The 54,128-nt window shown below is 64.5% G+C and carries 55 protein-coding genes and 4 tRNA genes (1 of these 59 running past the window's edge); 39 read left to right on the top strand and 20 right to left on the bottom strand.

The annotated features are described in order from the left end of the window. The 3 genes from B9N72_RS10430 to tssA form a co-directional block, all read left to right on the top strand. Positions 1 to 314, top strand: a 314-nt coding sequence (locus B9N72_RS10430) for a transposase (RefSeq protein ID WP_143477805.1), incomplete at its 5' end; no start/stop codon positions are given. A gap of 18 nt (positions 315 to 332) precedes the next feature. After that, positions 333 to 560 (top strand): hypothetical protein, encoded by a 228-nt coding sequence (locus B9N72_RS20765; RefSeq protein ID WP_143477806.1) that lies wholly within the window; start codon positions 333 to 335, stop codon positions 558 to 560. A gap of 262 nt (positions 561 to 822) precedes the next feature. After that, positions 823 to 1,923, top strand: a complete 1,101-nt coding sequence (tssA, locus tag B9N72_RS10435; protein WP_085276342.1) for a type VI secretion system protein TssA — start codon at positions 823 to 825, stop codon at positions 1,921 to 1,923. Positions 1,924 to 2,024: 101 nt separating this feature from the next. On the opposite strand, the gene B9N72_RS10440 is transcribed toward tssA, so the two are convergent. Both B9N72_RS10440 and B9N72_RS10445 read right to left on the bottom strand, forming a co-directional pair. Beyond that, entirely contained in the window at positions 2,025 to 3,224 is a 1,200-nt protein-coding gene (locus B9N72_RS10440) for an ammonium transporter (RefSeq protein WP_085276343.1), read from the bottom strand. Positions 3,225 to 3,491: 267 nt separating this feature from the next. Further along, a complete protein-coding gene (locus tag B9N72_RS10445) occupies positions 3,492 to 3,980 on the bottom strand; it encodes a winged helix-turn-helix transcriptional regulator (protein ID WP_085276344.1) in 489 nt (162 codons plus the stop codon). Between the two features lie 137 nt (positions 3,981 to 4,117). On the opposite strand from B9N72_RS10445, the gene B9N72_RS10450 reads away from it, so the two are divergent. The 5 genes from B9N72_RS10450 (at position 4,118) to B9N72_RS10470 (ending at position 9,814) form a co-directional block, all read left to right on the top strand. Continuing rightward, positions 4,118 to 5,422, top strand: coding sequence for a D-amino acid dehydrogenase (locus B9N72_RS10450; RefSeq protein WP_085276345.1), 1,305 nt, complete (start codon positions 4,118 to 4,120; stop codon positions 5,420 to 5,422). A 7-nt stretch (positions 5,423 to 5,429) separates the two neighbouring features. Continuing rightward, positions 5,430 to 6,497 (top strand): alanine racemase, encoded by a 1,068-nt coding sequence (alr, locus tag B9N72_RS10455; protein ID WP_085276346.1) that lies wholly within the window; start codon positions 5,430 to 5,432, stop codon positions 6,495 to 6,497. Between the two features lie 205 nt (positions 6,498 to 6,702). Then, positions 6,703 to 7,722 carry an HTH-type transcriptional regulator GntR gene (gene gntR, locus B9N72_RS10460; RefSeq protein WP_085276347.1) on the top strand — a complete coding sequence of 340 codons (1,020 nt, stop codon included), beginning with the start codon at positions 6,703 to 6,705 and terminating at the stop codon, positions 7,720 to 7,722. A gap of 195 nt (positions 7,723 to 7,917) precedes the next feature. Next, positions 7,918 to 8,424, top strand: coding sequence for a gluconokinase (locus B9N72_RS10465; protein ID WP_085276348.1), 507 nt, complete (start codon positions 7,918 to 7,920; stop codon positions 8,422 to 8,424). A gap of 37 nt (positions 8,425 to 8,461) precedes the next feature. Then, positions 8,462 to 9,814, top strand: a complete 1,353-nt coding sequence (locus B9N72_RS10470) for an MFS transporter (RefSeq protein ID WP_085276349.1) — start codon at positions 8,462 to 8,464, stop codon at positions 9,812 to 9,814. A 257-nt stretch (positions 9,815 to 10,071) separates the two neighbouring features. Here the strand turns inward: B9N72_RS10470 and B9N72_RS10475 are convergent, their stop codons facing one another. Then, positions 10,072 to 10,695 carry a response regulator transcription factor gene (locus tag B9N72_RS10475; RefSeq protein ID WP_085276350.1) on the bottom strand — a complete coding sequence of 208 codons (624 nt, stop codon included), beginning with the start codon at positions 10,693 to 10,695 and terminating at the stop codon, positions 10,072 to 10,074. Then, positions 10,692 to 13,355 (bottom strand): PAS domain S-box protein, encoded by a 2,664-nt coding sequence (locus tag B9N72_RS10480; protein ID WP_085276351.1) that lies wholly within the window; start codon positions 13,353 to 13,355, stop codon positions 10,692 to 10,694. The genes B9N72_RS10475 and B9N72_RS10480 overlap by 4 nt, the downstream gene beginning before the upstream one ends. A 177-nt stretch (positions 13,356 to 13,532) precedes the next feature. Here B9N72_RS10480 and B9N72_RS10485 point away from each other — a divergent pair, with 177 nt between their 5' ends. Next, the gene (locus B9N72_RS10485) at positions 13,533 to 14,690 is read left to right on the top strand and encodes an ABC transporter substrate-binding protein (protein ID WP_234985945.1); all 1,158 of its coding nucleotides are present in this window, start codon (positions 13,533 to 13,535) and stop codon (positions 14,688 to 14,690) included. Between the two features lie 51 nt (positions 14,691 to 14,741). Here the strand turns inward: B9N72_RS10485 and B9N72_RS10490 are convergent, their stop codons facing one another. The 5 genes from B9N72_RS10490 to B9N72_RS10510 form a co-directional block, all read right to left on the bottom strand. Beyond that, positions 14,742 to 15,416: a GntR family transcriptional regulator gene (locus B9N72_RS10490; protein WP_008955298.1), complete on the bottom strand. Its 675-nt coding sequence runs from the start codon at positions 15,414 to 15,416 to the stop codon at positions 14,742 to 14,744. Positions 15,417 to 15,557: 141 nt separating this feature from the next. Next, positions 15,558 to 15,633, bottom strand: a tRNA-His gene (locus B9N72_RS10495). A gap of 45 nt (positions 15,634 to 15,678) precedes the next feature. After that, a tRNA-His gene (locus tag B9N72_RS10500) sits at positions 15,679 to 15,754 on the bottom strand. 22 nt (positions 15,755 to 15,776) lie between these two features. After that, positions 15,777 to 15,853 (bottom strand) — tRNA-Arg (locus tag B9N72_RS10505). A 26-nt stretch (positions 15,854 to 15,879) separates the two neighbouring features. Further along, a tRNA-Pro gene (locus tag B9N72_RS10510) sits at positions 15,880 to 15,956 on the bottom strand. A 114-nt stretch (positions 15,957 to 16,070) separates the two neighbouring features. Between B9N72_RS10510 and folD the strand changes: the two genes are divergently transcribed. The 3 genes from folD to B9N72_RS10525 are packed head-to-tail and all read left to right on the top strand — an operon-like array spanning position 16,071 to position 18,444. Then, complete coding sequence (gene folD, locus B9N72_RS10515) at positions 16,071 to 16,922, top strand: bifunctional methylenetetrahydrofolate dehydrogenase/methenyltetrahydrofolate cyclohydrolase FolD (protein ID WP_085276468.1); 852 nt, start codon at positions 16,071 to 16,073, stop codon at positions 16,920 to 16,922. A gap of 55 nt (positions 16,923 to 16,977) precedes the next feature. After that, entirely contained in the window at positions 16,978 to 17,841 is an 864-nt protein-coding gene (gene purU, locus B9N72_RS10520) for a formyltetrahydrofolate deformylase (RefSeq protein WP_085276353.1), read from the top strand. Positions 17,842 to 17,844: 3 nt separating this feature from the next. Next, a complete protein-coding gene (locus B9N72_RS10525; RefSeq protein WP_085276354.1) occupies positions 17,845 to 18,444 on the top strand; it encodes a hypothetical protein in 600 nt (199 codons plus the stop codon). Here the strand turns inward: B9N72_RS10525 and B9N72_RS10530 are convergent. The 4 genes from B9N72_RS10530 to rlmD form a co-directional block, all read right to left on the bottom strand. Further along, the gene (locus B9N72_RS10530; RefSeq protein ID WP_085276355.1) at positions 18,405 to 18,758 is read right to left on the bottom strand and encodes a thioredoxin domain-containing protein; all 354 of its coding nucleotides are present in this window, start codon (positions 18,756 to 18,758) and stop codon (positions 18,405 to 18,407) included. The genes B9N72_RS10525 and B9N72_RS10530 overlap by 40 nt on opposite strands. Further along, positions 18,755 to 19,228: an NUDIX domain-containing protein gene (locus B9N72_RS10535; protein WP_085276356.1), complete on the bottom strand. Its 474-nt coding sequence runs from the start codon at positions 19,226 to 19,228 to the stop codon at positions 18,755 to 18,757. The genes B9N72_RS10530 and B9N72_RS10535 overlap by 4 nt, the downstream gene beginning before the upstream one ends. Before the next feature lie 88 nt (positions 19,229 to 19,316). Beyond that, the gene (locus B9N72_RS10540; RefSeq protein WP_085276357.1) at positions 19,317 to 20,006 is read right to left on the bottom strand and encodes a YecA/YgfB family protein; all 690 of its coding nucleotides are present in this window, start codon (positions 20,004 to 20,006) and stop codon (positions 19,317 to 19,319) included. A 183-nt stretch (positions 20,007 to 20,189) separates the two neighbouring features. Further along, complete coding sequence (gene rlmD / locus B9N72_RS10545) at positions 20,190 to 21,743, bottom strand: 23S rRNA (uracil(1939)-C(5))-methyltransferase RlmD (protein ID WP_085276358.1); 1,554 nt, start codon at positions 21,741 to 21,743, stop codon at positions 20,190 to 20,192. Between the two features lie 166 nt (positions 21,744 to 21,909). Here rlmD and B9N72_RS10550 point away from each other — a divergent pair, with 166 nt between their 5' ends. Continuing rightward, the gene (locus B9N72_RS10550) at positions 21,910 to 22,788 is read left to right on the top strand and encodes a L,D-transpeptidase (RefSeq protein WP_234985946.1); all 879 of its coding nucleotides are present in this window, start codon (positions 21,910 to 21,912) and stop codon (positions 22,786 to 22,788) included. 51 nt (positions 22,789 to 22,839) lie between these two features. On the opposite strand, the gene B9N72_RS10555 is transcribed toward B9N72_RS10550, so the two are convergent. Further along, positions 22,840 to 24,273, bottom strand: coding sequence for an aminotransferase-like domain-containing protein (locus B9N72_RS10555; RefSeq protein WP_085276360.1), 1,434 nt, complete (start codon positions 24,271 to 24,273; stop codon positions 22,840 to 22,842). 169 nt (positions 24,274 to 24,442) lie between these two features. Between B9N72_RS10555 and B9N72_RS10560 the strand changes: the two genes are divergently transcribed. The 4 genes from B9N72_RS10560 (at position 24,443) to B9N72_RS10575 (ending at position 29,260) form a co-directional block, all read left to right on the top strand. Next, positions 24,443 to 25,072 carry a LysE family translocator gene (locus tag B9N72_RS10560; RefSeq protein WP_085276361.1) on the top strand — a complete coding sequence of 210 codons (630 nt, stop codon included), beginning with the start codon at positions 24,443 to 24,445 and terminating at the stop codon, positions 25,070 to 25,072. 253 nt (positions 25,073 to 25,325) lie between these two features. After that, positions 25,326 to 26,711 carry a glutamate--tRNA ligase gene (gltX, locus tag B9N72_RS10565; protein WP_200810951.1) on the top strand — a complete coding sequence of 462 codons (1,386 nt, stop codon included), beginning with the start codon at positions 25,326 to 25,328 and terminating at the stop codon, positions 26,709 to 26,711. Positions 26,712 to 27,064: 353 nt separating this feature from the next. Further along, positions 27,065 to 27,967, top strand: coding sequence for a hypothetical protein (locus tag B9N72_RS10570; protein ID WP_085276363.1), 903 nt, complete (start codon positions 27,065 to 27,067; stop codon positions 27,965 to 27,967). Between the two features lie 183 nt (positions 27,968 to 28,150). After that, positions 28,151 to 29,260 (top strand): family 10 glycosylhydrolase, encoded by a 1,110-nt coding sequence (locus tag B9N72_RS10575; RefSeq protein WP_085276364.1) that lies wholly within the window; start codon positions 28,151 to 28,153, stop codon positions 29,258 to 29,260. 35 nt (positions 29,261 to 29,295) lie between these two features. Here B9N72_RS10575 and B9N72_RS10580 read toward each other — a convergent pair whose 3' ends face one another. Beyond that, entirely contained in the window at positions 29,296 to 30,027 is a 732-nt protein-coding gene (locus B9N72_RS10580; RefSeq protein WP_159453039.1) for a GDSL-type esterase/lipase family protein, read from the bottom strand. A gap of 95 nt (positions 30,028 to 30,122) precedes the next feature. On the opposite strand from B9N72_RS10580, the gene B9N72_RS21590 reads away from it, so the two are divergent. The 5 genes from B9N72_RS21590 (at position 30,123) to B9N72_RS10600 (ending at position 33,032) form a co-directional block, all read left to right on the top strand. Further along, positions 30,123 to 30,251, top strand: coding sequence for a hypothetical protein (locus B9N72_RS21590; protein WP_268808246.1), 129 nt, complete (start codon positions 30,123 to 30,125; stop codon positions 30,249 to 30,251). A gap of 249 nt (positions 30,252 to 30,500) precedes the next feature. After that, positions 30,501 to 31,106, top strand: coding sequence for a hypothetical protein (locus B9N72_RS10585; RefSeq protein ID WP_143477807.1), 606 nt, complete (start codon positions 30,501 to 30,503; stop codon positions 31,104 to 31,106). A 206-nt stretch (positions 31,107 to 31,312) separates the two neighbouring features. Then, positions 31,313 to 31,777, top strand: coding sequence for a bacterioferritin (gene bfr, locus B9N72_RS10590; protein WP_085276367.1), 465 nt, complete (start codon positions 31,313 to 31,315; stop codon positions 31,775 to 31,777). A gap of 104 nt (positions 31,778 to 31,881) precedes the next feature. Next, positions 31,882 to 32,439, top strand: coding sequence for a YIP1 family protein (locus tag B9N72_RS10595; RefSeq protein ID WP_234985947.1), 558 nt, complete (start codon positions 31,882 to 31,884; stop codon positions 32,437 to 32,439). A 104-nt stretch (positions 32,440 to 32,543) separates the two neighbouring features. Next, positions 32,544 to 33,032, top strand: a complete 489-nt coding sequence (locus tag B9N72_RS10600; protein WP_085276368.1) for a group I truncated hemoglobin — start codon at positions 32,544 to 32,546, stop codon at positions 33,030 to 33,032. Positions 33,033 to 33,130: 98 nt separating this feature from the next. Here B9N72_RS10600 and B9N72_RS10605 read toward each other — a convergent pair whose 3' ends face one another. Then, positions 33,131 to 33,529 (bottom strand): DUF4399 domain-containing protein, encoded by a 399-nt coding sequence (locus B9N72_RS10605; protein ID WP_085276369.1) that lies wholly within the window; start codon positions 33,527 to 33,529, stop codon positions 33,131 to 33,133. A 165-nt stretch (positions 33,530 to 33,694) separates the two neighbouring features. Between B9N72_RS10605 and B9N72_RS10610 the strand changes: the two genes are divergently transcribed. The 3 genes from B9N72_RS10610 (at position 33,695) to B9N72_RS10620 (ending at position 36,212) form a co-directional block, all read left to right on the top strand. After that, positions 33,695 to 34,855, top strand: a complete 1,161-nt coding sequence (locus B9N72_RS10610; RefSeq protein ID WP_085276370.1) for a benzoate/H(+) symporter BenE family transporter — start codon at positions 33,695 to 33,697, stop codon at positions 34,853 to 34,855. 256 nt (positions 34,856 to 35,111) lie between these two features. Further along, the gene (locus tag B9N72_RS10615) at positions 35,112 to 35,573 is read left to right on the top strand and encodes a cupin domain-containing protein (RefSeq protein ID WP_085276371.1); all 462 of its coding nucleotides are present in this window, start codon (positions 35,112 to 35,114) and stop codon (positions 35,571 to 35,573) included. Between the two features lie 285 nt (positions 35,574 to 35,858). Then, on the top strand, positions 35,859 to 36,212 hold the full coding sequence (locus B9N72_RS10620) for a hypothetical protein (protein ID WP_085276372.1): 354 nt from the start codon (positions 35,859 to 35,861) through the stop codon (positions 36,210 to 36,212). Positions 36,213 to 36,270: 58 nt separating this feature from the next. Here the strand turns inward: B9N72_RS10620 and B9N72_RS10625 are convergent, their stop codons facing one another. After that, positions 36,271 to 37,716: an aminotransferase-like domain-containing protein gene (locus B9N72_RS10625; protein WP_085276373.1), complete on the bottom strand. Its 1,446-nt coding sequence runs from the start codon at positions 37,714 to 37,716 to the stop codon at positions 36,271 to 36,273. 164 nt (positions 37,717 to 37,880) lie between these two features. On the opposite strand from B9N72_RS10625, the gene B9N72_RS10630 reads away from it, so the two are divergent. The 12 genes from B9N72_RS10630 to B9N72_RS10685 all read left to right on the top strand — a co-directional run bounded on the left by B9N72_RS10630 (position 37,881) and on the right by B9N72_RS10685 (position 48,184). Then, positions 37,881 to 38,495 (top strand): LysE family translocator, encoded by a 615-nt coding sequence (locus B9N72_RS10630; protein ID WP_085276374.1) that lies wholly within the window; start codon positions 37,881 to 37,883, stop codon positions 38,493 to 38,495. Positions 38,496 to 38,594: 99 nt separating this feature from the next. Beyond that, positions 38,595 to 39,146, top strand: coding sequence for an isochorismatase family protein (locus tag B9N72_RS10635; RefSeq protein WP_085276375.1), 552 nt, complete (start codon positions 38,595 to 38,597; stop codon positions 39,144 to 39,146). A 29-nt stretch (positions 39,147 to 39,175) separates the two neighbouring features. Next, entirely contained in the window at positions 39,176 to 39,484 is a 309-nt protein-coding gene (locus tag B9N72_RS10640; protein ID WP_085276376.1) for a DUF1272 domain-containing protein, read from the top strand. A gap of 15 nt (positions 39,485 to 39,499) precedes the next feature. Continuing rightward, on the top strand, positions 39,500 to 39,796 hold the full coding sequence (locus tag B9N72_RS10645; RefSeq protein ID WP_234985948.1) for a hypothetical protein: 297 nt from the start codon (positions 39,500 to 39,502) through the stop codon (positions 39,794 to 39,796). 84 nt (positions 39,797 to 39,880) lie between these two features. Continuing rightward, positions 39,881 to 40,156 carry a hypothetical protein gene (locus tag B9N72_RS10650; protein WP_234985949.1) on the top strand — a complete coding sequence of 92 codons (276 nt, stop codon included), beginning with the start codon at positions 39,881 to 39,883 and terminating at the stop codon, positions 40,154 to 40,156. Positions 40,157 to 40,175: 19 nt separating this feature from the next. Beyond that, entirely contained in the window at positions 40,176 to 41,081 is a 906-nt protein-coding gene (locus tag B9N72_RS10655; RefSeq protein WP_085276377.1) for an EamA family transporter, read from the top strand. Further along, on the top strand, positions 41,074 to 41,988 hold the full coding sequence (locus tag B9N72_RS10660) for a GlxA family transcriptional regulator (RefSeq protein WP_085276378.1): 915 nt from the start codon (positions 41,074 to 41,076) through the stop codon (positions 41,986 to 41,988). The genes B9N72_RS10655 and B9N72_RS10660 overlap by 8 nt, the downstream gene beginning before the upstream one ends. Before the next feature lie 105 nt (positions 41,989 to 42,093). Next, positions 42,094 to 42,726, top strand: coding sequence for an LPP20 family lipoprotein (locus B9N72_RS10665; RefSeq protein ID WP_085276379.1), 633 nt, complete (start codon positions 42,094 to 42,096; stop codon positions 42,724 to 42,726). Next, positions 42,726 to 43,994 (top strand): flagellar assembly protein T N-terminal domain-containing protein, encoded by a 1,269-nt coding sequence (locus B9N72_RS10670; protein WP_085276380.1) that lies wholly within the window; start codon positions 42,726 to 42,728, stop codon positions 43,992 to 43,994. Before B9N72_RS10665 ends, B9N72_RS10670 begins: the two co-directional genes overlap by 1 nt. A gap of 244 nt (positions 43,995 to 44,238) precedes the next feature. After that, complete coding sequence (locus B9N72_RS10675; RefSeq protein ID WP_085276381.1) at positions 44,239 to 45,231, top strand: extracellular solute-binding protein; 993 nt, start codon at positions 44,239 to 44,241, stop codon at positions 45,229 to 45,231. A gap of 292 nt (positions 45,232 to 45,523) precedes the next feature. Next, complete coding sequence (locus B9N72_RS10680; protein ID WP_085276382.1) at positions 45,524 to 47,134, top strand: ABC transporter permease; 1,611 nt, start codon at positions 45,524 to 45,526, stop codon at positions 47,132 to 47,134. 3 nt (positions 47,135 to 47,137) lie between these two features. Continuing rightward, the gene (locus tag B9N72_RS10685; protein ID WP_085276383.1) at positions 47,138 to 48,184 is read left to right on the top strand and encodes an ABC transporter ATP-binding protein; all 1,047 of its coding nucleotides are present in this window, start codon (positions 47,138 to 47,140) and stop codon (positions 48,182 to 48,184) included. Positions 48,185 to 48,536: 352 nt separating this feature from the next. On the opposite strand, the gene B9N72_RS10690 is transcribed toward B9N72_RS10685, so the two are convergent. Then, positions 48,537 to 49,175 (bottom strand): LysE family translocator, encoded by a 639-nt coding sequence (locus B9N72_RS10690; RefSeq protein WP_085276384.1) that lies wholly within the window; start codon positions 49,173 to 49,175, stop codon positions 48,537 to 48,539. 86 nt (positions 49,176 to 49,261) lie between these two features. Continuing rightward, complete coding sequence (locus B9N72_RS10695; protein WP_085276385.1) at positions 49,262 to 50,275, bottom strand: zinc-binding alcohol dehydrogenase family protein; 1,014 nt, start codon at positions 50,273 to 50,275, stop codon at positions 49,262 to 49,264. Positions 50,276 to 50,380: 105 nt separating this feature from the next. Between B9N72_RS10695 and B9N72_RS10700 the strand changes: the two genes are divergently transcribed. Beyond that, a complete protein-coding gene (locus tag B9N72_RS10700; protein WP_085276386.1) occupies positions 50,381 to 51,301 on the top strand; it encodes a LysR family transcriptional regulator in 921 nt (306 codons plus the stop codon). 49 nt (positions 51,302 to 51,350) lie between these two features. Here B9N72_RS10700 and B9N72_RS10705 read toward each other — a convergent pair whose 3' ends face one another. Next, the gene (locus B9N72_RS10705) at positions 51,351 to 52,223 is read right to left on the bottom strand and encodes a serine hydrolase (protein ID WP_085276387.1); all 873 of its coding nucleotides are present in this window, start codon (positions 52,221 to 52,223) and stop codon (positions 51,351 to 51,353) included. Positions 52,224 to 52,396: 173 nt separating this feature from the next. On the opposite strand from B9N72_RS10705, the gene uvrB reads away from it, so the two are divergent. Next, positions 52,397 to 54,128, top strand: partial view of an excinuclease ABC subunit UvrB gene (gene uvrB, locus B9N72_RS10710; RefSeq protein ID WP_085276388.1) — the 5' portion only. Its footprint extends 281 nt past the window's final position; the window shows 1,732 of its 2,013 coding nt (coding positions 1-1,732); its start codon is at positions 52,397 to 52,399; the stop codon falls past the right edge of the window.

Consider the following 54,128-nt stretch of genomic DNA (forward strand, 5'->3'; position numbering starts at 1 on the left):
AAGAGGTTGAGGTCTTTTTGCAGAGTTTGGCTGAGCGATCCAGTCGTGAGCGGCCGACCTTGCTGATCCTGGATAACGCGCGGATGCACGCCGCCATCAGAGAAGATAAACGTGATGTCTGGTTGCTGGATCATGGGTTTCATCTCTGCTTTCTGCCAGCTTATAGCCCAGAGCTGAACCTGATCGAGCAGCTCTGGAAACAAGCCAAATACCACTGGCGACGATGTAAGACATGGGGTGCCACCGAATTGAAAAGCAAGGTGACCGACTTGCTGGATAGGGTTGGCACAGAACTCAAATTTAGTTATGCGTGATTACTTAGAGGGTTATCCATGGCGGTTATCGCATTCATGCTTATTTGTGCAAGAACTGCATCGGCGAATGAGTTGGTTTGCGGAAAGATAATTCCGAAAGAGTATGAGGAAAGTTATGATCATAACGTTGAGTTGAGAGAGGCAATCGTCAATGTGGCTGGCCTTGATTATGACAAGGCAAGTATTTTTTCTATCAGCTTAGGTACTTCTCGAAAGAAGGCAATAAAAAATGTATCAGTAAGATGATTGAATGTCCGATTAAAATAAAACGAAATGGCGAGGTTTTTGTCGTCAAAAATAAAAATGCCTTTGTGAGTGGCTATGAATTTATTTTTAACAAAGAAGTAAAGGCTGCCATTTTCAATGCGACATTTGACATGTCTATTTTTCAACTGGCGCGGAGTGATGATGGGTAATGGTGAGATATGGTTCAGCTGGAGGGTAACAAAGGAAGGTAAAGAATTGCCGATACGGATCACGGCAATTAATAATTGGCGAGACTTGACATATGACCATTCAAGAAAAAATCCTCCAACTGATGGCACCGGTTTCTGACTCGGCACCCGCCGGGGAGGACCTGGCCTATTCTCCGCTGTTCGACCAGATTCGCGAGGCCCGTCGCAGCGATGATCCCTCCTTGTCCCTAGGAGACTGGGAGCAGGCTTTGAAAGTGGCTGAATGGCCCAAGGTGATCCGCTTGTGCGAGGAGGCCCTGAGCCAGCGCAGCAAGGATTTGCAACTGCTGGTCTGGTATGCCGAGGCCCAGGTTCAGGTACATGGCCTCGCCGGCCTGGTCCAGGGGCTGGCGACCTTGGCCGGTTGGCTTGAGCATTACTGGGAGAGTGGCTACCCGGAGCTTGACCCGAATGATCTGGATGAGCGGATCGGCAAGCTCGAATGGCTGAACCAGCAGCTGGGTGTGGCGATTCGCAACGTCCCCATGATCAAGCCGGAGTTCGGCGGGTACGGCTGGAATGACTGGCAGCAGTCGCGGGATGTGGAGAACCTGGGCCTGAAAGACCCGGAGGCGAAACTGGCGGCGTTGGCCGAGGGCAAGCTAGGCGGCGAGGACTTCGATAAGGGGGCTGCCTTGTCGGGTCATGCCTGGTTCGCCAGCCAGGCCGAGCTGTTGTTGGCGGCACTGAGTGCCTACGAGGCATTGGATCAGCGACTCGATGAGCGTTTCGGCCATGAGGCACCGAGTCTTGCCGAGGTGCGCAACGCCATTTACGCCTGCCAGGAGCTGGTGCTGCGTTACCGCCAGCAACTGGGGGGCGATGTGGCGGTCGCTGCCCCCAGCGCGCCGCCTTCCCATGCCGCGATGTCGGAGAAAACCGCCATGTCTTCTGCCGTTCCGACAACTCCATCCGTTAGGGTAGCGGCGCCCACTTTCGACGGACAAGTCCGTAGCCGCCAGCAGGCGGTACAGATGTTGGCCGAGGTCGCCCGTTACTTCCGTCACAATGAACCGCACAGCCCGGTGGCATTGCTGGCCGAGCGTGCGGCACGCTGGGCGGAAATGAGCCTGGAAGAATGGCTGCTGCATGTGGTGAAGGACGACTCGACACTGCGCCAGTTGCAGGAGCTGCTGGATATCAACCACAGCTGAACGGCTAGGACGGCGGTGTCACGATCGGCAAAAAGCCCACCTTTCGGTGGGCTTTTTGCCGGTGTTGCTATTGTCCCTGCTGGAACGTTGCCGCACCGCACCTACCAATTCGCCTCGCGCTCCGGTGTGGCGGTGATCTGGTGGATGGACAAATCGGCGCCGTTGAATTCTTCTTCCTCGCTCAGGCGGATGCCCACCGTGCGCTTGAGCAGGGCATACACGATATAGCCGCCGCCGAAGCCGACGGCGATGCCGCCGAGCGTGCCGATCAGCTGCGACACCAGGCTGACGTGGCCGGCGCCGCCCAGCCAGGGTTGGCCGAACAGGCCGGCGGCGATGCCGCCCCAGGCGCCGCACAGGCCGTGCAGCGGCCACACCCCCAGCACGTCGTCGATCTTCCAGCGGTTCTGCGTCAGTGTGAACAGCTGGACGAACAGCGCGCCGGCGATGGCGCCCACCACCAGGGCGCCGGCCGGGTGCATCAGGTCGGAGCCGGCGCACACCGCCACCAGCCCGGCCAAGGGGCCGTTGTGGATGAAGCCGGGGTCGTTCTTGCCGAGCCACATCGCGGTCAGCGTGCCACCCACCATGGCCATCAGCGAGTTGATCGCCACCAGCCCGGAAATGCCTTCCAGCTTCTGCGCGCTCATCACGTTGAAGCCGAACCAGCCCACGATCAGGATCCAGGCGCCCAGTGCCAGGAACGGAATGCTGGACGGCGGGTGCGCGGCGATGCGGCCTTCCTTGCTGTAGCGGCCACGGCGTGCGCCCAGGTTCAGCACGGCGGCGAGTCCGATCCAGCCGCCCACGGCGTGCACCACCACCGAGCCGGCGAAGTCATGGAAAGGTTGGCCGAAGACGTGCGTCAGCCAGTCCTGCACGCCGTAGTGGTTGTTCCAGGCGATGCCTTCGAAGAACGGGTAGACGAAGCCCACCAGCAGGAAGGTGGCGGCCGACTGCGGGTGGAACTTGGCGCGCTCGGCGATGCCGCCGGAGACGATGGCCGGGATGGCGGCGGCGAAGGTGAGCAGGAAGAAGAACTTCACCAGGCCGTAACCGCTTTCGGCGTTGAGCGCGCTGGCGGGCTGGAAGAAGTGCACGCCGTAGGCCACGCCGTAGCCGATGAAGAAGTAGGCGATGGCGGAGACGGCGAAGTCGGTGAGGATCTTCACCAGCGCGTTGACCTGGTTTTTCTTGCGTACCGTGCCCAGTTCGAGGAAGGCGAAGCCGGCGTGCATGGCCAGGATCATCACCGCCCCCAGCAGCAGGAATAGCACGTCGGAAGTCGAGGAGTGAGTCATTAACGGGTCCCAAAGATATTTTTGTGCTTCGCCTTGTAGCAAAAGCAGTGCCAATTCATGGTGCACGTGATGCATGACGGGGCATGCCTGCACCGGATTGGCGTATTGGGACGATGAGAGGGGGTGAGGAGGGGCGCCTCGAGAGGAATACGTGGCGATTCAAGTCAAATCGCACCAAATGAGATCACGCCATGGTGCACGTGACTTCATTTGGTGCGTTCTGTTTTGGTGCGCCGGCATCGCTTAACCGATGCCACGGCAGCCAGGTCAGTCGGGGATGGGCAGCGCCAGCGTTTCCTTGATCTCTTCCATCACCACGTAGCTGCGCGACTCGTTGGCGTGCGGCAGCTTGAGCAGAATATCGCCCAGCAGCTTGCGGTACATCGACATGTCCGAGATGCGTGCCTTGAGCAGGTAATCGTACTCGCCGGACACCAGGTGGCATTCCATCACCTCAGGCAGCTTCTGCACCTCGCGGCGGAAGGAGTCGAAGATGTCGCCGGACTTGGCGGCCAGCTTGATCTCGACGAATACCAGCAGCGAGGAGTTCATCGCTTGCGGATTCAGGCGGGCGTAGTAACCTTCAATTATGCCGTCACGCTCCAGTTTGCGCACCCGTTCGGTACAGGGCGTGGTCGACAGGCCGACCTTGTCGGCCAGTTCGGTCATCGACATGCGGCCGTTGTTTTGCAGGTATTTCAGTATCCTCAAGTCGATCTTGTCGAGCGGGCGCTCCACTACTTGTTTGTCTCTCATAATTTCCTGTGCATTGTCTATATTTTGTTGAATTTATTTGTTTTTTTGTAAAAAAACAGTAAATAAAACTGCCTTAAAGTAAATATACTACCGGAAATCACTAAACGTTTAAACCCTACCTCGGGAGTGTAGAGAACATGAAGGTTATCGTGCTGGGCGGTGGTGTACTAGGTGTTTCCACTGCATGGTATCTGGCCAAGGCTGGCTGCGAGGTGACCGTGATCGAGCGCCAGGATGGCGTCGCACTGGAAACCAGCTTCGGCAACGCAGGCCAGATTTCTCCGGGCTATTCCGCCCCGTGGGCCGCACCGGGCATTCCGCAGAAAGCCATCAAGTGGCTGTTCCAGCGTCACGCCCCGCTGGCCTTCAAGCCGGACGGCAGCCTGTACCAGTGGCAGTGGATGAGCAAAATGCTTGCCAACTGCAACGAAGCCGCTTACGCCACCAACAAATCCCGCATGGTGCGACTCGCCGAGTATAGCCGCGACAAGATCAAGGAACTGCGCGCCGAGACCGGGCTGGCCTACGAAGGCCGCGAAATGGGCACGCTGCAGGTGTTCCGCACCCAGTACCAGCTCGACGGCATGGCCAAGGATATCGCCGTGCTGAAGGAAACCGGCGTGCCGTTCCACGTGCTCGACCGCGAGGGCTGCGTCAAGGCCGAGCCGGCACTGGCCCGCGTCAAGGAAAAGATCGTCGGCGGTCTGCAACTGCCCAATGACGAAACCGGCGACTGCCAGCTGTTCACCAGCCGTCTGGCCGAACTGGCGCGCGCCAAGGGCGTCAAATTCCTGTTCGGTCAGACCATCGACGCCATCCAGCACGACGGCAAGAAGATCACCGGCGTGCGCGCCAACGGCGTCGAGCATCGTGCCGACCATTACGTGGTGGCGCTCGGCAGCTACTCGCGCGATCTGTTGAAGACGCTGGACATCGACATCCCGGTCTACCCGGTCAAGGGCTACTCGCTGACCGTGCCGATCACCAACGCTAGCGCGGCTCCGGTCTCCACCGTCATGGACGAGACCTACAAGGTGGCGATCACCCGCTTCGACAACCGCATCCGTGTCGGCGGCATGGCCGAACTGGCCGGCTACGACCTGAGCCTGAACCCGCGCCGCCGCGAAACGCTGGAGATGGTGGTGGGCGATCTGTTCCCGGAAGGCGGCAACATCCCGGCGGCCGAATTCTGGACCGGCCTGCGTCCGATGACGCCGGACGGCACGCCGATCATCGGCGGCAGCCGCTTCGCCAACCTGTCGCTCAACACTGGCCACGGCACGCTGGGCTGGACCATGAGCGCCGGTTCCGGCAAGGTACTGGCCGACCTGATCACCGGCGTGAAGCCGGAAATCAGCGTCGACGGCCTGTCCATGCAGCGTTACGCCAAAGGCGGCGAAAAGCTGGTGGTACCGACCGCCCGTATCGTCACCAGCCACTGAGGTCCGCATGCGTCCGTTGATTGCCTCGATTCGACTCGAGCACTTCCGTCACAACTATGAACTGGCGCGCCGCCAGCACGGCGGCCGCGCGCTGGCTGTGGTCAAGGCCAACGCCTACGGCCACGGCGCGGTGCGCTGTGCCCAGGCCGTGGCCGACATCGCCGACGGCTACGCCGTGGCCTGCCTGGAAGAAGCGCTGCAACTGCGCGAAGCCGGCCTGACCCTGCCCATCCTGCTGCTGGAGGGCGTGTTCGAACCGGCCGAACTGGCCGAGGTCGAGCGCCACGGCCTGTGGCTGGTGGTGCAAAGCCAGCAGCAGCTCGACATGCTGCTCGCCAGCCAACCCGCCAAGCCGTACCGGGTGTGGCTGAAGATGGATTCCGGCATGCATCGTGCCGGATTCTTCCCGCAGGACTATGCGGCCGCCTACCAAAGGTTGGCCGAAAGCGGCAAGGTGGACGGCATCGTCAAGATGACTCACTTCGCCCGCGCCGACGAACCGGCGTTGTCTGCCACCGCGCAGCAGATGGAAACCTTCGACGCCGCCTGCGCCGGTCTGCCGGGCGAGATCAGCGTGGCCAACTCCGCCGCCATCATGGTGCACGAGCGCACCCGGCGCGACTGGGGGCGTCCCGGCATCATGCTGTACGGCGCCACGCCGCTGCCGGCGGGCTACGAGCAGGGCGCCGCGCTCAAGCCGGTGATGCGTCTCACCAGCCGGGTGTTCGGCGTGCGCGAGCTCGCTGCCGGCGAGCCGGTGGGCTACGGCGCCACCTTCGTCACCGAACGTCCGACCCGCGTCGGCCTGATCGCCTGCGGCTACGCCGACGGCTACCCGCGTCTGGCCTCCACCGGCAGCCCGGTGGCGATCGACGGCGTGCGCTCGCGCATCATCGGCCGCGTGTCGATGGACATGATCACCGTCGACCTGACCGATCTGCCTGCCGCTGGCATCGGCAGCGAAGTCGAGTTGTGGGGCGATAGCGTCCACGTCAATGAGGTGGCCGCGCAGGCCGGCACCATCGCCTATGAGCTGCTGTGCAACGTCAAGCGCGCCCATTTTGTTTATTGCTGAATTGTAAAGTCGTGTGCACTCTGATTCGCCCGGTCATTTGGCCGGGCTTTTTTTTGGGGGGGCTTCGCCCAGTGACCCGGGAAGCGGCAGGCACCGTCGCGGTGGGGGCCAGCCAAAAGGCATAGGGCGCGGCAGCGTGGTTTGATACACTGCCACGGCAAGACGGCCGGTCCGTCTCCCGTTCACCGAATCAAGTCGTTCAACCATGTCTAGAAAACCGCGCCTGCGCTCCGGAAGCGGCGTCACCATGCACGATGTCGGGCTGGCCGTCGGCGTCAGCGCAATCACCGTATCGCGCGCGCTGTACTCCCCGGAGCGCGTCTCCGACACGCTTCGCACCAAGATACTGGAAGCCGTCGACCGGCTGGGTTACGTGCCCAACCGCTCGGCGCGCGCACTCGCCTCGGCGCGCTCGCAGACCGTGCTGGTGTTGATCCCCTCGCTGACCAACACGGTCTTCATCGACACCCTGGCCGGCATCGAGGACGTGCTGCGCCCCGCCGGCTACCAGATGCTGATCGGCAATACCCACTACAGCGCGGGCGAAGAGATGCAGCTGTTGCGCGCCTACCTCGAGCATCAGCCGGACGGGGTGCTGGTGACCGGTTTGTCGCAGCCGCCGGAATTTGCCCAGACTCTGGAGCGCCAGGGGATTCCGGCGGTGTACATGATGGATCTCACCGCCGACGGTCGCTGTTGCGTCGGCTTTTCCCAGGAAGACGCGGGCGAAGCGATCACCCGCCACCTGTTGGAGCGTGGGCGTCGGCGCATCGCCTTCATGGGGGCGCAGCTCGACGAGCGTGTGCTCAAGCGCCTGGACGGCTACCGCAAGGCGCTGCGTGCCGCCGGCCGCTACGACGCGGCACTGGAAGATCTCGACCCGGCGCCGTCCACGATGCAGATGGGGGCCGATGCGCTGACGCGCTTGCTGCAGGCCCATCCCGACTGCGACGCCGTGTTCTGCTGCAACGACGACCTCGCCATCGGCGCGCTCGCCGCCTGCCAGCGGCTCGGTCTGGCGGTGCCGCAGCGCATGGCAATCGCCGGCTTCAACGATCTGCAGCCCGCCGGCTGGGTGACGCCGCCGCTGACCACGGTGGCCACGCCGCGCTACCGTATCGGCACCGAAGCGGCTAGGCTGCTATTGGCGAGCATCGCCGGCGAGGCCGATGCCGTGACCTGTCATGACCTGGGTTTCACCGTCATGCCGCGGGCCAGCTCGTAGCCACCGACGGCCGTTTCCAGTCGTACCGCCCGCCCGCGCCGGCGTGGGCAGATTTGCAACACCCGCTCCTACGCTGTCCATGGCTTGAAGCAATTGCTTGCCTGCTTCGATTTGTTAGCGCTAACATCCGAAAAAACAGCCAACGCCTGCAGTGATCGCGGGCGTTTTTTCTCAACCTGAAATGTTAGCGCTAACATGAAAATGCCGAACATCGTGGTCATGGGGGTTGCCGGTTGCGGCAAGAGCAGTCTCGGCCAGGCTCTATCCGACACCCTCGGCGCCACTTTCATCGAAGGCGACGCCTTTCACCCCGCCGAGAACATTGCCCGCATGTCCGCCGGCATCCCGCTCACCGATGCCGACCGCGCCAGCTGGCTCGGCGTGCTGGCGGCACGGCTGGCCAGCGGACGGGCGGGGGGAGAGCGCATGGTGCTGGCGTGCTCTGCGCTCAAACGCCGCTACCGCGACGCCTTGCGCGAGGGCGACCCCGGGCTGCTGTTCGTCCACCTGAGCGGCTCGCGCAGCCTGATCGCCGAGCGCATGGCAGCTCGCTCCGCCCATTTCATGCCGCAGAGCCTGATCGACAGCCAGTTCCGCGACCTGGAGGCGCTGCAGCCCGACGAGCAGGCCATCGTCTGTGACATTCAGCAGCCGCTCGCCAGCTTGCGGGATCGCGTGCTCGAGCAATTGCACGGCAAGTAGCACCCAAACACGTCATAACTACACGGAGGAGAACACAATGACGACCCATAACACCACCGCCCGCGTGCCGACGCGCCGCTGGCGCATTGGCGCCCTGCTCGGCATCGGCGTGCTGGTCAACTATTTCGACCGCATCAGCCTGTCGGTGGCGGCGCCGCAGCTGCAGCAGGAGTTCCACCTGACTACCGGGGACATCGGCCTCTTGTTCAGTGCCTTCTTCTGGGCCTACGCCTTGCTGCAGATTCCCACCGGGGTGGTGCTCGACCGCTTCGGCGTGACCAAGGTCGGCCGCTGGGGGGCGTTCCTGTGGGGCATCGCCGCCACGCTGACCGCCTGTGCCGGCGGTTTCGGCGGCGTGTTCGCCGCGCGTGCCCTGCTGGGGGTGGCCGAGGCGCCGGGATTCCCGGTCAGCTCCAAGGCCACCGGCTACTGGTTCCCGCGCCGCGAGCGTGCCATGGCGACCGCGCTGTTCGATGCCGCCGCCAAGTTCTCCAACGTGATCGGCGTGCCGCTGGTCGCCCTGACCGTGGTGCATTTCGGCTGGCGCTGGGGCTTCGGCTTGTCGGCCCTGCTAAGCCTGGTCTATTTCCTGGCCTTCTACCTGATCTATCGTGATCCCAGCGCCGACAGCAAGCTGTCCAAGGCCGAGCACGACTATATCGTCCAGGGCGGTGCCGCACCGGAAGGGGTGAGCCAGGAAAGCTCGCTGAAGATGCTGGGCTACCTGCTCAAGCAGCGCAAAATCTGGGGGTTGTCGATCGGTTTTGCCGCCTACGGCTACGTGTTCTACCTGTTCCTGACCTGGTTGCCCGGTTATCTGGTGCAGGCGATGCACATGAGCATTCTCAAGTCGGCCTCGTTCGCCGCCGTTCCCTGGCTGTTCGCTACGCTGTCCGATCTGCTGGTCGGCGGCTGGCTGATCGACCACCTGATCGCCAAGGGGCACGACGAAACGCGCGTGCGCAAGGGCGTGCTGGTGGCCGGCATGCTGTGTGGCCTGGCGGTGTTCGGTGCCACCACTACCACGGATCCTTACATCGCCATCGTCTGGATCACCATCGCGCTGAGCGGCCTGGCCGCCGCGGCCCCGGTGGGCTGGTCGCTGCCGTCGCTGATCGCCCCACACGGCGGTACCGGCACGGTCGGCGGCATCATGAACTTCGCCAACAACATGATGGGTGCGGTGGCGCCGATCGTGACCGGCTATATCGTCGGCGCCACGCAATCGTTCTCCAACGCCTTCCTGGTGGCGGGCGTGGTGCTGGTGGTGGGCGTGTTCGCCTTCGTGTTCCTGCTGGGGAAGATCGAGCCGATTCCGGAGCCTGGCAAGGATGCGGTGCGCCGCGTCGGCGGGGCCGCCAAGGCCGGCACCTCTTCCGTGACACGCTGAGAGGAGTGAAAGCGTCCTGCTCCGTCTGTGGGCGAGACGCTTCGAAAACGCACAAGGCCGCCCGGTGACGGGCGGCCTTGTGCGTTTGGTTTGACTATCAAGAGCCGCTAACAAAACCAGCGCAGCGCTCTTGGCTGGGCGTACGGCCACAGGCCGCACACGTCGTACGGCAAGTGCTTGCTGGGCGAATTTCCGCGAGGGATCCGCACGCGCGTGCAACGCCGCCAAGAGGGTTTTGTTAGCGGCTCAAGGGGGCGTCAACTCTTCTGCTGGCGATAGGCCACCACGGCCTGCACCAGATCGGCGATCGAGCGCGCGCCCATCTTGTCCATCATCTTGCCGCGGTGCGCTTCCACCGTCTTGATGCTGATGCCGAGGTCGTCGGCGATCACCTTGTTCATCTTGCCCTCGATCACCTTTTCCAGCACCTCGCGCTCGCGCACCGTGAGCGAATCGAGCCGTTCCGCCATCTTGCTGAGGCTGGCGGTGCTGTCGAGCCGCTGCCGGCAGGTCGCCAGCGCGCTGTCCACGGCGTCGAGCAGGGCCTGCTGGTTGAACGGCTTTTCCAGGAAATCGTGGGCACCGCGCTTGACCGCCTGCACCGCCATCGGCACGTCGCCGTGCCCGGTAATGAAGATCACTGGCCACGGGTTGCCGCGCCGGCCCAGTTCCTCGAACAGTTCCAGCCCGCTCATGCCGGGCATGCGGATGTCCACGATCAGGCAGCCGACGCCGGACGACACCACCCGGCCCAGGAAATCTTCGGCGCTGCCGTGGCACGCTACCTGGTAGTCGTGGCTTTCCAAGAGCCAGAGCAGGGAGTCGCGGAACGGTTCGTCGTCATCGATGATGTGGATGGGCGCTTGCTTGGTCGTGTTCATGCTTCGGTCACCGGCAGGGTCAGGCGGAAAATACTACCACCGTCCGGGTTGTCTTCCACCCAGAGTTGACCCTGATGGAATTCGATGATGGTGCGGCAGATGTTGAGCCCCATGCCCATGCCTTCCTTCTTTGTCGTGAAGAAGGCGTCGAACAGGCGCTCCTTGAGATCCGCCGGAACGCCGTGGCCGCGGTCGGCGATGGCGACTTCGACTCGGCGCGGATTGAGCACGTCGGCGCTGACGACGAGCTGGCGCCGGGCGGGTTCGGTGTCCTGCATCGCCTCGATGCCGTTCTTGATCAGGTTGAGCAGTACCTGCTCGATCAGGATCGGGTCGACGCAGACTTCCGGCAGGCGTGATGGCAGCTGCAGGTCGATGGTGGCGGCGTAGCGCCGCGCCTCGATGTCGGCGATGGCCAGGGTGGCCTCGACGATATCCGTCAGCTGACACGGTTTGCGGTCGGGCTCGCTCTGTTTCACGAATTCGCGCACGCGGCGCACGATCTTGCCGGCGCGTTCGGCCTGGGCCGTGATTTTTTCCATCACCGGCAGCAGCGATTCGGCGCTGGCGCGGCCCTGGCGCAGCCGTTCGATGCAGCCGGCCTGGTAGTTGGCGATGGCCGACAGCGGCTGGTTCAGTTCGTGCGCCAGGGTCGAGGCCATCTCACCCATGGTGACCAGGCGCGAGGTGGCTTGCAGCTTCTCCATCTGCTGCTCATAGCGCTGCTCCGCCTCGTGCTGCTGGGTGATGTCGGTGAGGATCACCATCAGCGTTGGCCGGCCGTCCACCCAGCGCACCTGGCGGCGCCGCGCCGACAGCCAGCGCGGCGGGTTGGCCAGCTGCAGCTGGAGGTCGAGTTCGGAGCGCTCGGCGTCGCGCATCAGGAAGGCCAGCCGCAGGTCGCAGCAGCTCACGCTTTCCTCCTGCCCCAGCACGTTGTCCGGGTCGAACCACTGGCGGTAGTGCTGGTTGCAGAACAGCAGCTCGTGGCTGGCCGGGTCGACCACCGCCACCGCGGCGTCCAGGCCCTCGATGACGGTGACGAAACGCTCGTGCGAGGCCTCCAGTCGTTGTTTGGCCTCCTGGCGCTCGGTGATGTCGGTCATTGCCGTCATCCAGCCGGTGTGCTGGCCATCGTGATCGATCAACGGCGAGATCAGCAGGTTGACGTGGATCTCCTTGCCGTCCTTGCGGCAAATCAGGGTTTCGAGGCCATGTTGCGGCGCGTTGCCGGCCAGCGCGGCGGCCATGTGGCGCTGGTGCAGCTCGGCGGCTTCGCCGGAGCGCCAGTAGGGGTAGGGGGGCAGTTGGCCCAGCAGTTCCTGCTCGGTATAGCCGGTGATGTCGCAGAAGGCCGGGTTGACGTAGGTGATGCGCCCTTCGAGGTCGATGGCGCGCAGCCCCACCACCAGCGAATCTTCCATCGCCTTGCGGAAGGTGGACTCCTGCCAGAGCGCTTCCTGCGCTTCCTTCTTGGCGGTGATGTCGCGGCCCGAGACGTAGATCACGCCGCTTTCGGGCAGCGGGCTCAGCGCCCACACGATCCATTGTGTGGCGCCCTCGCGCGTCAGCACCCGGGTTTCGACGTAGCGGTGGCTCTGGTCGGCGCCGAGCATGTCGAAAAAACCTTCCTTCAGCATGTCGCGCTCGCTGGGATGCAGGTAGCTCAGGAAGGAGGTGCCGATGAGTTGCGCCTGTGAGTAGCCGAGCACGGTCTCGAACGCCGGATTGACCTCGAGCAGGGTGCCCTCTGGGCTGATGATGCCGAGCAGATCCTGCGACAGGCGATATACCCGGTCGCGCTCTTCTTCGGCGCTGACGCGGCGGCGGATGTGACGGTTGAGGCTGAGCAGGCTCATCAGGGTGAGCAGGGTCAGGCCAACGATCAAACCCAGCTGCAGGACGCGGCTCGGGCTGATGGCCGTCTTCACCGGGCGGGCGATGATGGCGAGCCCGGTGCCGGGCAGGTCGAGTTTTTCGGAGAGCGTCCCGCTCAGCCGCTGCTGGGCGTTGTGGCCGATTTCCCGTCCCTCGGCGTCGATCAGCTCGAGCTGGTATTTCTCGGCAAACCACGACGGCGGCAAGCGGCGGATCAGCGTGCCGGTGTTGAACACGGCGATCATGGTGCCCACGAACTGGCCGTTGCGCAGCACCGGCACGTGCAATTCGATCCGCCATTGGCCGTCCGCGCTCTGGTAGGGCCGGCTGTAGACCGGCCGGCTCTCGATGCGCGCCTTGACGAAGGCGTCGGCGCTGGGACCGGAGAGGCCGTCGCCCAGCGTCAGCGGGCCGTCTTCGTAGGGGGCGATCCAGCGCAGGATCATGCCGGTGTCGGCGCGCACTACCGCCAGGAGTTCCGGGGTGTTGCCGATGAATTGCGCCGCCTGGAGCTGGAAGCCGCTTTCGTCGAGATCGTCGCGCCCCGCTTCACGGGCGAGTTCGGTGAGCTGGTTGAGGTTGTCTTCGAGGTGCAGTTGCAGCGTCTGTTCCGCCCACAGTGCGTCGCGCGCCAGCGCGGTGCGCAACTGTTCGGCTTCGCGCGAATCGAGTGCCCACAGCATCACCGCCATGGTCAGAAAGAACAGCACGATGCTGGCGTTGGGGAACAGCCGGTACCAGCTCGGGCGCTGGCGCTGGGTGGTGGAGTGGTAACGAAGCATGCGTAGGTGTCCGGACGAGGTGGTCCTGTACCACCGGCGTGGGGCCGGCAACAGAACGTGAGTGTAGGCCAAGCCGGCGCCGAAGATAAGCCGGGTTAGCCCGCAGCGTCGGGCTTGTTGATTGACGTGCGCCCCGTTAAGCTTGCGCTCCGGAGAAAAGAGACAATGAAAACAACTATGTTGAAGCGCGTTCTGATGCTGGCCGGGTTGCTGTGGGCGACGCTGGCCGGCGCCGTCGAGCCGATCCGCATCGGCGTGCCGGGGGCGTACACCGGTGGGTCCTCGCCGATGGGGCTCAGCATGCGCAACGGCATCCGGCTGGCGGCGCAGGAGATCAACGCCCGTGGCGGCGTTTTGGGACGGCCGCTGCAGTTGGTCGAGCGTGACGACGGCGGCAACGCGCTGCGGGGCCGGCGCGTCAACGCCGAGCTGATCCGACAGCCGGTGGTGGCGACGGTCGGGCTGGTGAATACCGCGGTGGCCGAAGCGGTGGTGGGGCTCTATCAGGAAGCGCGGGTGCCGCTGGTGATTGCGGTGGCCACGGCGGCAAAGCTGACCCAGCCTACGCACGACGGCTATGTATTTCGCGTCGCGCTGTCCGATACGGTGCAGGCGCGGCTGATCGCGCGTGAGGCGGTGGAACGTGCCGGCTATCGCCGCATCGCCATTTTCGCCGACACCACCCGCTACGGCGAGCAAGGGGTGATGGAACTGACCGCCGCGCTGGCGCGCTACGGCGTGCGACCGGTGGCGGTGGAACGTTTCGAACTGCGCGAGCGCGATATGGAGGAGCCGTTGCGCAAGGCGTCGCGCCAGGGGGCCCAGGTCATCCTGACCTATGCCATCGGCCCGGAGCTGGTGGAAATCGCCAACGGCATGGCCAGGATGGACTGGCAGGTGCCGCTGATCGGCAGCTGGACACTGTCGATGTCCAATTTTATCGACAATGCCGGTCCCAACGCCGATGGCACGCGCATGGTGCAGACCTTCATTCCGGAGGGGGCCGGCGGGCAGCGCAAGGCGTTCATCGACGCCTACCTGGCGCTGAACCATGGCCGGCGCATCGCTTCACCGCCTTCGGCGGCGCAGGGCTACGATGCCATGTTGCTGCTGGCGGCCGCGATCCAGCAGGCCGGCAGTACCGACCGGGCCGCGATCCGTCAGGCGCTGGAGCAGTTGAAGCGGCCGGTCGACGGCGTCATCACGCGCTACCAGCGTCCGTTCAACCCGAGCAGCCACGAGGCGATCGACGAAACCGTGCCGGTGATCGGCAAGGTATCGGGGGGGGAAGTCGTGCATGCCTATCGCGAGGACAGGCTGAAGGGCATGAAGTAACCGTGAGGTGCTGCAGCGTTCGGCCACCCTTGAAGGTTGGCCGAAGCGTTTTTAACGCGGCGAGCCCTGATTCTTGAGGTAACTTTCCAGCGCGTTGCCGGCCGACAGGATGTGGAACCGGATGAACTCGGCCGCTTCCTCGGCCGCGCCTTGCTGGCACAGTTCCAGCAGCTTGGTGTGTTCGGCGTGTGCGCGCTCCATGGTCTGGGTGAACAGGATCTGCATGCGCGTGTAGCGGTCGGTCTTGTTGTGCAGCTGCTCGATCAGCGCCAGGGTGTTGGGGCGCTTGGCAGCACGGTACAAGGCCAGGTGGAAGCGCGAGTTGAGCTCGCCCCAGTGGCGGATGTCGTTGGTCTGCAGCGCGATCTCGAACTGCTTCAGGGTGTCGGCGGCCATGGCCAGGTCGGCCTTGGTCTGGCGCGGGATGGCGGCGCGCAGCAACGAGCTTTCCAGCATGGCGCGGATGTCCAGCAGTTCCAGCACGTCGTCCAGCGACAGTTTGGATACCAGAGCACCCTTGTGGTCGATGATCTGGATCAGGCCTTCGGCCTCGAGCTGACGCAACGCCTCGCGCACCGGAACCCGGCTCACGCCGTATTCATTGGAAAGCGCTTCCTGGCGCAATTGCTGGCCGTCGGCAAACTCGCCCGACAGGATGCGTTGGCGCAGGGATTCGGTTACGGCACTCGTCAGCGTCTGGCGCTTGATCGGCTGCAGGGTGGTCATGGGTGGAGGCTCTGTCAGTCAATCGGATACATACAAATGTATTCAATTATTACGGAGCGGGGCAGGGGAGACAAGCGAAACCGCAGCCGGCTGGAGCGCGTGCAACAAAAAAACCGGCCCTCGGGCCGGTTTTTGCAAAACTGGGGTGGATAATGGGACTCGAACCCACGACAACCGGAATCACAATCCGGGACTCTACCAACTGAGCTATATCCACCGCTGTAAACGGTGCGACTGAAGCGGGTGCTTCAATCAGGAATTTTGGGGTGGATAATGGGACTCGAACCCACGACAACCGGAATCACAATCCGGGACTCTACCAACTGAGCTATATCCACCACTGTCTTGCTGCTGTACTACTGGCGCGCCCGACAGGACTCGAACCTGTAACCCCCGGCTTAGAAGGCCGGTGCTCTATCCGGTTGAGCTACGGGCGCATCCTGCACCGAGTGCGCGGAGTTTCTGGTCGGGGTGGAGGGATTCGAACTCTCGACCCCCTGATCCCAAATCAGGTGCGCTACCAGGCTGCGCTACACCCCGACGACAGAGAGCGCAACTATACGGATCGAGCATAATGCTGTCAATACCCGTTGAGCTCAGGGGGTGAAAAATGAGAAAATGCCGTTTTTGGTTGGTTTGGTTTCGGGACAGAGCATGACGGCACAACTCATTGATGGCAAAGCAGTAGCGGAAAAATTGATCGGGCGCGTACGCGAAGGCGTGGACGCTCGCCTTGCGGCGGGCAAACGTGCCCCGGCACTGGCCGTCATCCTGGTCGGCGACGATCCGGCCTCCGGCGTGTACGTCGGCAACAAGAAGCGTTCGTGCGAGAAGGCCGGCATCCGCTCGGTGGCTTACGACCTGCCCGCTTCCACCTCGCAGGAAGAACTGCTGGGGATCATCGACCAGCTCAACGCCGACGCCAGCATCGACGGCATCCTGGTGCAGCTGCCGCTGCCCAAGCAGATCGATCCGCAGTCGGTGATCGAGCGCATCGCCCCGAAGAAGGACGTGGACGGCTTCCACCCCTACAACATGGGCCGTCTGGCGGTGAAGATGCCGCTGCTGCGTCCGTGCACCCCGCGCGGCGTGATGACCCTGCTGGAAGAGTACGGTATCGATCCGAAGGGCAAGAAGGTGGTGATCGTCGGCGCGTCCAACATCGTCGGCCGCCCGCAGGCGCTGGAAATGCTGCTGGCGCGCGCCACCGTGACAGTGTGCCACAGCGCCACCACCGATCTGCCCAAGGAAGTGTCCGAGGCTGACATCGTGGTGGCCGCGGTGGGCATTCCCAACTTCATCAAGGGCGAGTGGGTCAAGCCGGGTGCGGTGGTGATCGACGTGGGCATCAACCGCCTCGACAGCGGCAAGCTGTGCGGCGACGTGGAGTTCGCCACCGCCAGCGAACGTGCCGCCTTCATCACGCCGGTGCCGGGCGGCGTCGGTCCGATGACCGTGGCCACCCTGCTGCAGAACACGCTTGATTCGGCCAACCTGAACGCCTGATCTCCCGGCATGGCGTGCCTGGTACGCCATGCCGTTTTTGCTCTTGGGAGTGCACATGAGCCATAACAAGAACTCGGCCACGCTGCTGATCAGCTGCCCGGACAAAAAGGGGCTGGTGGCTGCCATCGCCAACTTCCTGATGACCTACAACGCCAACATCATGCATGCCGACCAGCATCAGGATGTCAGCGAAAACCTGTTTCTGATGCGCATCGAGTGGAGCCTCGATGGCTTCACGCTGCCGATGGAGAGCTTCGCCGCAGCGTTCCAGCCGATTGCCGACAAGCACGGCATGACCTGGCGCGTGTCGCTGTCGAGCCGCAAGCCGCGCATGGCGATCTTCGTCTCGAAGTACGAGCACTGCCTGGTCGACCTGCTGCACCGCTGGCGCATCGGTGAATTGAACTGCGACATCCCGCTGATCATCTCCAACCACGAGGATTGCCGCCGCATGGCCGAATTCAACGGCATCCCCTACCACGTGGTGTCGGTGACGCAGGCCAACAAGGAAGAGGCCGAGGCGGAGCAGTGGCGCCTGTTGGACGAGGCCGGCGTGGACGTGATCGTGCTGGCGCGCTACATGCAGGTGCTCTCGCACAAGTTCGTCGAGCGCTTCCCGAATCGCGTGATCAACATCCATCACAGCTTCCTGCCGGCGTTCGACGGCGCCAAGCCCTACCACCGCGCCTTCGCGCGCGGCGTGAAGCTGATCGGCGCCACCAGCCACTACGTCACCGAGGTGCTGGACGACGGCCCGATCATCGAGCAGGAGGTCACCCGCATCTCGCACCGCGACGACGTGGAGGACCTGGTGCAGAAGGGGCGGGACCTGGAAAAGGTGGTGCTGTCGCGCGCGGTGCGCTGGCACCTGGACGATCGCGTGCTGTCCTACAGCAACAAAACCGTGGTGTTCGATTAAGTCATGCGTATCCTCTTTGACGATGCCCTGGACCTGGTGCGCTTCCGCGTCCGGCCGCTGCAGCACTACCAGTATGCGTTCTGGCAGCCGGCGCTGCTGCTGACGGCGCTCGGTATCATCGCCAGCGCCGGCGCCGACGGCCTGGGTGACAACGTCGAGGGGCGCGTGGCGTTCTTCCTGCTGTTCACCTGGCTCGAAACGCTGTTGTTCACCCAGTTCATGGGGCTGTGGCTGCGCCTGGGCAAGTGGAAGCCGAGCGGTTCGCTGTTCGGGCTGGTGGTGGCCGCCAACAGTGTGCAGATTCTCGAGCCGCTCACCAGCTGGCTGCCGGACGACGCGGCGCTGGTCGGCGCCTTCGCGTTGTCGGTGTTGACCATTACCATCCTGGTGCATGCCCTGACCGCGGTGTCCGGGGTGTCGCGGCTGCGCGTGCTGGTCGGCGTGCTGCTGTTCTCGCCGCTGGCGATGATGCTGATGGGGTCGACGCTGTCGCTGGCGGCGTCGCTCGACTGGGTGCAGGTACCGCCCGAACTGGGGCTCGAGCTGCATCAGGGGGATGCGGCTCAGGGGGCTTCGGACGGCGGCGACGCCAACGCGATCTGAATCGCTTCGGCCAACTTCTCCCGCTCCAACGGCGCGTTCACCATGGTGTGAAACGCGCCGTTGTCGTATAGGGCGAGCGCGGGCAGATGGAACAGCTCGAACTCGTGCGCCAGCGCGCTGCTGACGGCGATGTCGACGTAGCACAGCTGGCGGATGCGGGGTGGGACCAGCCGGGGCAGGCGGGCGTGCCACACCCGGCAGGCGCCGCAATGGGGTTGGCCGAACAGCACCAGCGTGGCCCCGGGCAGGGTGGGCAGGACATGATGAAAGCGAAACTCGTCGAGTTCCAGCCAGGGCAGGGAGGCGTTGCTCATTCCACCTTGGCGATGTAGCGCGCCAGCCCGAGAAAGGCGCGCAAGGCCTCGCCCTTGGGGGTGGTGTCGCTGCGCACGCGGGCGTAGCGGCGCAGGATGGCGCGCGCGTCGTGCATCAGGTCGAGCTCGCTGTCCGGCGAGGTCACCAGGGCGATGCGCTCGACTTCGCCCTGCGGCTTGACCTGGCCCTGGGCGATCGCCAGGTAGACCTTGTGTGCGGCGTGTGGGGTGATGTGGTCGAACAGGTACAGCATCGAGTTGATGCGCAGGCCGGTTTCTTCGCGCACCTCGCGGATCAGCGCCTGCGAGCGTAACTCGCCACGGTTGGCCTTGCCCCCCGGCAACTGGTAGCGCCCGCCGCGCGTCGCCGCCACCAGCACTCCGTCCGGCATCTCGATGATCGCCGTGGCGCGCCGCGCCAGCGTGTCTGGCAGTCGTTGCTCCGGTCTTCTTGCTTCCTGTATCGTCATCTCTCGTGATTCTTTGGGTTATGTCGGGCCGCTCGCCGGCGGCCTGTCGCCATCCCGGGTGGACCGGGTGGCGCGGTTGCCTACCGGCTTAGCGCCGGCCGCCGCCCTTGCTTTTCTTGCCGGGACGTACCGGGCGCGGGGTCTGGACGGCGGGTTTCGCCGTCTCATCCTGTTCCGCCGCCGCGCTCTCTTGCTCCATCTGCCTGCGCATGGCGGCAAAGAAGCGGTAGATCGCCTCGACCGCCGGCGAGATGCCGGCGAGCCAGGCCTCGCGCTGCCCGGCGTCGGCGTTGTCCACGTAGGGGCGCATGTCCGGATCGGGGTGGTGTTCGAACGCCAGCGCCATGATCGGCACCAGCGCCTCAGCCTGCTCTTCATCCTCGAACAGCAATCCCCAGTCCTCGTTCATCAGCTCCATGCCGGCGGTGAAGCCCTGTGCCCAGTCGTTACCGTGCACCACGCCGTGCTCGTCCGGCTCCAGCCAGGGGTGGAACTCGCGTCCCGAGTGCAGGGTATCGGCGATGTCGAGCCAATGGCCCATCAGCAACGAGACGAATTGCTCCAGCGCCTTCTGCGAGCTGAACGCGGTCTCGTCGTCGAAGGCGTCGCCCAGGATCAGCGGCAGCACCTCGCTCGGCTTGATCGGTTCCGGCCCGCACAGCAGGGCGGCGAAAAAGCCGTCGAGCTGCTCCAGGCTCATGCAGTGCTGGGCGCGAAAGCGGGCCAGGGTCGTGGCCAGGTTTTGGTAGTCGCGGTCGGTGAGGGGTTTGTGGCTCATGGTGATCGGCGTCGCTAAAGGATGGCTATTATCGGGCAAAACAGCCGTTTGAGGCGGGGCGGCGGCAAAACAATGCCGGACCGGTGCAAAAGCGCGCCACGAGCGCGGCACGGTCCCAGGCACAGCCCGCCCCAGGGGCCGGCAGCCAACCCGTCGTTGCGTCGGGAGGCTGCCGTGACCGGCTTACTGCTCGCTGCCGGTCTTGGCCGCGTTGCGCGCGTCGTAGTAGTCCTTGTTGGCGAGGTAGTGCTGGTGGCGCGCTTCCTTCTTGGCGGCGCGTTCGGCTTCTTCCTCGGCCTTCTTGCGGGCGGCCTCGGCTTCGCGCGCCTTCTTGGCCGCCTTGGCGGCTTCGCGGGCGGCGGCTTCGGCGGCTTCGATGGCGTCCAGCTCGGCACGGGACTTGCACGGGCCGGTCTTCTCGAACCAGGCGACGGACTCGACGTGGGCGGTGTGCGGGAACATATTGATGATGCCGGCCGCCTTCAGCGTGTAGCCCTTGGTGTTGACCAGAATGCCGGCGTCGCGCGCCAGCGTGGCCGGGTTACAGGACACGTACACGATACGCTGCGGGGCGGTGTCGTCGGTGAGGGCCTTGAGCAGCTGCACGGCGCCGTCACGCGGTGGGTCGACCAGCATCTTGTCGAACTTGCCGAGCGCGGCGAAGCTTTCCTCGGTCACTTCAAACAGGTTGGCCATCTCGTAGCTGACCTTGTGCTCGAGGCTGTTGTGGCGGGCGTTCTCGACGGCGCGCTTGACCAGCGCCTCGCTGCCTTCCATGCCGTGCACGTCGGCGCCGGAGCGGGCGATCGGCAGCGTGAAGTTGCCGATGCCGCAGAACATGTCGGCGATGCGCTCGCCGGGCTGCGGGTCGAGCAGCTTCAAGGCGCGCGTCACCATGACGTTGTTGATCTCCGGATTCACCTGGGTGAACTCGGTCGGGTAGTAGGGCATCTCGACGCTGAAGTCGCGCAGCGTGTAGGTGAGCTTGGGGGCGTCGAGTGGGTAGATCGGGTAGCAGGTCTCCGGCCCCTTCGGCTGCAGCCAGATCTGCAGCGGGCGGCCCGGCTGCGAGTGGGTGTCGGAGAAGCGGTGCAGGATCGCCTCGTCGACGGCGCTGATGGCGTCCATATTGCGGAACACCAGGATATCGACCTTCTCGCCGACGGCCACTTCGACCTGCGGCATGCGGTCGCGGATCGACAGCGTGAAGATCATCTGGCGCAAGGGCACGATCAGCGCCGAGATGTGTGGCGGTAGGATGTGGCACTCGCTCATCTCGGCGATGTAGCTGGAGCGTTTCTCGTGGAAGCCGACCAGCACGCCGCCTTTCTTCTCGACCAGGCGCGCCGAGAGGCGGGCACGGTGGCGGTAGCCCCAGGCCGGGCCGGCGATCGGCGTCAGCATGCGTTCGGCGCTGACTTTGCCGATGTGCTTGAGGCTGTCTTCCAGCACGCGCTGCTTGATGGCGACCTGGGCCGAGAATTCGACGTGCTGCATCGAACAGCCGCCGCACACGCCGAAGTGCGGGCAGCGCGGCGTGGTGCGCAGGAAGCTTTCTTTCAGTACCGCGCAGGTGTCGGCGTTCTCGTAACTGGGTTTCTTGCGATAGGAGCTGTAGCTGACGGTTTCGTACGGCAGCGCCCCGTCGATGAAGATCGTCTTGCCCTCTACATGGGCGACGCCGTGCCCTTCGTAGTCGAGGGATTCGATCAGGGCGACTGGTTGGGATGGATTCATCGTTTTCCGTGTCAAATCAAAACGGTAAAACGGTAATTTTCGCAAAATACGTCGCCTCGCGCAGGGTTTTTTGCAAGCAGGGCGTACGGCAGGGTTTCTGCTAAAATGGCGCGACCGGATATATCGATGGAACGAAATGGGTATGGTGGGTGCAAGGATTAGGCTGGTGGTCGCGGCGGCAATGCTGGCGGCCGCGGCGTTGGCGCGGGCCCAGGTGCCGGCGCCGGATGTGTTGATCAACGGCAGCGGCTTGCACGTGGTGATCAATCTGCCGCAGACCCGGCTGTTCGTGTATCGCGACGGCGCGCTGCTCAAGTCCTACCCGGTGGCGGTGGGCAAGATGCTGACCCAGACCCCGACCGGTACCTACGCCGTGACCGGCATTTATCCCAAGCCGATCTGGTATGTGCCGAAGTCGATCCAGGAGGAAATGAAGCAACAGGGCAAGCCAGTGCTGACCTCGGTGCCACCGGGGCCGGACAATCCGCTCGGCAACGCCTTCGTGCGCTTCGGCGACCCACGGCTGGGGCTCGGCATGCACGGCACCAACGTTCCGACCAGCGTGCCGGGTTTCCGCAGCCACGGCTGCGTGCGGCTCAAGAACGAGGACATCGACGAGTTGGCCTCCACCGTGGCGCCCGGTGCGGCGGTGACGGTGGCGTACCAGACCGTGTTGTTGAATGAGGACGCCGCCGGCGAGCTGTGGCTGACCGCGCTGAAGAATCCGTACAAGTACGACGATCCGTCGTTCAAGCAGCTGGCCCAGGTGCTGCTGGCGTGGCAGTCCAGCCGTCAGGTGGCGGTGCACGGCAAGCGGGTGGACGTGGCGCTCAGGGAGCGCAACGGCAAGCCGGTGTGCCTGAGCTGCAAGTCGGCCGACAAGGCTCGCATCAGCGGCGAACTGTCGGCGCTGCGCTGGCTGAGCGGCGGTGGCAAGGCGCCGGAGCTGGCGCCGTCCGAAACCTCTCCCGCCGCGCCGGAAGCGTTGCCGGAGACGGTCAACAAACTGGAGTCGCGCCCGGCGAAAAAGCCCGCCAAGGTGTGAGTGCCGCCGTTCTTCACCAACAAGCCGCTGCCCGTCGGGGCGCGGCTTTTTTCATGCCGTCGTGCTGCGGCTCTGTCCGGCCAGCTCGCCGACGCGCACCAGCGCGCGCTCGAAGGCATCGCTCCACGGGTAGCAGCAGGAGAGCCGCAGGCAGTGGCGGTAGCGCCCCTTGGCCGAGTAGATGGTGCCCGGCGCCACGGTGATGCGCTCGGCCAGCGCGGCGCGGAACAGCTGCTGGGTGTCGGTGGCGGAGGGCAGTTCCACCCACAACAGGCAGCCGCCCGAGGGCGAGGTGGCGCGCGTGCCGGCCGGGAAGTGGCTGGCCACCATGCCGCGCAGCCGTTCCATCTGGCTCATGAAGTGGCGGCGCAGGCTGCGCAGGTGGTGGTCGTAGCCGCCGCTCTCCAGGTATTCCGCCACCGTCTCTTCCAGCAGCCGCGGCTGGCCCAGGGTGCTGGCCACCTTGAGCCGCGTGACTTCCTTCAGGTAGCGCCCCGGTGCGATCCAGCCGATGCGAAAGCCCGGCACCAACGTCTTGCTGTAGCTTGAGCACAGCAGCACCCAGCCGTCGCGGTCGTAGGCCTTGACCGCGTCCGGCACCGCCTGGCCGTAGAACAGCTCGGCGTGCGGGGTATCCTCGATCAGCGGCACACGGTACTGGTTGACGAGCTGTGCCAGGCGCTTCTTGGCCTCCAGCGGCATGCTGCAGCCCAGCGGGTTGTGCACCGTGGGCATGGCGACGATGGCGTTGAGGCGCTGTTCCGACAGCAACAGCTCCAGCGCGTCGAGCGACAGCCCGGTGGTGGGGTGGGTGGGAATCTCGATGGCCGACAAGCCCAGGCTCTTGAGCAGCGGCACCAGCGCGAAGTAGGTGGGCGACTCGAGACCGACGGTGTCGCCCGGCTTGCACACTGCGCGTAGCGCCAGCGACAGCGCCTCGGAGCAGCCGTTGGTGATGACGAGGTCTTCCGCCGCCAGCACGCAGCCCCAACTCACCACGCGCTGGGCGATCTGGCGCCGCAGGCGTGCCGAACCGGGCGGGAAGGGGTAGTCGGTGGCGAGTTCGGGCTGCTGGCGGATCAACTGGTTGAGGATCTGCTTGACGCGGCCGGAGGGGTAGAAGTCGCTGCCGCGCGGGCTCGCCAGCGACAGATCGATGAAGTCTTCGCCGGTCTGTGCCGCCATGAAGGCCTCGATGTGGTCGAGTACGTCGTCGCTGGTCGGCAGCGCCGTGCTCTGGCGGCGCATGCGCGGCAGCGGCAGGTTGGCCGAAGACTTGACGTAGAAGCCCGACTGCGGCCGCGCCTCGATCACGCCGCGGTCTTCCAGCGCGCGGTAGGCGGCGAGGATGGTGGACGGGCTGACCTTGTGCATGGCGCAGGCCTGGCGTACCGAGGGCAGGCGCTCGCCCGGGCGCATCACGCCGTTCTGGATCAGCGTGATCCATTCGTTGACCAGTTGCTGGTAGAGCGGCTCGTGGTTCATGGGGGCTCCGTTGACGTCAAGCGGTACAGTTGGCGGCTGACTCAACCATAACAGTTTGGGATTTTCCAAACTGTTATGGTTGCAATGCGATTTTTTTGAATCTGTTATTGTAATGGCGGGCTCGCTACCATGTCTCCATCGAAAAACCTTGTTTTTTGCTGGAACCCGCATGAACTTCGTCCCGCTGACGCTTTACCTGATGGTGATGACCATCACCCCCGGTCCCAACAACCTGGTGCTGGCTTCGTCCGGTGTCCGCTTCGGCTTCAGCCGCACCCTGCCGGCACTGCTCGGCATGGCGCTGGGGCTGGCCTGCCAGATCGCCATCCTGGCGGTGGCGCTGGGCCATATCAAGGAACTGATGGCCGACCTGCAGCTGTGGCTGGCACTGGCCGGCTGCAGCTACCTGCTGTGGCTGGCGTGGCAGATGACGCGTGCCGGCCAACCCGGTGAAGCTGGCGACGCGGCGCGACCGATGGGTTTTGCCGGCGGGGTGCTGTTCAACTGGCTCAATCCCAACGTCTGGCTGATGGGCGTCAATCTGGCGCTGCTGTTCCTGCCCTCCGGCATGCCGCTGTGGCAGGCGGGCAGCCTGTTCGCCGTGGTGGCCTTCATGGTGGCGCTGCCGTGTATCGGGGTGTGGGCCTGGGGCGGGGTGGCGCTGGCGCGCTTCCTGCGCTCGCCGCGCCGGCTGGCGGCGTTCAACTGGATCATGGCGAGCCTGCTGGCCGGGATGGCGCTGTGGCTGGTGGCGGACAAGCTGCCGGCGGGGGCGACCGACTGGGTGCCGTTCGTGTGAGCCGCTTCACGGCCTGTCGGGGGCGACCACAGGACGGGTGAAGCGTAGCGCAACCCATCGTCGATGGGGGCCGGCACCGGGTGCCTCCGCCCATCCTGGGTTTTGTGTTTCATCGCCTCCTGAGGTAACTCGCTACCGGCCGTGAGTGAGTTTCGCGGCGCCGAGTTGCCGCACCCGCCATCGAGCCCGCGTTTGCGGGCTTTTTTGCGAGCAGCGTACAATAGCGCTTTCGTCTTTTCGTCAGACCCTGGCCATCATGATCCGTACCCGTTTCGCCCCCAGCCCGACCGGCTTCCTGCACATCGGCGGCGTGCGCACCGCGCTGTTTTCCTGGGCCTACGCCCGCAAGAACCAAGGCACCTTCGTGCTGCGCATCGAAGACACCGATCTCGAACGTTCCACGCCGGAATCGGTGAAGGCCATTCTCGACGGCATGCACTGGGTTGGTCTCGACTACGACGAAGGCCCGTTCTACCAGACCCAGCGTTTCGACCGCTACAAGGATGTGATCCAGCAGCTGTTGGCCGACGGCCATGCCTATTACTGCTACTGCAGCAAGGATGAGCTGGACGCCCTGCGCGCCGAACAGGAAGCCAAGGGGGAAAAGCCGCGCTACGACCGCCGCTGGCGCCCGGAACAAGGCAAGACCCTGCCGGCTCCGCCGGAGGGTGTGCAGCCGGTGGTGCGTTTCAAGACCCCGCTGACCGGCAGTGTGGCGTGGGACGACGCGGTCAAGGGCCGCATCGAGTTCCAGAACGAGGAACTGGACGACCTGATCATCGCCCGCCCGGATGGCAGCCCGACCTACAACTTCTGCGTGGTGGTGGACGACTGGGACATGAACATCACCCACGTCATCCGTGGTGATGATCACGTCAACAACACCCCGCGCCAGATCAACATCCTGAAAGCGCTTAACGCGCCGCTGCCGGTGTACGGCCACCTGCCGATGATCCTCAACGAGGACGGCCAGAAGATGTCGAAGCGCCGCGACGCGGTGAGCGTGGTCGACTACGCCGCCAAGGGCATCCTGCCGGAAGCGCTGCTCAACTACCTGGCGCGTCTGGGCTGGGGCCATGGCGACGACGAGTTCTTCTCCCTGGAACAGTTTGTCGAATGGTTCGACCTGAAGGACGTCAGCCCCTCGGCCAGCCGTTTCAACAACGAGAAGTTTTTGTGGCTCAACGCCCAGCATATCAAGGCCGCCGATAATCTGCGCCTGGCGCAACTGATCGCACCGACGCTGACCGAAGCCGGCATCGACCCGTCCAGCGGCCCGTGCCTGAGCGACGTCATCGCGCTGGTCAAGGAGCGGGTGCAGGACCTTAATGCGCTGGCCGCCGAGTGCGATTACTTCTACAAGAAGCGCGTACCGGCCGCTGCCGACGTCGAAAAACACCTGGCCGATGACAGCAAGGAGCGCATGGCGCGCTTCGCGGAGCAACTCGCCGCGTTGCCGGAGTGGAACGCCGAGGCGATCCACCACTTGTTCAAGCCGTTCTGCGCCGCCGAAGGCATCAAGATGGGCCAGCTCGGCATGCCGCTGCGCGTGCTGGTGTGCGGCACCACCCAAACCCCGTCGGTCGACGCCGTGCTGGCGCTGATCGGCAAGGACGAGGTGCTGCGCCGCATGGGCTGAGTGCCGGCCTGAGCCGCTGTGTCTTCGGCTGAGAGTGGCCGAAAGGCGGACAGAACAACCCCCGTCGCTCCGAGAAGGAGGGCGGGGGTTTTGTATTGTTCAGGTGTCATCCGCGTTGCGGCCAGAATGCCCGTTTTGCTCCCGCCGCAGGGAGGGATGGCAGGCAAGACGGCGTGTTATTTCGACGTCTTGTTTTGGTTTCTTTGGCTGTGCCAATCGCTATAACTACGGGATAAGGAGAACCGAAGGCAGAGGTGCGAGAGCCAGGTTTTCCCGTCAGAGGGCGAGGTTGCTTATAGCCTGCGCCGCGAGCGCCCCATTCTTGCCAATGTCACAAGTATAAGGAAGCCACCATGTTCATCACGGCGTATAAATGTTTACGGATGCCACTGCTGGTCGGGCTGGCATTAGCCGCGTTCTCGGGGACAAGTCAGGCGACGCATTCATGGGGTGGCTACCATTGGGCAAGCACTACCCCGGTGAATTCCGATGGGTACAAAGAACCATTCACCCTGAAGCTGGGCAATAACCTGACTACTGCCGACTGGACGATGCACCTCTCTCTGGCGTCCACCGACTGGAACAGCCCCGATGAGTCGTTCAAGGTGGCTTCGACACCGCTAATGACCACCATCGTGACCGGTCAGTCGAAACGGAATTGCTCCATGGTCAAGGGCACCACCCAGGTTTGCAACGGCACGTATGGCAACAATGGCTGGCTCGGGTTGGCGTCGATCAACATAACCGGCGGTACCCATATCACGCAGGGTACCGCCAAAATGAACGATACCTACTTCAGCCGCACGACCTACAACAATCCCAACGAGAGACAGCACGTCATGTGTCAGGAAGTGGCGCATACCTTCGGCCTCGACCACCAATCGACCGATGGCAGTTCACAAAATACCTGCATGGACTATTTCTCGAACACCGGCACCAACGCCGGCAGTACCCTGAGCACCCGGCCAAATGCGCATGATTTCGATGAGCTGAATATCATTTACGCGCATGTTGACAGCACGACCACCGTCGCCGCCTCGACCGCCACAGCCCCGTCCGCGGCCGACGTCGACATCACCGATGACCCGCATAGCTGGGGGACGCTAATGCGTCAATCCGCCAACGGGCGCAGCTCCGTTTACGAACGTTTCAACCGCGATGGCTCCAGAACGCTGACCCACGTCTACTGGACCATCGAGGCAGCGACCAACTGCCCGAGTTGCGATCACCGCTTTGAGAGTCATGAGCAGCACTGAGGGGCATCCTTCGGGGTCGTTAGTAAAGTTGTCCCGCGGCGCTTGCGTGGCATCCTCATGATGCGTTCAGCCATGGTGCGGTGCGGTGACGGCACCTAGCATGAACCGGTAAGTACTTATCCGTTTGAAGATCGATCTGCTGTGCATTGTTTCCAGTGAAATAAGGCAAGGGGGATCTCAAAGATGAAAGACATCGCGGATGGATTGCTGCGTTCGCTGCTGCTGATGGCGGTGCTGTCCGGGCTGACGGCATGCGCTACCCAAAAGCCGTATGCGACAGAAGTTATCGTCAGAACGGCAGAAAACTTCCACTCCCATGACGACATCGTCCATTTCTTGCAGGTGGCCGCCAGCAGCAAGGTGACTGTCGTCAATCTGAACGTCAAGAACGATGAAGATGGAGCCACCATCTCATCCGGCTACGTATTCTACGACAGCAAAATCGCCCCCAAAGCGGCCGGCTATCACGGGTTGGACGTCTTGCAAGACGTTATCGACGAGGCTCACAAGCGCCATATCCAAGTGCGGGCATGGATTCCGCAGTTCCACGACAGGGCCGCCGTCGAGAGAAATGGCGTCTGGCAGATGAGGTCGTTAGTGAATGGTGACATCGTGCCGTTCCAAGGGGTCGGCAGAATGGAGTATTTCGTCAATCCGCTGCATCCAGACGTGCAAGCTTACCAGCGATCGATTATCAGAGAGATCGTCAGTCGTTACGATATAGACGGTATCGTCCTCGATTGGTTGCGATTTGACGATTTCAATATGGATATGAGTGATCTGACGCGGTGGGCTTACCAAGAGAAGTTTGGCGTTGATCCCATAGCGATCGATTTGAAAACCGACAACGACAAGCGCAAGCAGTGGGGCGAGTGGCGGACCGATCAAATCGGTGACTACGTCAAAGCGGTGCGCGACGACATCAAGCAGATCAAGCCGGGCATCTCCCTGGGCGTCTACATTCTGCCGCCGGAATTCAGCGAAGTCGGGCAAGACGTGGCCAAGTTCAAGGACTACCTCGATTTCGTGTCCCCGATGGCGTATTTCCGCGATTGGGAGTTTAAGCCGGGCTGGGTATATGACGACAGAGGCATTTTGGCGCAAACCCGACGCAAAGCCGTGGACAAGACCATCGTTCCGACCTTCGATGTTCATTGGAGTGCTGAGGAATATCGCGAAATCTACGCCGGCATGCGCCGTCACCATGCCGACATAGACAGCCTGGCGTTCTTCGCTCACGGCAAGTGGAGCGACGAACTTATAAAGAAACTCAAGGGGATGCAGGGCCGGTGAGGGGAAGCAACGCTGCCGTGTGTTGCACCTCACCGTTACGGTTGAATTAATGCTTTGAGCACCGGTTGCATGGCATCGGCCCAAATTGCATAGCCTTTCGGCGAAAGATGCACGGCATCTGGCATGACCTCGGCGGGGAGGTCGCCATTCTCGCTGACAAACCTGGTGCCGATGTCCAGAAAATGGATGGCGTTGCCATCGGCCAAGCGGGCGATGGCATGATTTGCTTGAATGATACGCTGTCGTAACACAGCGTCATGTGTCGCTCCACGCGGGAATATCCCGAGTATAAGCACTTTGCTGTCCGGCAGGCTCTGGTGCAGCACCCGTACAATCGCCCCGATACCGAGCGCGATATCCTCGGCCGAGTCGTTGCGTAGGTCGAGATTGTTGGTTCCGACCAGCAACACCACGGCCTTTGGCGACAGGCCGCGCAACTCGCCCCCTTCCGTGATGCGCCACAACAGATTCTGTGTGGTATCGCCGCTGATGCCTAAGTTGGCTACGGTGCGGCCCGCGAAGTAGTCGTTCCAGACTTCCGGCGCAGAATCCCATCCTTCGGTGATGGAGTCGCCGAGCAGCACCATGTCTAGGTGACCCTCGCGGGGCAGTTTGAGGAGGGATTCATGCTGAGCCAGCCACTCCTGCGCCGAGTTTCCCGGTTCGTCGGCAGTGCGGGGATGGGGTTCCCACGGATGCTCATCCGGCGCAGCCAAGGCCCACACGGCGTCTGTCAGAAGGAACAGCAAGACGATGATGAGGCGCATGGCAAACCTCTCTGGATGATTACCGGTATAGCACCCGGCCAGAGCACCAGTCGCAACAAGCAATGGAATGGCCAAGTCCTCCGCAGCAAAGGCCGATGATGTCAATCGAGACGCCATTAGGCTTGAATTCATGCCGGGCGGAGATGGTTTTAAAGATCGTGCCGTATCTTTGCCACGTGCTGGTGCTGATCGGCAAAAACGAGGTGCTGTGCCGCATGGGCTGAGTGCGGGCCTGAGGCGCGGTGTCTTCGGCCTAGGTTGGCCGGAGTGATGATGCCAAGCAAAACCCCCGTCGCTCCGTGAGGAGGGCGGGGGGGGGCTTTGGGCGCAGATAATGCCCAATGATTTATCGTATTGGCATAAGCTGGTGGGCCATGTCGTGCAAGGCGCGTCGCGGGTAGCGGCGTAGAAGCGAAGCGCACTAGGGCGCCGCTTGAATAGCGGGATTGACCGACCATACTAAGGCGATTTTTATGAAGGCACTTCTAACGGGGTTGTGGCTGACGCTGGCGTTGCTGTCGTTGCCCGTGGTGGCAGAGGACATGAAGGCGATCACGGAGGATGGCAGGAGAGTCATCCTGGGCAGCGATGGGAGGTGGCGCTTCGATTACAAGGCCAGCGCCTCTCGGCTGCAGATCAGTGATAGTCCTTACCGCCCAGCGGTCAAAGCCTTCTCGGTCAGTTTCGACACTGAGAAATGGGGGCTGGCCCCAGCCAACAGCAGTGAAGGCTCGAACAAGCGTGCTTTCAAACACCGAACCCTGCCGCTCTATGCCGTAGTGATATCAGATGAGATTCCGGTGTCCAAAGAAGTGATGCGAAGCCTGATCATTTCCAACGCGAAAAATGGAGCGACGGATGTGAAGGTGTTGGTCGACGAAACCAAGTCATCGAAGGGGAAAGAGGTCGGGTCCATGCGCTTCCTCGCGAATCGCGATGGAATCGACTTTGTCGTGGCGAGCTACTACTACGGCGATGGACGCGGGAATATCCAAGTCATGTGTTGGACCGGGCAGTCACTCTTCTACAAATACCAGACTGACTGCCAATCGTTTCTGGATGGCTTGTCCATCGACTAAGCCGGTGGGCGGGATGCCGATCTGAGCGATGTCCGTTCAGACTTGAGCGGCCCGTCGGGGGCTATGCCGCCGGCCGATATAGTGGCCTTCTCTGGCAATCCCCACACTCCCTGACTACAGTGGGTAGATCAAGGCTGGGTGGGAATCGATGCTTGCCGCCCGCCGCGCGCATTCCGGGACGTTCCTTTCCTCCAGGAGACCGAAACATGAAAGGCAACAAGGCCGTCATCGCGGCGCTCAACAAGCAGCTGGCCGGTGAACTCACGGCGCGCGACCAGTATTTCATTCACTCGCGCATGTACCACGACTGGGGGTTCGGCAAGCTGTTCGAGCGGCTGAACCACGAAATGGAAGAGGAGACCGGGCACGCGGCCGGGCTGATCAACCGCATCCTGTTTCTCGAAGGCACCCCGGCCATGAGCCCCGGCAAGCTCAACATCGGCAAGGACGTCGAGAGCATGCTGGCCAACGACCTCAAGTTGGAGTACGACACGGTGGCCTTGTTGCGCGCGGCGATTGCCGTGTGCGAACAGGAGGGCGACTACGTCAGCCGCGAGTTGCTGGAGGCCCAGCTGGACGATACCGAGGAGGATCATGCTCATTGGCTGGAGCAGCAGCTGGGGCTGATCAAGCTGATGGGCCTGCCCAACTATCTGCAGTCGCAGACCTAGGGAGTGGTATTCCTGGCGCCGACCTTGAATTTGTGACCCGCTGCATTAGCTTTAAAGCAATGCGCGCAGTTTCTTGTCACTCGGAGGGAATGGCCGTGAACCTGATGAATGCTCCCAAAATGATCTGGTCGTCGCATGAGGGCTGGCCGGAGTTGGCCAAGCAACACCCTTCCGTGATGGCCACTTTTTTCAAGGTGGTGCTGCCGCTGTCGCTGCTGCCGGTGGCGATGATTCTCTACGCCGCCACGTGGCACCGTACGGTGTACGCCCCGGATACCACGTTGATGGACTGGGTAGGGATTTCGCTGGTGTTCCTGCTGGTGGAATGGGGCTGTGTGTTTGCCATGGGCTGGCTGATCCAGTCGGTGGAAAGCCGGGACCATCCGCTCGAATACCGCGACGGCTTCCGTCTCGCGGCGTATGCGCCGATCCCCATCTGGCTGTCGTCGCTGTCGCTGTTCGTGCCGTCGCCGGCGCTCAACGTGGTGGTCGCGCTGCTGGGCCTGCTGGCCTCCGGCGGGCTGATCTATCACGGCCTGGACGGCTGGTTCCAGCATGACGAGTCGCTGACCACAGTATCGCGTGCCTACACCATCTTTTCGTTCGGAGCGCTGATCTGGGCGCTGGTGGTGGCGATTCTGGTGGTGCCGTTGCTTCTTTGAAGTGATGCTGGCATGAGTTCGGCCAGATCAAATAGCGGGGCTTGTGCCACGGCGGCGGAGTGACGCGTTGGCTCGAAAATCAGCGATCAGCGAAGGAGTGAACAATGAAGAACATGTCGCGGATGGCCTTGCTGGCAGTGGCGTTGACGCTGAGTGTCTCGGTTGTGCCGGCTGCATCGGCACAGCAACCACCCCAACAGTCGCCCCAACCGTCCCAAACCTCCCTCTACGACCGGCTGGGGGGGCTGAAAGGTATTACGGTGGTGGTCGATGACTTTATCGACCGACTCGTGCGTAACCGGACGCTGAACAAGAATCCGGCCATTAGCGCGGGCCGCAAGAGTTCCCCTGCACCCTATCTCAAGTTCCAGGTTTCGCAACTGGTTTGCGAGGTAAGCGGTGGACCGTGCAAATACACCGGCAAGACGATGAAGGAGTCCCACGCCCATCTGAACATCAGCGAGCAGGAGTGGGACGTCATGGCCATGGAGTTCAAGAGAACTCTGAACAAATTCAAGGTCCCGGAGGCCGAGCAGAAGGAGCTGTTCGATATCGTCGGCAAGACAAAAGGAGATATCGTCGCCAGGAAATGATTTCTGCCCGACAGGACTGGAGGTAGGCGCCAGCAAGATTCCAACAAGGAATCGCCCGGCGCATACCGGCCTCCCCGTTGCTGGGCGTGGCTCTTAGCCTAAGGCTTGACCATCACCTTGATGCTGCTGCTCATCGCCGGGCCGAACGATTGATGCGCGCCGTTGGCGAACTGCAGCGTCAGGGTGTGCTCGCCAGGCGGCAGCGTCAGGTCGGTTTCGGTCTGTCCCTTGCCGAAATGGCGGTGGCTGTCGTCGGTGGGGACCACTTCGTTCAGGGGAACGGGGCTGCCGTCGATGATCAGGTGGTGATGGCCGGTGCCCGGTTTCATGTCGCCCGCGGGGGCAATCGCCATGCCTTCCACGCCGAAACGTACCTTGAACGGGCTCTTGACGGCCGCGCCATCGGCCGGTTCGGCAAAGTAGACGCGCTCTGCCGCCAGCGTCGTGGCGGCGGCGAAGGACAGGCTCAAGCCCAGGGCCAACAGGATTTTCTTCATGGTGGGGTCCGTTACTGAGGGTGGGTAACGTTTCGTTGTATGCCAGGATGCAGGCTGAGGCAACGTTAGTTGTTCTGGCGGCTAGCCGTCCGGACCGCCTGACCGGGCTGGACAACATGACGCTGGCACGGCAGGCTGGGCGTTTTCCCTTTTTCTGATGCCTCCATGCTGACCCGCCAAGACCTCCCCGCGCTCACCGCCGGTTTCGTGACCGTGCTGGTGGGGTATACCAGTTCCGCCGCCATCGTGTTCGAGGCGGCCCGCAGTGCCGGCGCCAACCCCGCCGAAATCAGCTCCTGGCTGATGGCGCTGGGGCTGGCGATGGGGCTGACCTGCATCGGCCTGTCGCTGCGCTACAAGGTGCCGGTGGTGACGGCGTGGTCGACGCCGGGCGCGGCGCTGTTGATCACCAGCCTGTCCGGGGTGAGCCTGCCGGAGGCGATCGGCGCCTTTGTTTTTTCCGCCGGGCTGATCACACTGTCCGGCGTCACCGGCCTGTTCGAGCGTGCCATCAGCCGCATTCCGCTGCCGATGGCGGCGGCGATGCTGGCGGGCATCCTGGTGAAGTTCGGCATGAACGTGTTCGGCGCCATGCAGGCCAACTTGGCGCTGGTGTTGCCGATGTTCATCGCCTATCTGATGCTCAAGCGCCTGTTGCCGCGCTACGCCGTGGTGCTGGTGCTGTTGCTGGGCGGGCTGATCGCGGCGGGGCAGGGCGGCCTGCATCTGGACGGCGTGGCCTTGGCGCTGGCGACGCCGCTGTGGACCACGCCGGTGTTCTCGCCGGGCGTGCTGCTCGGCGTGGGGCTGCCGCTGTTCGTGGTGACCATGGCCTCGCAGAACGTGCCGGGCGTGGCGGTGCTGCACTCGGCCGGCTACCGTCCGCCGATCTCGGCGCTGATGACCAGTACCGGTCTGGTCAACCTGCTGCTGGCGCCATTCGGCTGCTTTGCCGTCAATTTGGCGGCGATCACCGCCGCCTTGTGCATGAGCCGCGAGGCGCACGAAGACCCGGCACGGCGCTACCTCGCCAGCGTGGCGGCCGGCGGCATCTACTTGCTGCTCGGCGTGTTCGGTGCCACCGTCGGGGCGCTATTCGCGGCCTTTCCCAAGGAACTGGTGCTGGCCATCGCCGGGCTGGCGCTGTTCGGCACCATCGCCGGCGGTCTGACCACGGCGATGAGGGACGACGCCGAACGCGAACCGGCGCTGATCACCTTCCTGATCACCGCCTCCGGGGTGACGCTGTTCGGCGTCGGCTCGGCGTTCTGGGGCTTGGTGGGCGGTACGCTGGCGCTGGTGGTACTCAACGCCCGGCGCGGCTAGTCGATCGCCAGCCCTCCGGGCCGTGGCTGGGTCGATCGCTGGGGGCCCGGTGTGCTGAAGTTGGCTGGCAAGCCGCTTTCGGAGGGGGGCGAACGGCAGGGCAGAGCGGCTTTGCTATAGTTCGAGGGTCCGGCGTGTATCGCCTGCCACGGCGACGAGCCCTGCCGCAGGGTGCCGAGGAGCGGCACGGTCCAGTGGCGTCCCCGGCCACGTCTTGTCCCGGGGAGTCCCTCCTGGCCAGCTTCGGGAGAACAACATGACAACAACCCTCCACCGCCTTTTCGGCGCCACTGTACTGACCCTGCTGTTGACCGCCACGGGGGCGTACTCCGAGCCGCTGGAAGCGAGCCGCCTGACGCCCGACGAGCTGAAATGGGTGGTCATGCCGAACGGTGTCGCGCGCGCCTACCTGGCTGGCGACGACAAGAAACCCGGCGTGTACGCCTACCTTGCCAGGATTCCCGCCAACTTCAAGAACCTGCCCCATTGGCATCCAGACGAACGGGTGGTGACGGTGATCTCGGGCACCATGTACATCGGTTACGGCGAGCAGTTCGACGAAGGGCGCCTGAAGGCGCTCCCCGCCGGCAGCTTCTGGACCGAACCGGCGAAACAGGCGCATTTCACCTGGGCCAAGACTGGCGAGGTCGTGATTTACGTGGTCGGCATGGGCCCGTCCGGCACCACGCAGGTCGCTCCGGCGGGCGAGAAGCAGTAGGGGCAGTACCGTGAGGCCGAGCCGAGGGGGCTCCCCTCATTATGAGCGGCTCGGCTACCGAAAGGTGGGTGAGCGTTTCATCGAGGTGACGATTCCGCATTGGGAAATGATCAAGGCCTTGTAACGAAAACCTCGGCGCTGTCGGGCCGGGGAGGCCGTCCCCTTTGCTATATTTTCAGGGCGCACGAGCGCCATCAGTCCTGACGCGGATAGGGTTCCTCTTTCGTGCGTCGTCTGCCGCCCGCTTGCCGGGCATCCGAAAGAACGTACAAGGAGTGTAGGATCATGAGTTCCAACGCCATTTTCTTTGGCTGGAACCGTTCGCTGCCGGGGCGCGAGCGGCTCAGTGCCGAGCATTTCCAGGAGTTCGTGCAGTACCTTGCCGCCTTGCAGTTGCGTGGCAGCATCGACGGCTTCGAACCGGTATTCCTCGAGCCGCATGGCGGCGATCTGAATGGCTTCATCTTGATCCGCGGCGAGCAGGCCAAGCTTGATGCGCTGCAGGCCAGCGACGACTGGGTCACTCACATGACCCGCGCCATGCTGCACCTGGATGGTTCCGGAGTGGCGCGCGCGCTGACCGGCGACTTGGTCCACGGACGCATGGCCTTGTGGACCGGCCTCATCCCGTCGTCCTGATCCTCACCCAACGACCTGTCCGGCCCGATGCCGTGGCTTGGGGCTGGCGTCGCTCCGGCTAGCCGCCGATCTGCGCCGTCGCCAGCTCTCCCACCCGCACCAGCGCCGCCAGGAAGCGCTCGTCCAGCGGCTGGCAGCACGACAGGCGCAGCGCGTTGCGGTAGCGCCCGCTGGGCGAGTACAGCGGGCCGGGCGAGATGCTGATGCGCTCGGCGATGGCGGCGTGGAACAGCGCCACCGTGTCGCACGGCTCGGGCAATTCCACCCACAGCAGGAAGCCGCCGGAGGGCCGTGTGGCGCGGGTGCCGGCGGGGAAGTGGTCGGCGATCAGCGCGCGCACCTTGTCGACGTGCACGGCGTAGCGGCGCTTGAGCGCACGCAGGTGGTGGTCGTAGCCGCCCGATTCCAGGAACAGCCCCAGCGTCTCGCTCAGCACCAGCGGTTCGGCGATCGAGGTGGCGAACTTCAGCTTGCGGATCGCCTCGGTGAAGCGCCCCCCTTCCATCCAGCCGACGCGGAAGTCCGGCGCCAGCGTCTTGGTGTAACTGGCGCAGACGATCACCCAGCCGTCACGGTCGAAGGCCTTGACTGCCGGCTGCAGCGAGTCGGCGAACTGCAACTCGGCGTACAGCGCGTCCTCGATCAGCGGCACGCGGTACTGGTTCGCCAGCGCCGCCAGCCGTTTCTTGTTCTCCAGCGGCATGGTCGAGCCCAGCGGATTGTGCACGTTGGGCATGGCGATCACGGCGTTGAGGCGGCCTTCGGCCAGCAACAGCTCCAGCGCGTCCAGCGACAGTCCCTGCTGCGGATCGGTGGGAATCTCTACCGCCTTCAACCCGAGGCTGGCGAATAGCGGCAGCAGGTTGAAGTAGGTGGGGGATTCGATGCCGACGGTGTCGCCGTGGCGCGTGATGGCGCGCAGTGCCAATTGCAGCGCCTCCATGCAGCCGTGGGTGAGGATGATGTCATCCGGCTGTAGCGCCATGCCCAGTTCCAGCCCGCGCCGGGCGATCTGGGTGCGCAGCCGTTCCGAGCCGGGCGGCAGCGCGTAGGTGCTGACCAGGCCGGGGTTCTTGCGCAACAGCTGGCCCATCAGCCGTGCCAGCTTGGCGCCGGGGTAGAACTCGCCGCCGTGCGGGCAGGCCAGCGCCATGTCGATGTAGCCGGGGGTCTGCTGCGCCTTGAGCGAGGCGCCGATCAGGTCCAGCACCGCGCCGTCGGTGCCGCGCGCCGGACCGGCGGCCTGCGCGGTGCGGCGTGCCGGCAGCGGCAGGCGCGAGCGCACGTAGTAACCGGACTGCGGCCGCGCCTCGATCAGGCCGCGGTCTTCCAGCACGCGGTAGGCCGCCACCACGGTATTGAGGCTGAGGCGGCGGCTCTCGGCGGTGCGCCGCACCGACGGCAGGCGCGAGCCGGGCGGCAGCGTGCCGCGGCTGATCGCCAGCGACAGGTCTTCCGCCAGTTGCTGGTACAGGGTGAGGTTGGCCGAAGCGAGCGTTTCCATGGCGGGGCAGGATCGTGGACGGTGACAGCGGCCATGATAGACGAAGGTGACAGCCGGGTGGAAGTGGAGACTGTCACCATGACAATTTATATTTATTGCCACTGTATCAGCTTGTGGGCGCTGGTTAGCATGGTGGACAGAACCACTCATGAAGGAGCGCCGCCATGCTCGAACTGCCCTTGCTGACCTATTTCGCCGTGATGTCGATCACCCCCGGCCCCAACAACCTGATGCTGGCCGCCTCCGGCGTCAATTTCGGCTTTCGCCGCACCGTGCCGCACCTGCTCGGTATCAGTATCGGCAACGGCTTCCAGCTTTTTGTCATCGCCTCCTTACTGGCGATGGTGCTGGGATGGGTCGAGTCGGCGCGCCTGCCGCTGGCCTTGGCCGGTTGCCTCTACCTGCTGTGGCTGTCATGGAAGATCGCCCGCGCCGGCCATCCCGAAGCGCGCGCCAAGGCCCGGCCGCTGGGTTTCTTCGGCGCCGCGCTGTTCCAGTGGCTCAATCCCAAGGCCTGGGTGATGGTGGTCAACACCGCCATTCTGTTCATGCCGGCGGGGGCGACCGACCGGGTGATCGCGGCACTGGTGCTGGCGGTGACCTGCATGGCGATCAATTTTCCCTGTGTCAGCGTGTGGGCCTGGACCGGCGACCGGTTACGCCAATGGCTGGCGGAGGACCGGGCGCGCCGGCAGTTCAACACCGTCATGGCCGTGCTGATGGCCGGCACCGCGTTGTGGCTGCTGGGCGACGAAATCCGCCACGCCGGTCTGCTGTGAACGATGTCCGTTTTTGGCAGGGTGTTGTCCGCCGGCGGCCTCGTGGCAAGGCCGGGCGATGGTTATGCTGAGGGCTGTTTCCTACAGGAGCCCAACCCCATGAGCAAGCCGAAGACCGCCCTGCTGGTGATCGATGTCCAGCAATCCTTCCTGCACCGTCCGTATTGGAACGACGCCGAACTGCCGGTGTTCCGCCATAATCTGCAGGCGCTGATCGCCGGCGCCGAGGCGCGCGGCGTGCCGGTGGTCAATATCCTGCACGAAGACGGCGACGGCCCGTTCTCCGCCGCCTCCGGGCTGGTCACGCCGCTCGACTGGCTGACCCACACACCCGCCGCCTCCTTCGTCAAACACGTGCACAACGCCATCATCGGCTCCGGCCTGAAGGAGTGGCTGGACGAGCGTGGCATCACCCGGTTGGCGATCAGCGGCATCCGCACCGAGCAGTGCTGCGAAACCACCACCCGTGTGGCGTCCGATCTCGGCTACCAGGTGGATTTCGTCACCGACGCCACCCTGACCTTCGCCATGACGCACCCGGTCAGCGGCCGTACCTGTAGCGCCGCCGAGATCCGCGACAAGACCGAGTTGGTGCTCGCCGGCCGCTTCGCTCGCATCGCCAGCGTCGACGACGCGCTGGCGGCGATGTAAGTCTGATCTCCCGATACGGAACCAACACCATGCTGGAACTCAGACCGAGTTGTGAACACTGCAATACCGCGCTGCCGCCCGACTCGCCCGAGGCGCGCATCTGCAGCTTCGAATGCACCTTCTGCGCCCGCTGCGTCGACGAGGTGCTGGGTAACGTCTGTCCCAACTGCGGCGGCGGCTTCGCGCCCCGGCCGATCCGTCCGGCGCGCGACTGGCACGGTGGCAACTCTCTCGGCAACTATCCGTCGAGTCAGCGCGTGGTCTACCGCCCGGTCGATGTGGCGGCGCACGCGGAATTCGTCGCGTCGCTCGGTGCGCTGCCGCCCGAGCGGCGTTGAAGGGAGGGTGGAATCATGGAGCAGAACGTGTTTCGGCCAACCCCGTATCAGCCCCGTCCGTTGGCTGCGCGCGGTGTGCTGGCGGCACCGGATGGCTGGCGTCTCAAACTGTACGACATCGCCTACGATGCCCTGCCGTTCGACGAGGCCCGCTTCGCCGCCGGGGTGGAGGGCGCACTGGCCGGGTTGCCGCCGCCGGCGTTGACGGCGCAGCGTCCCGGCGCCGGCGCCCTGATCCGCCACGCCGGGCGCGGCATGGACTATCTGGTGTTAGAACCCCTCCCATTAGGCGGCTGCGCCTTCGCAGCTTGAGCGCCGGCGGTACTGCGTGCGAATCCATCGCTGAGCCAATCAAAGATTGGCACGCAGGGATTCGCTCAGCGATCAGGAATCCTCATGTACTCTATGTACATTCCGGTTCCTGTGCTCCGGCGGCACTCAACCTGCCTTGGCTCGCTCGCCTACTGGGGTAGACTCTTAGTCTATTGGGATAACGACAACGAGTGCCTGGTGCGGGTCTGGGTGCGCGACGAGAACGGCTGGCGTGCGGCGCGCAGCGAGTCGTTCTGCGTGTGGGATCTGCAGGTGATCTGGCACGAGCGCGAAGCCTGCGTGCGCCACCTGTTGACCGACGCACCGGACATGGACGGGTATCTCGCCGATACCCTGTGATCAATCGACTGGAGGCGACATGCCGCTGACCGACATTGCCCAGGCGCTGGCCATCGTGCTGGTGTGGGGCGTCAATTTCGTGGTGATCAAATGGGGCGTGGCCGACGTGCCGCCGCTGCTCCTGGGCGCGCTGCGCTTCACGCTGGCGGCGTTGCCGGCGGTGCTGCTGGTGCGCCGCCCGGCGGTGCCGTGGCGCTGGCTGGCGGCCTACGCGCTGACCGTCGGCGTCGGCCAATTCGGCCTGCTGTTCTCCGCCATCAAGCTCGGCATGCCGGCCGGCCTCGCCTCGGTGGTGCTGCAGGCGCAGGCCTTCTTCACGCTGCTGTTGGCCTCGCTGGTGCTGGGCGAGCGCTGGAAGGCGGCGCAGCTGGTCGGCCTGTTGTGCGCGCTGGCCGGGCTGGCGCTGATCGGCGTGGGCAAAGGCGGCAACATGACGCTGATCGGCTTCGCCCTGACCGTGGCGGCGGCGTTGAGCTGGGCCGCCTCCAACGTGGTGGTGCGGCTGATCGGCCGCGCCGGCTACCGCGTCGAGCCGCTCGGCCTGGTGGTGTGGTCGAGCTTGGTGCCGCCGGTGCCGTTCCTGATGCTGTCATTCTGGCTGGAAGGCGGCGAGCGCATCGCCGCCGCGCTCGGTCATTTCTCGCTGCCGTCCTTGCTGGCAGTGGCCTATCTCGCCTTCGTCGCCACGCTGTTCGGCTACGGGCTGTGGAGCCGGTTGCTGGCGCGCCACGCCGCCAACAAGGTGGCGCCGTTCTCGTTGCTGGTGCCGGTGGTGGGGCTGATCGCCGCCAGCCTGCTGCTGGGCGAGCGCTTGAGCGCCGGGCAGGCGGTGGGCAGCCTGCTGCTGTTGGCCGGACTGGTGATCAACGTGCTGGGCGAGCGCCTGCGGGACTACTGGCGCCAGCGGGAGGCCGCCGGTGCGTGAAGTCTGTTTCGTGCTGACGCCGGGCTTCCTGCTGCTCGACCTGGCCGGCCCGGCCGAGGCGTTCCGCATCGCCAACCAGTTCGGCGCCGAGTTCGCCTTGCGTTACCTCGGCGTCGGCGACAGCGTCACCTCGTCGCTCGGCCTGCCGTTGGGCGGCCTCGAGCCACTGCCCGACACGCTGGCCGACGGCACGCTGCTGGTGATCCCCGGTGTGACCGGTTCGGCCGAGGCGTACGACAGCGACGCGGCGCGCCAGCTCGCGCGCTGGCTCGCCACTCATGTCGACCCCAGCCGCCACCTGCTGGCCACGGTGTGCTCCGGCGCCCTGCTGGCAGCGCGTGCCGGCCTGCTCGCCGGGCGCGACTGCACCACCCACCATGTGCACCTCGAGCACCTGCGCCAGTTCGACGCGAGCGCCAAGGTGCGCGAGAACCGCGTGTTCGTCGAGGACGGTGCGGTGTTCAGCAGCGCCGGCGTGACCGCCGGCATCGACCTTGCGCTGCATCTGATCGCCCGTCTCGCCAGCCCGGCGCTGGCACGCGACGTGGCGCGCCACATGGTGGTGTACTTCCGCCGCTCGCCGCAGGACCCGGAGCTGTCGCCCTGGCTCAGCCACCGCAACCACCTGCACCCGGCGGTGCACCGCGCGCAGGACCTGATCGCCGGCGAACCGGAGCAGGCCTGGAGCGTGGAAACGTTGGCCGAAGCGGTGCACGTCAGCCCACGCCACCTGGCGCGGCTGTTCCGTCAGCACGCCGGGGTGTCGGTGCACGACTATCAGCAGCAAATCCGGCTGGCGCGGGCGCGGCAATGGCTCGCCGCCGGGCTGTCGCGCGAGAAGGCGGCGCTGTCGGCTGGTTTCTCGTCAGCGCGCCAGCTGGGGCGGGCCGAGCGGCACGGGGCGTAAAACCGCACTGCCGGCTCAAGTTTTTTGCCGGAGCGCCGATAAACCGGTTGACGCTTCATGACGTTGATTCATACCATCCGGTCAAAATAATCTTCGGTAATTGCCATGAAACCTGCCTCGCTGCTCCGCCTCTCCGTGTTGACCCTGGCCCTCGCCCTGAGTGCCTGCGCCGCCCCGCGCCAGACGACGGCGTCGACGGCCAGTGGCAGTGATCCGATCAGCGGAGCCGGCTACGTCGGAGCCGGCATCGAGCCGGAAGCACCCAAGGTCGTGGTGAAGGAAGTGAATCCCTACCAGCCGGTCACCATCCGCGTCACCGGCGTCGGCGCCGCGCCGCTCGGCAACACCCTGAGCCCGTCGCAACGCAAGCTGCTGGGGCTGCGCGCCGCCAAGCTCGACGCCTTCCGCGCCGTCGCCGAAGAAGTGCAGGGCATGAAGCTGGTCGGCAACAGCTCGGTCTCCAACATGCTGGCCACCAACGACGCCTTCCGCACCTACGTCGATGCCTACCTGCGCGGCGTCAAGGTGCTCTCCAACACCATGGCGCCGGACGGCACCACCGAGGCGGTGGCCGAGATCGTGCTCGACAACGACTTCTACCGCGAATACAAGAAGGCGCTGGACCGCAGCGGCAGCGTGATGAAGGCGGCGCAACAGAGTGCCGTGGACGGCGTCGCCTGTACCGACGGCAACTGCGGCGCCAGCCGTTACGACAGCAACTTTTATGTAGCGCAGTGATGAAGTCGCTGCGTCGCACCTGCCGCCTTGCCGCCCTCGTGGCGGCATTTGTTTTGCCGCTGGCGCCTGCCGGTGCGGCCAAGCTGCTGGGCACCGGCATGGCCACGCTCGACAACGGCGTGCCGGCGGCGCGCGAACTGGCCATCCAGGACGCCGTGCGCCAGGCCGCCTTGACGCAGGGCGCCAGTGTGCAGTCGACCGAATACGCCGACAACGGCCAGCTTGGCGACAGCACCCGGCTCACCGCCGCACCGCTGTCGGGAAAGGTGACGGTGCTGCGCGAATATCAGCGTGACGATCTCTACTACGTCGAGGTGGAGGTCGACACCGACGCCATGCGCGCCGCTCCCCAGCGCTGCGCCCCGCCCGGCGGGAGGGAGCTCAAGCGGCGCGTGGTGGCCACCTATTTCAACGTCGAGCACCCCGCCGACGCCTCGGATATGCCGGAGCTGGCCACCCAGCTGCCGGTCGAACTGGCGCGCCGCCTGCCGGTGGGCGGGCCGTTCCTCGCCAGCGCCGCGGGCCAGGTCTCGGTGCTGGCCGACCCGCGTCTGGCCGAGCCACAGGCCGGCGCCGATACCGTGCGCGAGATCGGGCGCCGCGAGGGCGCGCAATTCGTGATCGCCGGGCGTGTGCTGGATACCGCGGTCGCCGCCAAGGGGGTGCGCGCCTCGCTGTTCGACGGCGATCACGGCGGCGAACAAGGCGTGTTCTACAACGGCCCGTTTTCCGGCCTGCTGGGCGGCGCGGTGCGCTACCGTCCCACGGTCCGCCAGTTCGACGTCGAAGTCTGGGTCTACGATGCCCTCACCGGCGGCCTGCTCGCCAATCACCACCTCAGCACCAGCGGCATCGGCCAGGTGGCGCCGCCGGCGCCGCGCCCGTTCGGTTCCACCGCGTTCTGGCACAGCGACTACGGGCGCGCGGTGGACACGCTGCTGGAACGGGCAGTACAGCAGACCGCCGACACCGTCGCCTGCATCCCGTTCACGGCGCGCGTGGCCCGGGTCGACGCCGGCAAGCGCGTCTACCTCAACGCCGGCGGCCTGGCCGGCCTCGCCGTCGGCGATCGCCTGCTGCTCTACAAGCCGCAGCCGGCCAGTCCGTTGCGCAGCGCCGGCTCGACCGGCGAGCTGGGCATCGCCGAAGCGTTGTCCGGTACCGTGGTGCTGACCCAGGTGCAGCCGGGTCTGTCGATCGGCATCGTGCAAAACGCCCGCCTCGCGGTGGAAGAGGGCGATTACCTGCGCTTCCTGCCGCCACGCTAGTCTCATTCCGCCGAGTTGCCCCGTCGCCCGCGTACCAGGTGGGTGACACCGTCTCCGCCCACCTCGTGCGGGGTGCCCTCCCCAGCACTTTCCTTTCCCGTTTCCCCGCCCCTGGCCAGCCGGGGCGGGGAGGTGTGCGTTGTATCGGGTTCGTTTCTGCTTGGTTGATAATCATTCTCGATGCATATATAGTGCCATGACTGATAGCAATTCTCACTTGTATTGACAGCGCAGGAGTCTGATCTTGAAAAAGCAGCTGATGTTTGCCGCGGTGCTGGCGGCGTTTGCCGGTTCGGCGATGGCGGAAGAAATCGTGGTCTACAGCGCGCGCGCCGAGCAACTGGTGAAGCCGCTGGTCGAGGCCTACAAGAAGGAAACCGGTGTCGACGTGAAGCTGGTGTCCGACAAGGAAGGTCCGCTGATGGAGCGCATGCGTGCCGAAGGCAGCAATAGCCCGGCGGACATCCTGCTGACGGTGGACGCCGGCAACCTGTGGCAAGCGTCGAAGATGGGCCTGCTCAAGCCGGTCAGTTCCAAGGTGCTGGAGGCCAACATTCCGGCCCACCTGCGCGACCCGAAGAACGAATGGTTCGGCCTGTCGATTCGTGCCCGCACCCTGTTCTACAACACCCAGAAAGTGCAGCCGGCCCAGCTCTCCAGCTACGAGGACCTGGCCGATCCGAAGTGGAAGGGCAAGCTGTGCCTGCGCACCTCGAAGAAGGTCTACAACCAGTCGCTGGTGGCGATGCTGCTGAGCGAGCATGGTCCGGTCAAGACCGAGAAGATCGTGCGCGGCTGGGTCGACAATCTGGCCACCGACGTGTTCGCGGACGATACCAAGATGCTGGAGGCGATCGCCGCGGGACAGTGCGAGGTCGGTCTCGCCAACACCTATTACTACGGCCGCCTGATGAACAAGAATCCCAATCTGCCGGTCGGCATCTTCTGGGCCAACCAGAAGGGCAAGGGCACCCACGTCAATATCTCCGGCGCCGGGGTGGCGAAGTACGCCAAGAACGAACGCGGCGCGGTCAGGTTCATCGAGTGGCTGTCGTCCGACAAGGCGCAGAACTTGTTCGCCGACGTCGACATGGAGTTTCCGGTCAACCCGAAAGTGAAGCCGGACCCGAAGGTGGCCGCCTGGGGCAGTTTCAAGCACAACCTGATCAACGTCTCCAACGCCGGGGCGCGCCAGGCCGAGGCGGTGATGCTGATGGACCGGGTCGGCTACAAATAAGAGCCTATCCCATTAGGCTGCTGCGCCTTCACATCTTGAGTGTCGGCAGTGCGCGGAATCCTCATGTACTCCATGTACATTCCGGTTCCTGTGCGCTGGCGACACTCAACCTGCTTTGGCTCGCACGCCTACTAGGATAGTCTCCGAGCGCTGTCCGTAATCGGGTTGGAAAAAAGCCGGTGGGAATTTCTCCGCCGGTTTTTGCCTTTCCGGCGAGGCGTGCCGTGCTGGGTGTCCTGCGCAGGGCTTTTGCGGGACAATTGCAAATCCTTATCATTTCACAAGCGAATCCATGCTGTCTTCCGCGCGCCGCTGGCGCCCCGTGGCGGCCCTGGTCAGCCTCGTCACCGTCATTCCGCTCTCGGTTATCCTAGCGGCGCTGGCGGTCCCGGACGGGGCGGTCTGGGCTCACCTGCAGAACCACCTGTTGCCGGAACTGTTGCGCAACACCTTCTGGCTGGTACTGGGCGTCGGCAGCGGGGTGCTGCTGGTCGGCATGCCGCTGGCCTGGCTCACCGCGCTCTACGAGTTTCCCGGCCGGCGTTTCTTCAACTGGGCGCTGATGCTGCCGCTCGCCATGCCGGCCTACGTCATGGCCTTCTCCCAGCTTGGCCTGTTCGACTTCACCGGCCCGCTGCAAAGCTGGCTGCGCGCCGCCACCGGCGACTCCAGCTGGGTGCCGTCGCTGCGTTCCACCGGCGGCGTGGCACTGGTCATGACCCTGGCGTTCTACCCCTACGTCTACCTGCTCGCGCGCAACGCCTTCGCCAGCATGGGGCGGCGGGCGCTGGAGGTGGGGCAATCGTTCGGCCTGTCACGTGTTAAGGGTTTCTGGCACGTGGCGCTGCCGATGGCGCGGCCGTGGATCATCGGCGGCGTGACGCTGGCGCTGATGGAAACCCTAGCCGATTTCGGCACCGTCGCCATCTTCAATTACGACACCTTCACCTCGGCCATCTACAAGGCCTGGTTCAGCCTGTTCTCGCTGCCGGCGGCCAAGCAGCTGGCGTCGCTGCTGGTGCTGATGGTGTTCGTGCTGGTGTGGCTGGAACAGCGTGCGCGCGGCCGGCGCGCCTATACCCAGACCGGCCGCGCCGCACCGTTGCCGCGTTTGCGGCTGACCGGCTGGCAGCGCTGGGCTGCGACGCTGTGGGCGGGGCTGGTGCTGCTCTTGGCCTTCGTGCTGCCGTTCGGCCAACTGTTGTGGTGGGCGTGGCAGCTGGCGGCGGAGGAGTTCAACGCCGACTTGCTGGGCTACGCACTGCGTTCGGTGGCGCTGTCGCTGATGGCGGCCGTGGCGGTGGCCGTGGTGGCGCTGGCGCTGGCCTACGCCCAGCGGCGCGACCCGCACCCTGCCACGCGGCTGCTGGCCAAACTGGCCACGCTGGGCTACGCCGTGCCCGGCACGGTGCTGGCGGTGGGGGTGTTCGTGCCGGTGGCCTGGCTCGACAACCTGCTCTTGGGCTGGTTCGGCGGCGCGCTCGGTCCCGACGTCACCGCCATCTTCAAGGGCACGCTGCTGGTGATGCTGCTGGCCTACGTGGCGCGCTTCCTGGCGGTGGGCCATTCCGCCATCGATAGCGCAATGGGGCGCATCACCCGCAGCCAGGAAGAAGCGGCGCGCAACCTCGGCTACGCCGGCTGGGGGCTGCTGCGCCACGTGCACCTGCCGCTGTTGAAGGGCAGCCTGTTTACCGCCGTGCTGATGGTGTTCGTCGACGTGATGAAGGAAATGCCGATCACGCTGATGACCCGCCCGTTCGATTGGGACACCCTGGCCGTCCGGGTGTTCTCCTTTACCACCGAAGGTCAGTGGGAGCATGCCGCGCTGCCGGCCGTCGCCATCGTGCTGGCCGGCCTGGTGCCGGTCATCTTGCTGTCCCGCCAGAAAGATCACGCCTGAATCATGACTGCATTGCTTGAATTGGATTCCGTCAGCCAAGCCTACGGCACCACCACGGTGGTCGAGGCGATGAGCTTCACGCTGAACAAGGGCGAGATCGCCTGCCTGGTGGGCAGCTCGGGCTGCGGCAAGACCACGGTGCTGCGCTGCATCGCCGGTTTCGAGCCGGTGAATGGCGGCGAGATCCGCCTCGACGGCAAGGCCATCAGCCGCCGGGATTACCTGTGCCCGGCGCACGAACGTCACATCGGCATGGTGTTCCAGGATTACGCCTTGTTCCCGCACCTGACCGTGGCCGGCAACGTCGCCTTCGGTCTGCGCGCGCTCGGACGCAACGACAGTGCGGCGCGGGTGCAGGAGATGCTCGAGGTGGTGGGCCTTGCCGGCCTGGCCTCGTCCTACCCGCACGAGCTCTCGGGCGGCCAGCAGCAGCGCGTGGCACTGGCACGTGCGCTGGCACCGCGGCCGCGCCTGTTGCTGATGGACGAGCCGTTTTCCAACCTCGACGTCGATCTGCGCGAGCGCCTGTCGCGCGAGGTGCGCGACATCCTCAAGCACGAAGGCACCACCGCCATCCTGGTGACGCACGACCAGAACGAAGCGTTCGCCATGGCCGACCGGGTGGGGGTGATGCAGGGCGGGCGGCTGCTGCAGTGGGACACGCCGTACCGGCTCTACCACCAGCCGGCCACGCGCTACGTGGCCGATTTCATCGGCCAGGGCGTGTTCCTGCCTGGCCGCGTCAGCGGGCCGCAATGCATCAGCCTGGAGATCGGCGAATTTTGCGGGATGCTGCCGCGGGATTTCGCAGTGAACGACCGGGTGGACGTGCTGCTGCGCCCCGACGACGTGCAGCACGATGATGCCAGCCCGATGACCGCCATCGTCGAATCCAAGGTGTTCCGCGGCGCCGAGTTCCACTACACCCTGACGCTGCCGTCCGGCCAGCGCGTGCTGGCGCAGGTACCGAGCCATCACAACCACGCCGTGGGTGAACCGATCGGCATCCGTCTGGAGCTCGATCACCTGATCGCCTTCCGCCACAGCTGAGGTGACAAACAGGCGCATGCCGCGTCTTAGAACCTGTTCACGATCTTGTTGCGCGTCCCTGATCGGGGCTCATGTGCACTGCGTGCGAATCTATCGCTGAGCCAATCTCCGCGTGCAAATCTTTAGATCTGCCCAGCGATAGATTGGCACGCAGGGATTCGCTCAGCGATCGGAAATCCTCATGTACTCCAGACCATTCCGGTTCCTGCGCTGCTCTTCACCCCGCTGAGGGCTGCTCGCGACAGATCGTGAACAGGTTCTTAGGCGCCTCGGCCTGGGCGCGCGCGGATAACAAGGTTGGCCGAACGCCATCACCCGCGTTCGGCCAACCTTGTCCTTTTCGCCGGGCCAGTCAGCTGGCGTGGTTCTTCAGCCGGAACACGCCGACCCCCAGCAGCATGAAGGCTCCACCGCACACCCGGTTGAACAGCCGGGCGCGCCCATCGGTGGTGAACCAGCCCTTCAGCGAGCGTGCTAGCAGCACATAGCTCAGGTGCGACAACACGGTGCAGGCGGCAAAGGTCGCGGTCAGCACCAGAAACTGCTCGGCTACCGCTTGGTCCGGGCGCATGAACTGCGGGAACAGCGCGGTGAAGAACAGGATGCTCTTGGGGTTGGTGATCGACACCAGGGTCCCGCGCAGGAACAGCTGACGCGGCGACTGCATGGCCGGTGCTGCCACCGGAGTGGTCTGGGCGAACAGATTGGCTCGGCTCTTCCACTGGCGCAGCCCCAGATAGATCAGATAGAGCGCCCCGCATACCTTGAGCAGCAGAAACAACGTTGCCGAGCTTTTCAGCAGCAGCCCCAGTCCCGCCATCGCCGTGCCCGAGACGACGAACACGCCGAGCACGTTGCCACTGGAGCAGATCAGCGCGCGCCGTGCGCCCAGGGTCAGCGAGTTGGAAATCGCCAGCAGTACCGCCGGCCCCGGGCTGAGGGCGGTCGCCAGCGCGACGGTGCTGTAGAGCAGCCAGGTTGTAAGGGTCATCGTCACGGTCTCCTGTCGTGGTCATTGGTCGATGCGGCGCGGGACGGCGGAAGGCCGGACCTCGCGCCAGGCTCCATGCCAACATTCTACCAGCCCTGCAGCACCAGCTTGCCGACCATGCTGCCCGACTCCAGCAGGCGGTGCGCCTGGCGCAGGTTCTCGGCGTTGATCGGCGACCACGTCTCGCTCAGCGTGCCCCTGATCCGGCCGCTGTCGACCCAGCCCGCTACCGTCTCCAGCAGGCGGTGTTGTTCGATCTGGTCGGGTGTGCGGTACATCGGACGGGTGAACATGAACTCCCATACGTGTGTTGCGCTCTTGAGCTTGAGCTGATCCTGTACCAGAGGGCCGCGGTTCTCGACGATGGTGACGATGCGCCCCTGCGGGCGGATCAGCTCGCCCATCGTTTCCCAGTAGCCGTCGGTATCGGCGGCGTTGAAGATGTAGTCGACATGCGGATGCCCGTGCAGCGTCATCGCCGCTGCCAGCGGTTGGTGGCGGTCGAGCACCAGGTCGGCGCCGAGCTGGCGGCACCAGTCGGCGCTGTGGGGCCGACCAGCCGTGGCGATCACCGTCAGCCCGGCAAGCTTGGCAAACTGGATCACCAGCGAGCCGACGCCGCCGGCGCCGCCGATCACCAGCAGGCTCTTGCCCGCATCGGCACCGTCCGGATCGAGACCGAGCCGTGCGAACAGGCCCTCGTAGGCGGTGATAGCGGTCAGCGGCAGGGCCGCGGCGGCGGCGAAGTCGAGCGAGGCCGGCTTGTGGCCGACGATGCGTTCGTCGACCAGCTGGTATTCGCTGTTGCTGCCCTGTCGTGTGATGTCGCCGGCGTAGTAGACCGCATCGCCGGGCTGAAACAGGGTCACGTCCGGGCCGACGGCCTCGACCACGCCGGCAGCGTCCCAGCCCAGCACGCGCGGTCTGGGCTCCACCTTGTCCTTCGGTGAGCGCACCTTGGTGTCGACCGGGTTGACCGACACGGCCTCGACGCGCACCAGCAGGTCGTGCCCCTGCGGCAGCGGGCGTGGCAGCTCGACGTCGAGCAAGGCTTCAGGATGGTCGATCGGCAGGTAACGGGTGAGGGCGACGGCTTTCATGGCGCAGGCCTTTCTGGAGAAATGACGATGTGCAACCAGTGTGAAACAGGCAGATTTTTTGATAAATAGAGTATATTTTGATTGTTTATCAAAAAAATAAAGAGAATGGAGCCGCTCAGCGATCTGCACATCTTCTGCGCTGTGGTCGAGCAAGGCAGCTTGGTCAAGGCGGGTGAACGCCTCCATCTGTCCAGCGCCGTCATCAGCCGGCGCCTGATCAACCTCGAGGCGCGCCTCGGGGTGCGGCTGTTGCAGCGCACCACCCGGCGCCAGGCGCTGACTCCGGAAGGCGAGCTGTATTACCAGCGCGGCCGCGCTGTCCTGGACGAGCTGGCCGAAACCGAGGCCCTGCTGATGGCGCGTCAGCACCAGCCGTCCGGCGTGCTCAAGGTCACCGCCTCGGCCTCGTTCGGGCGCCAGCACCTGGCGCCGCATCTGCCGGCCTTCCTCGATCGTTATCCGCAGCTCGAGGTGCACCTGCTGCTGACCGATGCCGTGCTCGACCTGGTCGACGGCGCTCTCGATCTGGCGATCCGTATCGGCCGGCCCGACAAGCCGGGGCTGGTGGCGCGCCAGTTGTGTGTCAACCGGCGCATCCTGTGCGCCGCCCCCGGCTACCTGGACCGGCAGGGCGAGCCGCAGCACCCGGCCGAGCTGGCCCGGCACAATTGCCTGTTGCTGGATGAGGTGGGCACGCGCAGCCAGGTCTGGTCGCTCGACGGGCCGCAGGGGCCCTCCGAGGTCGAGGTGCGTGGCAACCTGGTGAGCAATCTGGGCGACGCCGTGGGCGAGGCCTGTCTCGCCGGCGGCGGCATCGCGATCCGTTCCATCTGGGCGGTCAGCGACGCCCTCCGCGCCGGGCGGGTGCGCCGGGTCCTGCCCGGCTATGCGCTGCCGACACAGGAGGTATTGGCCATCTACCCGAGCCGGCGTCATCTGTCGCCCAAGGTGCGCGTCCTGATCGACTTCCTGCAGCAGACCTTCGGCGATCCCCCGTACTGGGACCAGCAACTGGACGTCCAATGAAAAACGCGGCCATGGGCCGCGTTCCTTGCCTGTTTCCTGGCGCCGGGGGTCAGCCGGCGAGCCACGTGCCCGGATGGCGTTCCAGCCAGTTGCGGATCGCGCGCGCGTCGTTGACCCGTGCCGACGGCGCGCCGGCGGCCAGTAGCACAATGATCAGCGGCTGCGAACCGACCGTGGTCTGCAGCACCATGCAGCGCCCGGCTTCCTGAATGTAGCCGGTCTTCTGCAGCGAAATGTCCCAGTCGCCCTCGCGCACCAGCGCGTTGCTGTTCTTGTAATGCAGCATGCGGCGCGAACCCGACACCACCTCATGCTCCTGCGTGGTGGTGAAGGTGCGTATCAGCGGGTAGCCGTTGGCGGCCCGGACCATGCGAGCAAGGTCCATGGCGGTTGCCGTGTTGCGCACCTCAAGCCCGGTCGGGTCGTAGAACACCGTGTTGTTCATGCCGAGTGCGCGCGCCTTGCGGTTCATCTGTGCGACGAATGCCTGGGTGCCGCCGGGGTAGGTGCGCGCCAGCGCGGCAGCGGCACGATTCTCCGACGACATCAGCGCCAGCAGCAGCATCTCGCGGCGCGGCAGTGTGGTGCCCACGGACAATCGCGACGAGGTGTTCTTCAGCCGGTCGATCTCGCTCTCGGTGATGGTGATCGGCTCATCCATCGACAGACCGGCGTCCAGCGTGACCATCGCCGTCATCAGCTTGGTGATCGACGCGAACGGCAGCGGCAGATCGGTATTTTTCTGGTACAAGGCTTCGCCATTGGCACCGTTGAGCACCAGTACCGTGTGCGAATTCAGGTGCGGCGCGCCAGTCATGTTGGCGGCGACCTGAATGCCTCGAATCCCGGCGCTGTCGGCGTGGGCGGCAAATGGCATGGCGAGAGCGGCGGCCACCAGCCAACCCGCAAAATTCCTTAACATTATCAACTGCTCCCGTACGTCATAAGGGGGTGGAACGAACACTTTTATTTTAAACAATCCACCGCGGCCGTGTGGCGGTAAATTGCCAAAAAATACTGACTCATCCGTGGCTCGGGAGTTTCTTGCCACACTCTTGTAAAATGAAGGTCTCAAGCGCCCAAACCGAGAGCAGCATGATCGTCACCTACCCCGATAGTCCGTTCAAGCTCCATCAGCCGTTTCCGCCCGCCGGCGACCAGCCGGCCGCCATCGCGCAGCTGGTGGAAGGGCTGTCCGACGGCCTGTCCTACCAGACCCTGCTCGGGGTGACCGGCTCCGGCAAGACCTTCACCATGGCCAACGTCATCGCCCGCACCGGGCGGCCCGCGATCATCATGGCGCACAACAAGACGCTGGCGGCCCAGCTCTACTCCGAGATGCGCGAGTTCTTTCCCGAGAACGCGGTCGAGTACTTCGTCTCCTACTACGATTACTACCAGCCGGAAGCCTACGTTCCCAGTCGCGACCTGTTCATCGAGAAAGACTCCAGCATCAACGAGCACATCGAGCAGATGCGCCTGTCCGCCACCAAGAGCCTGCTGGAACGCCCCGACTGCGTGATCGTCGCCACCGTGTCGGCGATCTACGGTATCGGCGACCCGTCCGACTACCACCAGATGATCCTGCATCTCAAGGAGGGCGAAACCATCGCGCAGCGCGAGATCATCGGGCGCCTGGTGGCGATGCAGTACGAGCGCAACGACCTCGACTTCACGCGCGGCACCTTCCGCGTGCGCGGCGACGTGATCGACATCTTCCCGGCGGAATCGGCCGAACTCGCGCTGCGCGTCAGCCTGTTCGACGACGAGCTGGAAACGCTGACGCTGTTCGACCCGCTCACCGGGGTCACCCGGCAGCGGGTCGGGCGCTTCACGGTGTTTCCGTCCAGCCACTACGTCACGCCGCGCGACACCGTGCTGCGCGCCTGCGAGAAGATCAAGCTGGAACTGCGCGAGCGCGTCGATTTTTACCAGCGCGAAGGCAAGCTGGTCGAAGCGCAGCGCATCGAGCAGCGCACCCGCTTTGACCTCGAGATGCTGTACGAGATGGGCTTCTGCAAAGGCATCGAGAACTACTCGCGGCATTTCTCCGGCCGGGGGCCGGGCGAGCCGCCGCCGACCCTGATCGACTACCTGCCCAAGAACGCCCTGATGTTCATCGACGAGAGCCACGTCACCATTCCGCAGATCGGCGGCATGTACAAGGGCGACGCCGCGCGCAAGCTGAACCTGGTCGACTATGGCTTCCGCCTGCCGTCGGCGGCCGACAACCGCCCGCTCAAGTTCAACGAGTTCGAGCGCATGATGCCGCAGACCGTGTTCATCTCGGCCACGCCGGCCGACTATGAAGCCGGCCATGCTGGCCAGGTGGTGGAGCAGGTGGTGCGCCCCACCGGCCTGATCGATCCCGAGATCGAAATCCGCCCGGTGGCGAGCCAGGTCGACGACCTGCTGTCCGAGATCACCCTCCGGGTGGGGCGCAACGAGCGCGTGCTGGTCACCACGCTGACCAAGCGCATGGCCGAGCAACTGGCCGACTACTACACCGAGCACGGCATCAAGGTGCGCTACTTGCACTCCGACATCGACACCGTCGAGCGTGTCGAGATCATCCGCGACCTGCGGCTCGGCATGTTCGACGTGCTGATTGGCATCAACCTGCTGCGCGAAGGCCTCGACATCCCCGAGGTCAGCCTGGTGGCCATCCTCGACGCCGACAAGGAAGGCTTCCTGCGCTCCGAGCGCTCGCTGATCCAGACCATCGGCCGCGCCGCACGCAACCTGCACGGCAAGGCGCTGCTCTACGCCGACCGCATCACCAACTCGATGCGGCGCGCCATCGACGAGACCGACCGCCGCCGCACCA

The sequence above is a fragment of the Pseudogulbenkiania subflava DSM 22618 genome, from assembly GCF_900177275.1.
Lineage (GTDB): Bacteria > Pseudomonadota > Gammaproteobacteria > Burkholderiales > Chromobacteriaceae > Pseudogulbenkiania > Pseudogulbenkiania subflava.

Bases quoted from the DNA above. Each gene is read 5' to 3' on its own strand.
- B9N72_RS10475 (WP_085276350.1), bottom strand. From the start codon at position 10,695: ATGAACACGACCAAGCAAGCGCCCATCCACATCATCGATGACGACGAA.
- B9N72_RS10635 (WP_085276375.1), top strand. From the start codon at position 38,595: ATGAGCAAGCCGAAGACCGCCCTGCTGGTGATCGATGTCCAGCAATCC.
- B9N72_RS10630 (WP_085276374.1), top strand. From the start codon at position 37,881: ATGCTCGAACTGCCCTTGCTGACCTATTTCGCCGTGATGTCGATCACC.
- B9N72_RS10470 (WP_085276349.1), top strand. From the start codon at position 8,462: ATGACGACCCATAACACCACCGCCCGCGTGCCGACGCGCCGCTGGCGC.
- alr (WP_085276346.1), top strand. From the start codon at position 5,430: ATGCGTCCGTTGATTGCCTCGATTCGACTCGAGCACTTCCGTCACAAC.
- B9N72_RS10560 (WP_085276361.1), top strand. From the start codon at position 24,443: ATGAACTTCGTCCCGCTGACGCTTTACCTGATGGTGATGACCATCACC.
- B9N72_RS10595 (WP_234985947.1), top strand. From the start codon at position 31,882: ATGAATGCTCCCAAAATGATCTGGTCGTCGCATGAGGGCTGGCCGGAG.
- B9N72_RS10575 (WP_085276364.1), top strand. From the start codon at position 28,151: ATGAAAGACATCGCGGATGGATTGCTGCGTTCGCTGCTGCTGATGGCG.
- rlmD (WP_085276358.1), bottom strand. From the start codon at position 21,743: ATGAATCCATCCCAACCAGTCGCCCTGATCGAATCCCTCGACTACGAA.
- B9N72_RS10445 (WP_085276344.1), bottom strand. From the start codon at position 3,980: ATGAGAGACAAACAAGTAGTGGAGCGCCCGCTCGACAAGATCGACTTG.
- purU (WP_085276353.1), top strand. From the start codon at position 16,978: ATGAGCCATAACAAGAACTCGGCCACGCTGCTGATCAGCTGCCCGGAC.
- bfr (WP_085276367.1), top strand. From the start codon at position 31,313: ATGAAAGGCAACAAGGCCGTCATCGCGGCGCTCAACAAGCAGCTGGCC.
- B9N72_RS10615 (WP_085276371.1), top strand. From the start codon at position 35,112: ATGACAACAACCCTCCACCGCCTTTTCGGCGCCACTGTACTGACCCTG.
- B9N72_RS20765 (WP_143477806.1), top strand. From the start codon at position 333: ATGGCGGTTATCGCATTCATGCTTATTTGTGCAAGAACTGCATCGGCG.
- B9N72_RS10620 (WP_085276372.1), top strand. From the start codon at position 35,859: ATGAGTTCCAACGCCATTTTCTTTGGCTGGAACCGTTCGCTGCCGGGG.
- B9N72_RS10670 (WP_085276380.1), top strand. From the start codon at position 42,726: ATGAAGTCGCTGCGTCGCACCTGCCGCCTTGCCGCCCTCGTGGCGGCA.
- B9N72_RS10535 (WP_085276356.1), bottom strand. From the start codon at position 19,228: ATGACGATACAGGAAGCAAGAAGACCGGAGCAACGACTGCCAGACACG.
- B9N72_RS10610 (WP_085276370.1), top strand. From the start codon at position 33,695: ATGCTGACCCGCCAAGACCTCCCCGCGCTCACCGCCGGTTTCGTGACC.
- B9N72_RS10490 (WP_008955298.1), bottom strand. From the start codon at position 15,416: ATGACCACCCTGCAGCCGATCAAGCGCCAGACGCTGACGAGTGCCGTA.
- B9N72_RS10465 (WP_085276348.1), top strand. From the start codon at position 7,918: ATGAAAATGCCGAACATCGTGGTCATGGGGGTTGCCGGTTGCGGCAAG.
- folD (WP_085276468.1), top strand. From the start codon at position 16,071: ATGACGGCACAACTCATTGATGGCAAAGCAGTAGCGGAAAAATTGATC.
- B9N72_RS10530 (WP_085276355.1), bottom strand. From the start codon at position 18,758: ATGAGCAACGCCTCCCTGCCCTGGCTGGAACTCGACGAGTTTCGCTTT.
- B9N72_RS10665 (WP_085276379.1), top strand. From the start codon at position 42,094: ATGAAACCTGCCTCGCTGCTCCGCCTCTCCGTGTTGACCCTGGCCCTC.
- B9N72_RS10540 (WP_085276357.1), bottom strand. From the start codon at position 20,006: ATGAGCCACAAACCCCTCACCGACCGCGACTACCAAAACCTGGCCACG.
- gntR (WP_085276347.1), top strand. From the start codon at position 6,703: ATGTCTAGAAAACCGCGCCTGCGCTCCGGAAGCGGCGTCACCATGCAC.
- B9N72_RS10450 (WP_085276345.1), top strand. From the start codon at position 4,118: ATGAAGGTTATCGTGCTGGGCGGTGGTGTACTAGGTGTTTCCACTGCA.
- B9N72_RS10705 (WP_085276387.1), bottom strand. From the start codon at position 52,223: ATGTTAAGGAATTTTGCGGGTTGGCTGGTGGCCGCCGCTCTCGCCATG.
- B9N72_RS10605 (WP_085276369.1), bottom strand. From the start codon at position 33,529: ATGAAGAAAATCCTGTTGGCCCTGGGCTTGAGCCTGTCCTTCGCCGCC.
- B9N72_RS10570 (WP_085276363.1), top strand. From the start codon at position 27,065: ATGTTCATCACGGCGTATAAATGTTTACGGATGCCACTGCTGGTCGGG.
- B9N72_RS10680 (WP_085276382.1), top strand. From the start codon at position 45,524: ATGCTGTCTTCCGCGCGCCGCTGGCGCCCCGTGGCGGCCCTGGTCAGC.
- B9N72_RS10695 (WP_085276385.1), bottom strand. From the start codon at position 50,275: ATGAAAGCCGTCGCCCTCACCCGTTACCTGCCGATCGACCATCCTGAA.
- B9N72_RS10650 (WP_234985949.1), top strand. From the start codon at position 39,881: ATGTACTCTATGTACATTCCGGTTCCTGTGCTCCGGCGGCACTCAACC.
- B9N72_RS10585 (WP_143477807.1), top strand. From the start codon at position 30,501: ATGAAGGCACTTCTAACGGGGTTGTGGCTGACGCTGGCGTTGCTGTCG.
- B9N72_RS10525 (WP_085276354.1), top strand. From the start codon at position 17,845: ATGCGTATCCTCTTTGACGATGCCCTGGACCTGGTGCGCTTCCGCGTC.
- B9N72_RS21590 (WP_268808246.1), top strand. From the start codon at position 30,123: ATGATGTCAATCGAGACGCCATTAGGCTTGAATTCATGCCGGGCGGAG.
- B9N72_RS10580 (WP_159453039.1), bottom strand. From the start codon at position 30,027: ATGCGCCTCATCATCGTCTTGCTGTTCCTTCTGACAGACGCCGTGTGG.
- B9N72_RS10625 (WP_085276373.1), bottom strand. From the start codon at position 37,716: ATGGAAACGCTCGCTTCGGCCAACCTCACCCTGTACCAGCAACTGGCG.
- B9N72_RS10600 (WP_085276368.1), top strand. From the start codon at position 32,544: ATGAAGAACATGTCGCGGATGGCCTTGCTGGCAGTGGCGTTGACGCTG.
- B9N72_RS10655 (WP_085276377.1), top strand. From the start codon at position 40,176: ATGCCGCTGACCGACATTGCCCAGGCGCTGGCCATCGTGCTGGTGTGG.
- B9N72_RS10645 (WP_234985948.1), top strand. From the start codon at position 39,500: ATGGAGCAGAACGTGTTTCGGCCAACCCCGTATCAGCCCCGTCCGTTG.
- B9N72_RS10440 (WP_085276343.1), bottom strand. From the start codon at position 3,224: ATGACTCACTCCTCGACTTCCGACGTGCTATTCCTGCTGCTGGGGGCG.
- B9N72_RS10555 (WP_085276360.1), bottom strand. From the start codon at position 24,273: ATGAACCACGAGCCGCTCTACCAGCAACTGGTCAACGAATGGATCACG.
- B9N72_RS10485 (WP_234985945.1), top strand. From the start codon at position 13,533: ATGTTGAAGCGCGTTCTGATGCTGGCCGGGTTGCTGTGGGCGACGCTG.
- tssA (WP_085276342.1), top strand. From the start codon at position 823: ATGACCATTCAAGAAAAAATCCTCCAACTGATGGCACCGGTTTCTGAC.
- B9N72_RS10685 (WP_085276383.1), top strand. From the start codon at position 47,138: ATGACTGCATTGCTTGAATTGGATTCCGTCAGCCAAGCCTACGGCACC.
- B9N72_RS10480 (WP_085276351.1), bottom strand. From the start codon at position 13,355: ATGCTTCGTTACCACTCCACCACCCAGCGCCAGCGCCCGAGCTGGTAC.
- B9N72_RS10640 (WP_085276376.1), top strand. From the start codon at position 39,176: ATGCTGGAACTCAGACCGAGTTGTGAACACTGCAATACCGCGCTGCCG.
- B9N72_RS10700 (WP_085276386.1), top strand. From the start codon at position 50,381: ATGGAGCCGCTCAGCGATCTGCACATCTTCTGCGCTGTGGTCGAGCAA.
- B9N72_RS10690 (WP_085276384.1), bottom strand. From the start codon at position 49,175: ATGACCCTTACAACCTGGCTGCTCTACAGCACCGTCGCGCTGGCGACC.